Annotated in this window: 52 protein-coding genes and 4 tRNA genes (1 of these 56 cut by a window edge); 20 read left to right on the top strand and 36 right to left on the bottom strand. The window is 68.5% G+C overall.

Annotated elements, in window-relative coordinates:
• From CEK65_RS06120 to CEK65_RS06105, 4 genes are all read left to right on the top strand, one after another.
• Positions 1 to 246, top strand: the 3' portion of a protein-coding gene (locus CEK65_RS06120; RefSeq protein WP_152181106.1) for a DMT family transporter. Its footprint begins 153 nt before the window's first position; 246 of the gene's 399 nt are visible here — the last part of the coding sequence; its start codon lies beyond the left edge, outside the window; the stop codon is at positions 244 to 246.
• Entirely contained in the window at positions 236 to 1,483 is a 1,248-nt protein-coding gene (locus CEK65_RS06115) for a DegT/DnrJ/EryC1/StrS family aminotransferase (RefSeq protein WP_152181105.1), read from the top strand. The genes CEK65_RS06120 and CEK65_RS06115 overlap by 11 nt, the downstream gene beginning before the upstream one ends.
• A 92-nt stretch (positions 1,484 to 1,575) precedes the next feature.
• The gene (locus tag CEK65_RS06110; RefSeq protein WP_226975048.1) at positions 1,576 to 2,340 is read left to right on the top strand and encodes a hypothetical protein; all 765 of its coding nucleotides are present in this window, start codon (positions 1,576 to 1,578) and stop codon (positions 2,338 to 2,340) included.
• A 15-nt stretch (positions 2,341 to 2,355) separates the two neighbouring features.
• The gene (locus CEK65_RS06105; RefSeq protein ID WP_152181104.1) at positions 2,356 to 2,856 is read left to right on the top strand and encodes a hypothetical protein; all 501 of its coding nucleotides are present in this window, start codon (positions 2,356 to 2,358) and stop codon (positions 2,854 to 2,856) included.
• A gap of 183 nt (positions 2,857 to 3,039) precedes the next feature.
• Here the strand turns inward: CEK65_RS06105 and CEK65_RS06100 are convergent, their stop codons facing one another.
• Together CEK65_RS06100 and CEK65_RS06095 are read right to left on the bottom strand one after the other, a co-directional pair.
• Positions 3,040 to 3,921, bottom strand: a complete 882-nt coding sequence (locus CEK65_RS06100) for an arginase family protein (RefSeq protein ID WP_152181103.1) — start codon at positions 3,919 to 3,921, stop codon at positions 3,040 to 3,042.
• A 1-nt stretch (position 3,922) separates the two neighbouring features.
• Entirely contained in the window at positions 3,923 to 4,990 is a 1,068-nt protein-coding gene (locus CEK65_RS06095; protein WP_017912332.1) for a GNAT family N-acetyltransferase, read from the bottom strand.
• 112 nt (positions 4,991 to 5,102) lie between these two features.
• Here CEK65_RS06095 and CEK65_RS06090 point away from each other — a divergent pair, with 112 nt between their 5' ends.
• Together CEK65_RS06090 and CEK65_RS06085 are read left to right on the top strand one after the other, a co-directional pair.
• Positions 5,103 to 5,378 carry an acyl carrier protein gene (locus CEK65_RS06090; RefSeq protein ID WP_010342598.1) on the top strand — a complete coding sequence of 92 codons (276 nt, stop codon included), beginning with the start codon at positions 5,103 to 5,105 and terminating at the stop codon, positions 5,376 to 5,378.
• Between the two features lie 6 nt (positions 5,379 to 5,384).
• Positions 5,385 to 6,623, top strand: coding sequence for a beta-ketoacyl-[acyl-carrier-protein] synthase family protein (locus CEK65_RS06085; RefSeq protein WP_152181102.1), 1,239 nt, complete (start codon positions 5,385 to 5,387; stop codon positions 6,621 to 6,623).
• A gap of 65 nt (positions 6,624 to 6,688) precedes the next feature.
• Here CEK65_RS06085 and CEK65_RS06080 read toward each other — a convergent pair whose 3' ends face one another.
• From CEK65_RS06080 to CEK65_RS06020, 13 genes are all read right to left on the bottom strand, one after another.
• Positions 6,689 to 8,044, bottom strand: a complete 1,356-nt coding sequence (locus CEK65_RS06080) for an aminotransferase class III-fold pyridoxal phosphate-dependent enzyme (RefSeq protein WP_198526533.1) — start codon at positions 8,042 to 8,044, stop codon at positions 6,689 to 6,691.
• 122 nt (positions 8,045 to 8,166) lie between these two features.
• Positions 8,167 to 8,859, bottom strand: a complete 693-nt coding sequence (locus CEK65_RS06075) for an MtnX-like HAD-IB family phosphatase (RefSeq protein ID WP_152181100.1) — start codon at positions 8,857 to 8,859, stop codon at positions 8,167 to 8,169.
• 551 nt (positions 8,860 to 9,410) lie between these two features.
• Positions 9,411 to 10,397, bottom strand: a complete 987-nt coding sequence (locus tag CEK65_RS06070) for an MDR family oxidoreductase (RefSeq protein WP_152181099.1) — start codon at positions 10,395 to 10,397, stop codon at positions 9,411 to 9,413.
• 36 nt (positions 10,398 to 10,433) lie between these two features.
• A complete protein-coding gene (locus CEK65_RS06065; RefSeq protein ID WP_255424510.1) occupies positions 10,434 to 11,051 on the bottom strand; it encodes a TetR/AcrR family transcriptional regulator in 618 nt (205 codons plus the stop codon).
• A 178-nt stretch (positions 11,052 to 11,229) separates the two neighbouring features.
• A complete protein-coding gene (locus tag CEK65_RS06060; protein WP_226980485.1) occupies positions 11,230 to 13,206 on the bottom strand; it encodes a LamG-like jellyroll fold domain-containing protein in 1,977 nt (658 codons plus the stop codon).
• A 473-nt stretch (positions 13,207 to 13,679) separates the two neighbouring features.
• Positions 13,680 to 13,940 (bottom strand): hypothetical protein, encoded by a 261-nt coding sequence (locus tag CEK65_RS06055; protein ID WP_152181097.1) that lies wholly within the window; start codon positions 13,938 to 13,940, stop codon positions 13,680 to 13,682.
• A gap of 7 nt (positions 13,941 to 13,947) precedes the next feature.
• Positions 13,948 to 14,241, bottom strand: a complete 294-nt coding sequence (locus CEK65_RS06050) for a hypothetical protein (RefSeq protein WP_152181096.1) — start codon at positions 14,239 to 14,241, stop codon at positions 13,948 to 13,950.
• Positions 14,242 to 14,397: 156 nt separating this feature from the next.
• A complete protein-coding gene (locus tag CEK65_RS06045) occupies positions 14,398 to 14,853 on the bottom strand; it encodes a hypothetical protein (protein WP_152181095.1) in 456 nt (151 codons plus the stop codon).
• Positions 14,854 to 15,034: 181 nt separating this feature from the next.
• Positions 15,035 to 15,451, bottom strand: coding sequence for a hypothetical protein (locus tag CEK65_RS06040; protein ID WP_152181094.1), 417 nt, complete (start codon positions 15,449 to 15,451; stop codon positions 15,035 to 15,037).
• A gap of 144 nt (positions 15,452 to 15,595) precedes the next feature.
• Positions 15,596 to 15,916 (bottom strand): hypothetical protein, encoded by a 321-nt coding sequence (locus tag CEK65_RS06035; RefSeq protein ID WP_152181093.1) that lies wholly within the window; start codon positions 15,914 to 15,916, stop codon positions 15,596 to 15,598.
• 125 nt (positions 15,917 to 16,041) lie between these two features.
• Positions 16,042 to 16,128: transfer RNA gene (locus CEK65_RS06030), tRNA-Leu, on the bottom strand.
• 188 nt (positions 16,129 to 16,316) lie between these two features.
• Complete coding sequence (gene hemN, locus CEK65_RS06025; protein WP_193314706.1) at positions 16,317 to 17,723, bottom strand: oxygen-independent coproporphyrinogen III oxidase; 1,407 nt, start codon at positions 17,721 to 17,723, stop codon at positions 16,317 to 16,319.
• A gap of 44 nt (positions 17,724 to 17,767) precedes the next feature.
• Positions 17,768 to 18,298 carry a group III truncated hemoglobin gene (locus CEK65_RS06020; protein WP_017912671.1) on the bottom strand — a complete coding sequence of 177 codons (531 nt, stop codon included), beginning with the start codon at positions 18,296 to 18,298 and terminating at the stop codon, positions 17,768 to 17,770.
• 142 nt (positions 18,299 to 18,440) lie between these two features.
• Between CEK65_RS06020 and CEK65_RS06015 the strand changes: the two genes are divergently transcribed.
• The 3 genes from CEK65_RS06015 (at position 18,441) to CEK65_RS06005 (ending at position 20,090) form a co-directional block, all read left to right on the top strand.
• Positions 18,441 to 18,746, top strand: coding sequence for a hypothetical protein (locus CEK65_RS06015; RefSeq protein ID WP_051067605.1), 306 nt, complete (start codon positions 18,441 to 18,443; stop codon positions 18,744 to 18,746).
• A 101-nt stretch (positions 18,747 to 18,847) separates the two neighbouring features.
• On the top strand, positions 18,848 to 19,879 hold the full coding sequence (locus CEK65_RS06010) for a 4Fe-4S dicluster domain-containing protein (RefSeq protein ID WP_152181092.1): 1,032 nt from the start codon (positions 18,848 to 18,850) through the stop codon (positions 19,877 to 19,879).
• A 135-nt stretch (positions 19,880 to 20,014) separates the two neighbouring features.
• Positions 20,015 to 20,090: transfer RNA gene (locus CEK65_RS06005), tRNA-Gly, on the top strand.
• 145 nt (positions 20,091 to 20,235) lie between these two features.
• On the opposite strand, the gene CEK65_RS06000 is transcribed toward CEK65_RS06005, so the two are convergent.
• Complete coding sequence (locus CEK65_RS06000; RefSeq protein WP_226980484.1) at positions 20,236 to 20,682, bottom strand: DUF4087 domain-containing protein; 447 nt, start codon at positions 20,680 to 20,682, stop codon at positions 20,236 to 20,238.
• A 63-nt stretch (positions 20,683 to 20,745) separates the two neighbouring features.
• Here CEK65_RS06000 and CEK65_RS20930 point away from each other — a divergent pair, with 63 nt between their 5' ends.
• The 4 genes from CEK65_RS20930 (at position 20,746) to CEK65_RS05985 (ending at position 26,206) form a co-directional block, all read left to right on the top strand.
• Complete coding sequence (locus CEK65_RS20930; RefSeq protein WP_193314705.1) at positions 20,746 to 20,889, top strand: hypothetical protein; 144 nt, start codon at positions 20,746 to 20,748, stop codon at positions 20,887 to 20,889.
• Positions 20,890 to 21,040: 151 nt separating this feature from the next.
• Complete coding sequence (locus CEK65_RS05995; RefSeq protein ID WP_152181091.1) at positions 21,041 to 22,711, top strand: hypothetical protein; 1,671 nt, start codon at positions 21,041 to 21,043, stop codon at positions 22,709 to 22,711.
• Positions 22,712 to 22,809: 98 nt separating this feature from the next.
• On the top strand, positions 22,810 to 24,006 hold the full coding sequence (locus CEK65_RS05990; protein ID WP_152181090.1) for a DUF3142 domain-containing protein: 1,197 nt from the start codon (positions 22,810 to 22,812) through the stop codon (positions 24,004 to 24,006).
• Positions 23,993 to 26,206: a hypothetical protein gene (locus tag CEK65_RS05985; protein ID WP_226980483.1), complete on the top strand. Its 2,214-nt coding sequence runs from the start codon at positions 23,993 to 23,995 to the stop codon at positions 26,204 to 26,206. The genes CEK65_RS05990 and CEK65_RS05985 overlap by 14 nt, the downstream gene beginning before the upstream one ends.
• Before the next feature lie 350 nt (positions 26,207 to 26,556).
• Here CEK65_RS05985 and CEK65_RS05980 read toward each other — a convergent pair whose 3' ends face one another.
• Both CEK65_RS05980 and CEK65_RS05975 read right to left on the bottom strand, forming a co-directional pair.
• Complete coding sequence (locus CEK65_RS05980; protein ID WP_152181089.1) at positions 26,557 to 26,862, bottom strand: hypothetical protein; 306 nt, start codon at positions 26,860 to 26,862, stop codon at positions 26,557 to 26,559.
• 9 nt (positions 26,863 to 26,871) lie between these two features.
• Positions 26,872 to 27,324, bottom strand: coding sequence for an STY0301 family protein (locus tag CEK65_RS05975; protein WP_226980482.1), 453 nt, complete (start codon positions 27,322 to 27,324; stop codon positions 26,872 to 26,874).
• Positions 27,325 to 27,573: 249 nt separating this feature from the next.
• Here CEK65_RS05975 and CEK65_RS05970 point away from each other — a divergent pair, with 249 nt between their 5' ends.
• Positions 27,574 to 27,969: a DUF2628 domain-containing protein gene (locus tag CEK65_RS05970; RefSeq protein ID WP_152181087.1), complete on the top strand. Its 396-nt coding sequence runs from the start codon at positions 27,574 to 27,576 to the stop codon at positions 27,967 to 27,969.
• Positions 27,970 to 28,127: 158 nt separating this feature from the next.
• On the top strand, positions 28,128 to 30,290 hold the full coding sequence (locus tag CEK65_RS05965; protein ID WP_152181086.1) for a TonB-dependent siderophore receptor: 2,163 nt from the start codon (positions 28,128 to 28,130) through the stop codon (positions 30,288 to 30,290).
• Positions 30,291 to 30,387: 97 nt separating this feature from the next.
• Here CEK65_RS05965 and CEK65_RS05960 read toward each other — a convergent pair whose 3' ends face one another.
• A complete protein-coding gene (locus CEK65_RS05960) occupies positions 30,388 to 31,572 on the bottom strand; it encodes a hypothetical protein (protein ID WP_152181085.1) in 1,185 nt (394 codons plus the stop codon).
• A 388-nt stretch (positions 31,573 to 31,960) separates the two neighbouring features.
• Here CEK65_RS05960 and CEK65_RS05955 point away from each other — a divergent pair.
• From CEK65_RS05955 to CEK65_RS05940, 4 genes are all read left to right on the top strand, one after another.
• A tRNA-Cys gene (locus tag CEK65_RS05955) sits at positions 31,961 to 32,034 on the top strand.
• A 192-nt stretch (positions 32,035 to 32,226) separates the two neighbouring features.
• Positions 32,227 to 33,516, top strand: coding sequence for a divalent metal cation transporter (locus CEK65_RS05950; RefSeq protein ID WP_193314704.1), 1,290 nt, complete (start codon positions 32,227 to 32,229; stop codon positions 33,514 to 33,516).
• A 147-nt stretch (positions 33,517 to 33,663) separates the two neighbouring features.
• Positions 33,664 to 34,248: an SOS response-associated peptidase family protein gene (locus CEK65_RS05945; RefSeq protein WP_017917329.1), complete on the top strand. Its 585-nt coding sequence runs from the start codon at positions 33,664 to 33,666 to the stop codon at positions 34,246 to 34,248.
• 224 nt (positions 34,249 to 34,472) lie between these two features.
• The gene (locus CEK65_RS05940) at positions 34,473 to 35,804 is read left to right on the top strand and encodes a sigma-54 dependent transcriptional regulator (RefSeq protein WP_052250950.1); all 1,332 of its coding nucleotides are present in this window, start codon (positions 34,473 to 34,475) and stop codon (positions 35,802 to 35,804) included.
• A gap of 77 nt (positions 35,805 to 35,881) precedes the next feature.
• Here the strand turns inward: CEK65_RS05940 and CEK65_RS05935 are convergent, their stop codons facing one another.
• The 17 genes from CEK65_RS05935 to kdsB form a co-directional block, all read right to left on the bottom strand.
• Positions 35,882 to 36,661, bottom strand: a complete 780-nt coding sequence (locus tag CEK65_RS05935; RefSeq protein WP_017912651.1) for a TIGR04290 family methyltransferase — start codon at positions 36,659 to 36,661, stop codon at positions 35,882 to 35,884.
• Positions 36,662 to 36,692: 31 nt separating this feature from the next.
• Complete coding sequence (locus tag CEK65_RS05930; protein WP_017917327.1) at positions 36,693 to 36,965, bottom strand: hypothetical protein; 273 nt, start codon at positions 36,963 to 36,965, stop codon at positions 36,693 to 36,695.
• Positions 36,952 to 38,070, bottom strand: coding sequence for a glycosyltransferase (locus CEK65_RS05925; protein ID WP_052250951.1), 1,119 nt, complete (start codon positions 38,068 to 38,070; stop codon positions 36,952 to 36,954). Before CEK65_RS05925 ends, CEK65_RS05930 begins: the two co-directional genes overlap by 14 nt.
• Positions 38,067 to 39,158: a glycosyltransferase gene (locus CEK65_RS05920; RefSeq protein ID WP_043095830.1), complete on the bottom strand. Its 1,092-nt coding sequence runs from the start codon at positions 39,156 to 39,158 to the stop codon at positions 38,067 to 38,069. Before CEK65_RS05920 ends, CEK65_RS05925 begins: the two co-directional genes overlap by 4 nt.
• Positions 39,151 to 40,275, bottom strand: a complete 1,125-nt coding sequence (locus CEK65_RS05915) for a glycosyltransferase (RefSeq protein WP_017912646.1) — start codon at positions 40,273 to 40,275, stop codon at positions 39,151 to 39,153. Before CEK65_RS05915 ends, CEK65_RS05920 begins: the two co-directional genes overlap by 8 nt.
• Positions 40,272 to 41,405: a glycosyltransferase family 4 protein gene (locus tag CEK65_RS05910; RefSeq protein ID WP_226980481.1), complete on the bottom strand. Its 1,134-nt coding sequence runs from the start codon at positions 41,403 to 41,405 to the stop codon at positions 40,272 to 40,274. The genes CEK65_RS05915 and CEK65_RS05910 overlap by 4 nt, the downstream gene beginning before the upstream one ends.
• Positions 41,406 to 41,424: 19 nt before the next feature.
• Positions 41,425 to 42,438 carry a Gfo/Idh/MocA family oxidoreductase gene (locus tag CEK65_RS05905; RefSeq protein WP_152181084.1) on the bottom strand — a complete coding sequence of 338 codons (1,014 nt, stop codon included), beginning with the start codon at positions 42,436 to 42,438 and terminating at the stop codon, positions 41,425 to 41,427.
• Complete coding sequence (locus tag CEK65_RS05900; protein ID WP_152181083.1) at positions 42,435 to 43,397, bottom strand: zinc-binding dehydrogenase; 963 nt, start codon at positions 43,395 to 43,397, stop codon at positions 42,435 to 42,437. The genes CEK65_RS05905 and CEK65_RS05900 overlap by 4 nt, the downstream gene beginning before the upstream one ends.
• Entirely contained in the window at positions 43,394 to 45,514 is a 2,121-nt protein-coding gene (locus CEK65_RS05895) for an NAD-dependent epimerase/dehydratase family protein (RefSeq protein ID WP_152181082.1), read from the bottom strand. Before CEK65_RS05895 ends, CEK65_RS05900 begins: the two co-directional genes overlap by 4 nt.
• Entirely contained in the window at positions 45,511 to 46,668 is a 1,158-nt protein-coding gene (locus tag CEK65_RS05890) for an NAD-dependent epimerase/dehydratase family protein (protein WP_223875492.1), read from the bottom strand. The genes CEK65_RS05895 and CEK65_RS05890 overlap by 4 nt, the downstream gene beginning before the upstream one ends.
• Positions 46,655 to 47,662 carry a UDP-glucuronic acid decarboxylase family protein gene (locus CEK65_RS05885; protein ID WP_051067897.1) on the bottom strand — a complete coding sequence of 336 codons (1,008 nt, stop codon included), beginning with the start codon at positions 47,660 to 47,662 and terminating at the stop codon, positions 46,655 to 46,657. The genes CEK65_RS05890 and CEK65_RS05885 overlap by 14 nt, the downstream gene beginning before the upstream one ends.
• A gap of 524 nt (positions 47,663 to 48,186) precedes the next feature.
• Positions 48,187 to 48,262, bottom strand: a tRNA-Gly gene (locus tag CEK65_RS05880).
• Positions 48,263 to 48,298: 36 nt separating this feature from the next.
• Positions 48,299 to 48,934, bottom strand: coding sequence for a CDP-diacylglycerol--glycerol-3-phosphate 3-phosphatidyltransferase (pgsA, locus tag CEK65_RS05875; protein ID WP_010342633.1), 636 nt, complete (start codon positions 48,932 to 48,934; stop codon positions 48,299 to 48,301).
• 9 nt (positions 48,935 to 48,943) lie between these two features.
• Positions 48,944 to 50,803: an excinuclease ABC subunit UvrC gene (uvrC, locus tag CEK65_RS05870; RefSeq protein WP_017912638.1), complete on the bottom strand. Its 1,860-nt coding sequence runs from the start codon at positions 50,801 to 50,803 to the stop codon at positions 48,944 to 48,946.
• On the bottom strand, positions 50,800 to 52,221 hold the full coding sequence (locus CEK65_RS05865) for a hypothetical protein (RefSeq protein ID WP_152181081.1): 1,422 nt from the start codon (positions 52,219 to 52,221) through the stop codon (positions 50,800 to 50,802). Before CEK65_RS05865 ends, uvrC begins: the two co-directional genes overlap by 4 nt.
• Positions 52,218 to 52,706, bottom strand: coding sequence for a low molecular weight protein-tyrosine-phosphatase (locus CEK65_RS05860; RefSeq protein WP_043095836.1), 489 nt, complete (start codon positions 52,704 to 52,706; stop codon positions 52,218 to 52,220). The genes CEK65_RS05865 and CEK65_RS05860 overlap by 4 nt, the downstream gene beginning before the upstream one ends.
• Entirely contained in the window at positions 52,703 to 53,482 is a 780-nt protein-coding gene (gene kdsB, locus CEK65_RS05855) for a 3-deoxy-manno-octulosonate cytidylyltransferase (RefSeq protein ID WP_152181080.1), read from the bottom strand. Before kdsB ends, CEK65_RS05860 begins: the two co-directional genes overlap by 4 nt.
• A 218-nt stretch (positions 53,483 to 53,700) precedes the next feature.
• On the opposite strand from kdsB, the gene CEK65_RS05850 reads away from it, so the two are divergent.
• Entirely contained in the window at positions 53,701 to 55,869 is a 2,169-nt protein-coding gene (locus CEK65_RS05850; RefSeq protein WP_226980480.1) for a TonB-dependent siderophore receptor, read from the top strand.
• Positions 55,870 to 56,182 lie beyond the last annotated feature (313 nt).

Here is a 56,182-nt window from a genome sequence, read left to right as displayed (position 1 = left end):
TGGCTGTACGCCGCGTTGCTGGGCTACGTCGGCGCGTTCTTCACCTGGATGAAGCTGCTCGAGCATGCGCCGATCGGCCCGGCGTTCGCCGCCTCGCACCTGGAGGTAGTCAGCGTGATGCTGCTGTCGGCCTGGTGGTTCAACGAACACATCGGCCTGTTGCAGGCGCTGGGCGCGGCGCTGATCGTCGGCGGCATCGTCTGCCTGGCGATCGGCGAGCGCGCGGATCCCGCCGATGCGCACTGAAATCCCACCGACCGCCGGCCTGCCGCTGCAGTGGGGCGACCTGTGGCCAGGCCGGCCGCGCGAACGCCTGGCCAGCGCGCTCGGCCTGCCGCAGGCCCTGCTGACCTGCTCGGGCACCGCCGCGCTGATCGTGGCCCTGCGCACCCTGACCGCGGCCAACCGGCGCCGGCAGGTGCTGGTATCGGCCTATACCTGCCCGCTGGTGGCGCTGGCGGTGGCGCACTGCGGCCTGCAACTGGTGCTGTGCGATCTGCTGCCCGGCTCGCTGGAACTGGACCCGGTGCAGCTGGCGCAGCGCTGCGGCAGCGACACCCTGGCCATCATCGCCACCCATCTGGGCGGGCGTCTGATCGACCTGGCGCCGCTGCGCCGCGCCGCCGAAGGCTGCGGCGCGCTGCTGATCGAGGACGCGGCGCAGGCGCTGGGCGGCGTGCATCCCGACGGCCGCCCGGCCGGCCTCGGCGGCGACATCGGCTTCTGCAGCCTGGCCGCCGGCAAGGGACTCACGCTGTACGAAGGCGGGCTACTGATGTCGCGGCATGCGCCGCTGCAGCGCAGTCTGGCCGACACCGCCGCGCGCCTGGGCCAGCGCGACTGGCGCTGGGAACTGCGCCGCAGCCTGGAACTGCTCGGCTACGCCGCGCTGTACCGGCCGCAGCCGCTGCGCTGGGCGTACGGCGCACCGGTGCGCCGCGCGCTGCGCCGCGGCGACCGCATCGGCGCGGCCGGCGACCGCTTCGGCACGGCCATCGCCCAGCACGCGGTCGGCGCCTGGCGCGAAGGCGTCGGCGTGCGCGCCAGCGCGCGCTGGCCGGCATTTCTTGCGCAGATCCGCGAACAGGGCCGGCGCCGCAGCGCACGCCTGGCCAGCATCCCGAGCCTGAGCGTGATCGCCGATACCCCCGGCGCCCAGGGCAGCTGGCCGATCCTGATGGTGCTGCTGCCCGATGCGGCCGCACGCGAATCGGTGCTGGGTGCGCTGTGGCCGCGCGGACTCGGCGTGGCGGTGCCGTTCGTGCATGCCCTGCCCGACTACGACTACCTGGACGGCATCGTCGAACGCACGCCGATGCCCAACGCCAGCGACTTCGCCGCGCGCTGCCTGAGCATCAGCAACAGCCCCTGGCTGGACGAGGCGCGCTTCGAGACCATCGTGGCCACGCTGCACGCGGCCTGCGCCGTTTCCTGTCAGAAACTAGCGCCCGTGGATATTGCGCTTGCTGGTGTCTGCGGATAATCTACACGGCTAAGAGACGCGTAAAATTATTACAAAAAAACGCGCTGAAGTTAATGTAGACCCCTGAATTTAAAGAATTATCTGGAGAAAAAATGAAAAGGACTATTTGGCTAGCCGCCACTGTGGCATTCGCCAGCATTGTTGCAATATTTTTCTTTCAAAAGAAAGAAAACAATGAAAATTCGCTCAGTCAGGCACAGCTTACAAACTCCGCTGAATCCAGCGAAAAATCATTAAAGCCCGAAATTTCAGCGACTGGAAAAGAAGAAGAAAAAAGCGGGCCATCGAGACCTGCAAAAAAATCCATAAGGCACCCGTTCCCCGAAGTACCGCAAACACGAAGAGGAATGAGCTTCGAGAACGATCCATTTTTTGCAGAAAGCAAAGCCGAACAGGCTTGGCTGGATCGCCACGGCTACCCCAATGAAAAACAATGGGAGGCCTATATGACAGCCCCGGAAGCTCTTTTGAAAGAAGCAGCAGACGCCGGAGACATGGCAGCGAAGGCAATATTGGATGCGCGCTTGTTGCCAACCGATCAACAGGCACAGCAACGCCTCATAGACGCAGGCGCAGAAGGAAATCTTTTTGCCCTAAATATGCTTGCCTCCTATCAAGGCGGAGCATCCAATGGAGATCCAGTTGCAGCCTATGCTTTGTCCCGCGTTTTAGAAATGCGAGGAGATACCCGCGCCGGAATCACCAGAGACGCAATGATTACAAAGCCATTATCAACCCAACAAAGGACATTAGGAGAGTCGGAAGCATTGCGAATAAATGACGCGATCGACAATATTTACAAGTCGAAATATGGAATAGATCCAAAATTAGACAAGCGCCCCATTGGCGCACAGTAAATCCACAAAAAAGGAATGAATTTTATGCAAAAGAAATATGGAATTGCACTACTATCTTTTAGTGGAATCATGGGTGTAGCACTAGCATGTTCCGAGCTCCCCATGCCCCCATTGCCACCGATTTCGGTAACTCTAGGCGACCTACCAAAGTTCAGCGACTACTCCAACCCGGCAAATGCCGCCTTTATGTCGAAACTCGATGCATCTGCATCAAAAGTTCTCGGCGAAGGCATATGGGTAAACAACTCCTACAAAGGCTATGTCGCCTACACATTCAAAATGCTGATGCACTCAGGGCGAAATATTGTCTATATTGAAAAGCCGTGTGGCAAAACCGCAAAGGAAGTGGCCAAGGAGCTGCAAGATCAAGCTTCGAATAATAGTGGTGGTGGTGGTGGCGGCGGCAATGTAGGCAGTGGTAGCGGTGGCGGCATCCTAATTGGAGGCGGCTGCTATGGAAGCTGCGGGGGAAAAATGCCAGTTGTCGACGTAGGCCCCCCAGAGCAAACAAGTTAATCCACCCAGTGGTTTAGCGTGCAAAACGGCTTCATAGCCAAGCACATCGAATTGACATGTCGGGGCCGACGAATATGTCGCCCCGGCGTTTTGGCAACCCTCTTATACAGCAGTGCCTTTTGATAGGCGCTTCGAGCAGATTCGAACCACCTTCATCCAAAACAGCGCGCGCACCTCAATCAATCATTTAGATACGCTGACCACGTCCAGCGCCGCCAGCAGCCGCAGGTTCAACGCGTGCTGCTGCGCCTGCCACGCCGACAGGTCCGCCGGCGACGGCTCGGGTTGCGCATCCAGCGCCGCCAGCTTGCGCTTCCACCATTGCGGGTAATGGGCCAGCGAGACTTCGCCGGTGATGTCGCTGCCGCACACCTGCCCGTGCAACGCCTTGATCGCCTGCAGCAACTGCGGTATGCGCAGTTGGCCCTGGTCCCAGTTGGTGCGCACGTCCTGCGGATCCAGCACGTCCTTGTCCAGCGACAGATAGGTCGGCATCGGCGTGCGCCGCAGGTGCTCGACGAACGCGTCGCTCAGCGCGCTCACGCTGTCGAAGCCGCGCACCGCCTGGCCCAGGCCCAGCCGCCGCGCCCAACCCACGTCCACGCCGCTGCACCAGTAGCGCAGCTTGCCGCGGTACAGCGGCAACAGGTGGTTTTCCCAGGCATGGCCAGGGCCGACGTCGCCGGAGGTGATGCCGGCCACCTCGACCTGCGCCACCTGCGGCAGCGCGGCGATGCGCCGCACCCACGAGCCGCAGTGCACGCCGAACGGGAAGCGCATGTTGTCCGGATGGTTGTCGAACACCACCACCCGCAACGGCGCCTGCGCGCGCTGCGCCAGGCGCACGATCAACGGCAGGCTCAGGTGATGGAAATCGCCGCTGCCCAGCAGCACGGTGCCGTACTGCGCCGGCAGCGCCTGCTCCAGCGCCGCGCCGAAGCGGCGCAGCCGCGCCATCGAGCAGGCGAAGCGCAGACCATCGCACCAGTCGCGCAACGGCAGGCGCACGGCGCCGGGTACTGCGCCCAGCGAAGCGTCGAGATCGAGCAGGACCGGGGTGCGCATCTCAGTCCTCCTCGGCGGTATCGGCGGCCGGCCCGACGTCGTCGGATTCGAACAGCGGCCGCAGCCGCCGCAGCACGGCGCGCAGCAACGGATTGCGCAGGTACACCGCATGCCAGGTGTAGGTGAAGCTGGCGCCGAGCTGGGCCTTCACCTCCGGATCGGTCCAGCCGGCGACGTAGGCGGTGAGGCCATGGCGGCAGGCATAGTCGAGGTTCTCGATCCAGCTCAGCGCGTACAGGTTGTGGTCGCGCGCATCCGGGTAGTGCAGGCCGATGTACTTGTCGATCAGCCGACCCTCGTGCACGTAGCACAGATTCCAGCCGATGATGCGGCCCTGGTGCCGGTACACGAACACCTGGCCGCCCGAGTCGGCGTCGGTCAGCAGCGCGTCGAAGAACGGTTCGGTCAGCAGGTCGAAATGGATCTCGCTCTGCGCGTACACCTCCTGGTACAGCGCATAGCAGTGCGCGCGCAGCGCCGGGTCGGCGAAGGCCGGGCCGGTCGGCAGCACCTCGATCTCCAGATCGGCGCGCGAGCGCAGCTTGCGGCGGATGTTGCGCCGGCGCCCGCGCGAGAGCCGCGCCAGGTACTCGTCGGTGGAGGCGAAGTCGATCGGCACCCAGGCCAGCGCCTGCCCGCGCAGCAGCACGTAGCCGTTGCGCTCGCAGGCGTCCAGGAACGCCTGCGCCCAGGCGTTGTCGGCCTCATCCAGCAGCGGCGAGCGCTGCGGCACGTCCTTGACGATCATCAGCGCGCGGCGCCGGCCCAGTTGCGTACGCCACTGCCGCGGCAACTGCACCGGGTCGGCCGCGCGCGGCAGCCAGGCGTATTCGCTGACGGTGCTGCCGACGAAGCTGGTGCGCGGCCGCAGCAGGCGTTGCCACAGCCGCTGCAGCGGCAGCCGCGCCACCTTCGCGCGCAGCGCGGGTTCGGCGGTGGTGAGCAGGTCGAAATCGGCCTCGAAGGCCGGCACCCCGTGCTCCAGGGGCTGGATCAGGAAACCGGCTGGCGGGTGCTGCAGGAACTGCCGCTGCAAGGCCTGCGGCTCGAGTTGGTTGACGAAAGGCATCTGCAAGATTGATCGTCTAGCGTGGAGAATGGATGCTGCGGCCCAGGCCGCAGCGTGCGATCCACCGGCGGCGGGCGCCGCACGGTGGCCCTTCATTTCGCGGAGCACTGCCATGACCCCGTCCATCGAGTCGCAAATCCACAGCATCGTCGCCAAGCATGGCGAGATCGACCCGGCGCGCCTGACCCCCGATGCCAAGCTGCAGGACCTGGGCGTGGATTCGCTCGAGGCCATCGAAATCCTGTTCGACATCGAAGAACACTTCGACATCACCTTCCCGCAGCGCGACCCGAACCTGGACGACGGTTCGCTCGGCAAGCTGGTGCAGGCGGTCGAGGACGCGCTGGCGGCCAAGGCGGCGGCCGGCGCGGCGCAACCGGCGCACTGACGCGCCATGGGCGCCTCCCCGCACGCGCGGCGCGTCGTGGTCACCGGCATGGGCGCGGTCAGCGCGCTCGGCCTGGGCGCCGAGGCGCTGTGGAGCGCGATGCGCGAGGGCCGCAGCGGCATCGCCGCCCTGCCCTCGCCCGATCCGCTCAGCACGTTGAAGATGCGCGTGGCCGCGACCCTGCAAGGGTTCGCTCCGGATGCCACGCAGACCGGCGGCATCGCCCCCGGCCAACTCGACCGCATGACCCAGATGGCGCTGGTCGCCGCCCGCGAGGCGATCGCCCAGGCCGGGCTGCCGCACGGCGATGCCGCGCTCGGCGCGCGCTGCGCGGTGGTGGTCGGCACCGGCGTCGGCGCCGAACTCAGCCGCGACGAACAATCGCGCCGGCTGTACCGCGACCAGGCCGAACGCCTGCATCCGCTGACCATCGTGCGCAGCATGGCCAACGCGCCGGCCAGCCAGATCAGCATCGCCTTCGGCCTGCGCGGCCCGGCCTTCGCCGTCTCCAGCGCCTGCGCCTCGGCCAATCACGCCTTCGCCCAGGCCGCGCTGATGGTCCGCCATGGCCTGGCCGACGTGGCCATCGCCGGCGGCAGCGAAGCCTGCCTGAGCCTGGCGCTGATCCGCGCCTGGGAAGCGATGCGGGTGGTCAGCGACGACACCTGCCGGCCGTTCTGCGCGCAGCGCAGCGGCCTGGTGCTGGGCGAAGGCGCCGGGATGTTCGTGCTGGAAAGCGCCGAGCACGCGGCCGCCCGCGGCGCGCTGCCGCTGGCGGAGCTGGCGGGATTCGGCATGAGTTCCGATGCCGGCGACATCGTCGCGCCCAGCGTCGACGGCGCCGCCACGGCGATGCGCCTGGCGCTGCAGGATGCCGGCCTGGCCCCGGAACAGATCGACTACATCAACGCCCACGGCACCGGCACGCAGGCCAACGACCGTTGCGAGACCAAGGCGCTGCGTCAGGTGTTCGGTGCGCATGCCGAGGCGCTGGCGGTCAGCTCGACCAAGGCGGTGCACGGCCACGCGCTCGGTGCGGCCGGCGCGCTGGAACTGGTGGCGGCGATCGGCACGCTGCGCGAGCAGGTGGTCCCGCCCACGGCCAACTTCCTCGATGCCGATCCCGAATGCGATCTGGACTACGTGCCCAACCAGGCGCGCGCCCGCAACGTGCAAGCGGTGCTGAGCAATTCCTTCGCCTTCGGCGGACTCAATGCGGTGATCGCGCTGCGCGCGGCGGGCTGAAGCGCCCGCCGCCGCAAACAACGGCGGGAGGCAACGCGAACCGCGCGCGTCGTCTCCCGCCCGGCTCATGCGACCTGCTTGGCGCGGGTCAGCAACTGGTCCAGCAAGGACAGGCCCAGGTCGATCTCTTCGTGGCTGATGTGCAGCGACGGCGCCAGCGTGATCACGTTCTTGTAGTAACCGCCCACGTCCAGGATCAGGCCGATGCGCTTGCCGTTGTGGCGCAGCTCGCCTTCCAGGCCCATGTCGACCATGGTGTCGAGCAGCTTGCGATTCGGCGTGAAGCCGTCCGCCTGGCAGATTTCCGCACGCAGGGCCAGGCCCAGGCCGTCGACGTCGCCGATTTCCGGGTGGCGCTTCTGCAGGTCGCGCAGGCCGTCCAGGAAGTGCGCGCCCTTGGCCATCACCATCGACTCGTAGTCGGTCTCGGCCAGCATGCGCATGGTCTCCAGGCCGACCGCGGTGCCCAGCGGGTTGGAGGCGAAGGTGGAGTGGGTCGAACCCGGCGGGAACACGGTCGGGTTGATCAGTTCCTCGCGCGCCCAGATGCCGGCCAGCGGGTTCAGGCCGTTGGTCAGCGCCTTGCCGAACACCAGCACGTCCGGGGTCACGCCGAAATGCTCGATCGCCCACAGCTTGCCGGTGCGGAAGAAGCCCATCTGGATCTCGTCCACCACCATCAAGATGCCGTACTTGTCCAGCACCCGCTTCAGGCCGGTGAAGAAGTTCGGCGGCGGGATCACGTAGCCGCCGGTGCCCTGGATCGGCTCGACGTAGAACGCCGCGTACTCGCACTGCCCGGCCTTGGGATCCCACACGCCGTTGTACTCGGTCTCGAACAGGCGCTCGAACTTGGCCACGCACTGCTCGCCGTACTCTTCCTTGGACATGCCCTTGGGGCCGCGGAAGTGGTACGGGAATTCGATGAACTGGGCGCGGTCGAAATGACCGAAGCGACGGCGGTAGCGGTACGACGAGGTGATCGCCGAGGCGCCGAGGGTACGGCCGTGGTAGCCGCCTTCGAACGCGAACACCAGGCTCTTGCCGGCGCTGGCGTTGCGCACCAGCTTCAGCGAGTCTTCCACCGACTGCGCGCCGCCGACGTTGAAGTGCACGCGGCCCTTGCGGCCCCACTTGCGCTCGGCGTCGACCGCGATGGTCTTGGCCAGCTCGATCTTGGTCGGGTGCAGGTACTGGCTGGCGACCTGCGGCAGGGTCTCGATCTGACGGGTCAGCGCCTGATTCAGGCGCGGATTGGCGTAGCCGAAGTTGACCGCCGAGTACCACATCTGCAGGTCCAGGTACGGCACCTCTTCGGTGTCGTACAGGTAGCTGCCGTCGCAGCGGCCGAAGATGCGCGGCGGCTCGCTGTAGTGCACGGTGTCGCCGTAGGAGCAGTACTGGGACTCGTCGGCCAGCATCTGCGCATCGCTCAGCGCGCGCTGGTGGTCGGCACCGGTGCGCAGCAGCGCCTCCGGATCGGGCGCGGCATCGCCATGCAGCGGTGCGAGCGAGGAAAGCGAAACATTCCGGTTCATCGGGATCAGGCTCGTTGGGTGACGGGAAGCGGGAAGGACACGGTGGTGGTCGCCGGCACCGCCAGGTCGGGCAGCAGGGCGATGGCGTCGTCGAAACCGGTGATCGCGCAATGGGCGATCCCGTTGGCGCGGCAATGACGCAGCAGCCCGTCCTTGGCGAACACCAGGTCGGCCTTGCCGGCCAGGCAGAAATCGGAACGGCCGTCGCCGATCAGCAAGGTCGCGCGCTCTGGCGGCTGCTGCGCCATGACCGCGCACTTGCAGGTGCCGCTGGGGCAGTCCGGGCGCGCATGCGGCGAGGCCATGCGCCATTCGCCCGCGTCGGTACGCAGCAGGCGGTTGGCGATGATCGGCAGGTGGTGCAGGCCGTGGCGGGCCAGGATCCGGGCGATGCCGTAGTCCAGGCCGTCGCTGACGATGCTCAGCGGGATGCCCAGGCGTTCGGCCAGCGCCACGAAGCGCACGAAGGCCGGGTCGATCCGCACCGCATCCAGCACCCGGTGCAACGCATCGACGTCGCCGTCGAGCAGCGCGACCTGCTTGCTCATGCACTCGCGGGCCCCGATCCGACCGGCGACCCAATCGTCTTCCAGCTCCTGCCAACCGGGGCGCCCGAGGTGCTCGAGCAGGCTGTCGGTCACGTCCCGCAGGGACACGGTACCGTCAAAATCGCAAAGGATGTTCCATTGGGCGCGCAAGGTGGCTCTCCGGCTGATGGGGGCAGAGCCTAGGCACGCTGTCTTTCGCACTCCTTTCGGCGAGGTGAAAGAAAGCGGAGCGTTCACATTGGGCGTGGTAAGTAGGCGCCTGCTCGGCACGGACGCGCGGAAGCGTCAGCCCGGTCCAGGACGCGACGACGCCCGCGTCAGCTCCCAGGCGTTCCGCGGCGCAGTTGCGCGTGGTTTCGGCGGAAAAGCTTGCAAAGAGGGAGATTCGTCGAAGACGGCGATGCGGCCACTCCGGGGCCCGCCTTCGGGACGTAAAGCGACGTCCATCCCAACGCCAAGGCGCCTCAATGCGTGCCGGGCAGTGGCTCATTGCCATCACGCAACCAAGCCGCACCGCCGCCCACCATCCATTGCGGATGGGGACCGGCAGCGCGTCCGCATGCGAAAACGGCTGCGCCTCCAGACAGACGGCCTCCAGGAAACATCACGCCGCCGGCACCGACCTACCGGCGCAGCGGGCTGACAGACGGCTTGCGCGCGGCACCGCGGTCGAGGCTCGCCACCGAGACCAGCCCCTCCCCTCAGCGATTGACGTCCACCACCAAGCGTCCGCGCACCTTGCCGTCGAGCAGATCGCGAGCGGCGCCGATGGCCTCACCCAGGCCGATGTCGCGGGTGATGGCGTCGAGCTGTGACAGGTCCAACTCCTTCGCCAGCCGCGACCATGCCTCGATGCGCTCGTGCCTTGGACGGGTGACGCTGTTGATCCCCAGCAGGCTGACCCCGCGCAGGATGAACGGCGCGACGGTGGCGGGAAACTCCATGCCCTGCGCCAGACCGCATGCCGCCACTGCCCCATCGGCGCGCGTACCGGCGCATACGTTGGCCAGGGTGTGGCTTCCGACCGAATCAATCGCTGCGGCCCAGCGCTCGGCCTGCAGCGGCTTGCCTGGTTGCGACAGCGTCGCGCGATCGACGATCTCCTGCGCGCCAAGCGCCTTCAGATAGTCCGCTTCCTGCGGACGGCCGGTGGAGGCGATCACGCGGTAGCCGCGGCGCGCCAGCAGGGAAATGGCGAAGCTGCCGACGCCGCCGTTGGCGCCGGTGACCAGCACCTCGCCATGCTCGGGACGCAGGCCGTGGCGCTCCAGTGCCAGCAGGCACAGCATGGCCGTGTAGCCGGCCGTCCCGATCGCCATCGCCTGGCGGGCGCTCAGCGCCTGCGGCAAGGGGATCAACCAATCGCCGTCCACGCGTGCGCGCTGGGCCAGGCCGCCCCAGTGTTTTTCGCCCACGCCCCAGCCGTTTAGCAGCACCGCATCGCCGACGCGATAGGCCGGATCTTCGCTGTGCAGCACGGTACCGGCCAGGTCGATGCCCGGCACCATCGGGAAGCGGCGCACCACGCTGCCCCCTTGACCGGTGATGGCCAGGGCGTCCTTGTAGTTGAGCGTGCTGTACGCGACCTCGACGGTGACCGTCCCCGGCGGCAGGGCCGCGTCGTCCAGCGGCTGCAGCGCGGCGCGATAGCCGGCATCGTCCTTGTCGATGAGGATGGCGTTGAACATGAGCACTCCTTGGATGAGAGAGGGAAGCAAGCCGATCTAGCCCGGCAGGCCGGCGAAGTAGCCCTGCGCGAACACCTGCATCGGCGCGACGCTGCACGCCAGCCGTGCGCGCAACACCGCGCCCTCCCAGCCGATCCAGAAGTACGCGGCAAGGGCATCGGCGTCGGCATGCGCGGCCAGCGCGCCTTCCGACTGCGCCGAACGCAGACAGTCGGCCACCCGCTGCTGCCAGCCCAGCAGCACGGCATCCAGACGCGCGCGGAAGTCGCCGGGCAGCGTGGTCACTTCCTGAGCCAGGTTGCCGACCAAGCAACCGCGCTGGAAGTCGAAGCGCTCCATGCCCTCCTGGGCGTCCTCGACGAAGTGGCGCAGACGCTGCAAGGCTGGCACCTCGTCGGCTTGCAGATGACGATCGAGCTTGCGCAGGAAATAGGCGTCGTACGCCTCGAGCACCGCCAGGCCGAAGGCGTTCTTGCTGCTGAAGTAGTGATAGAACGAGCCCTTCGGCACCTTGACGCGGGACAGCACGGCGTCGATCCCGGTGGCTGCAAAACCCTGACTAGTCAGCACTTCCATACCGGCGCGCAACAGCAGGTCGCGCGTGTCCTGCAGCGCGCGCTCCGACTTTGGCGGCCGCCCACGGCGAGGCTGCACTGACGCGACTGGAAGCTCCATACGTCGATATTAGACCGATCGTCTCTAAAAATACACGGCCGAGAACAGGCCGGGCGGACAGGCCAGGAGAGATATGCCTGGAGTGCGCAGGATCGCGTCGGTGCGGCCATGCACCGATGCGTGACAAGGCGTACGGGCAGCGCAGTTGCCCGACTGCTCAGCGGGCGAGGCCTGCGATGAAGGCCGCGTCCTGCGCGCCGCTATAGATGCGCAGATCCTGCATGCGGCCCTTGAAGTAGGGATCGCCGCCGTACTGGGAGCGGCCCAGCCAGGTCTGCGTGGTCTCGCCCAACTGGAAGGGATTGATCCAGATGCCGTCTGCAGTGGCGACTTGCTTGCCGTCCACATAAAGCGTGCCGACCTTCCCCGAGAGCGTGACCGCCACATGCACCCAGCGCTCGGTAGGCAACGCATCGGCCGTGACCGACTCTTCGTTCCAGAACTGATTGCGGGAACTCGAAAAGCGCAGCTTGCCGCTGCCGTCGCGTGTGAGCAGCGCCATGTACGCCACGTCGTTGGAGCCGAAGTCGAAGATGCGCGCGTTGACCACCGACGCATCCAAGTACACCCACACCGCCACCGTGACATCGCCCAATGCCGACACCGCACCGTCGGGCAGCAGCACATGACCGCTGCGGCCGTCGAACTGCAAGGCACTGCCGCCATTACGGCCTGCACCCCAGCTGGTACCGCCCTGCAAGCGTCCATGCCGCCCGCGGCCACTGGCGTCGTTGGCATCACCGTTGAGCGGCAGGTGCAACCACAGCTCACCGGGAACCGCCACGCGCGCAGTCTCCGAACCGAGCATCGGCCCGGCGTCCTTGGTCAGTGCGACGATGCGGTAGTACCAGGTGCCCTGCGCAGGAACATCGGTGTAGGTACATGGATCGACGACGCGCGCGATCGCCGCGAACGGGCCGTTGGGCGATGCGGCCCGCTGCACCACGTACAGCGAAGCGCCTGCACTGCCCCACCACGACAGTTGCACCTTTCCGTTGCTCAGGAAGGCGCTGAGGCCACTGGGTGCGGCCGGCGCGACCGGATCGCGCGCATACAGCAAGGTGCCGATGCCCGGCTGATCGCCACCATCGACGCGCTCGGGCCGGATCATGTCGCGCATCGCCTCGCTCCAGGGAGCCGCGAGTCCCTTGCGGTTCACATAGTGGTTGCAGATGAGCTCCCAGTTGGGCCGCAGCTGATTGGTGCCAGCGGTCGCGGCGCCCGATCCGAACACCCCGTTGTAGGGCGCGAACGGCAGCGTGAACAGCGCATTGCCGCTGGTATCGGTCAGATTGGTCTTGGCCACGTATTCCGCACCGGCCAACAACCGGTTGTTCCAAAGACCGAACAGATCCTCGCCCTGATTCCAGGCCATCTCGCACAACATGCCGGCCAGCGAGATGCCGAGGGTCGAGTGCCCCTGATCGAGATGGCTCTCCTGCCATTGCCCCAGATACCCAGGATGCAGGTAGTAGACGTTGTTGGCGCTCGCGCCGTTGCCACGACCCGTCTTGTAGTAGCCGCTCGCTTCGGCCATCAGGTCGGCGCGGTCGCAGAACACGCCGATCGCATAGATGGAGCAGATGTTGGCCAGGTCCCAATTGGCCCAATAGTGCGTGACCTTTCTGATCTCCGTGCCGTTGTGGTTGACCAGGAAGTCGTGGCACTTGGGGTAGAAAACGTTGAGCAGCATGGCCTGGAAGCGCGCCAGGTCTTGCTTCGCCCAACCGGAGTAGGTCCGCATCAGTTCGGCGGCGTTGGCCCACTGGTTGCCGTAGAGGCCCGAGGCAAGATAGACGTTCGAATTGCCGCCCAGTTCGGTCAAAGTCGACGACCAGGCATTGAGAAACTCGATGACCTTCTTCGCATAGCGCTCGTCGTTGCTGATCTTCCAGCGCAAGGCAAGGTGCAGCGTGCGCACCATTTCGCCGATCATCTGCCAATAGTTCTCGCCCTCCACGCCGCGCGTCACCACCGCCAGGGGACGCGGCGTCGCGTCGAGGTTGGTGTCGTTGGTCTTGAGCATCATGTTCCAACCGCCCACCCACGGCTCGGCGTTGGCAGCCAACTTATCGCGGATGCGCTGCAGGTCGGCCTCGGTGACCAACAGGCCGGGATGCACGATGCCGGACATCCCGGACGCATCGGTGGCCAGTGCATCGGCACCGCCGACGTGACGCAGCCTGGCAGATGCCGGCGAAGCGCCTACGGCACGTGCGGTGATTCACAGTGCCAGCGCGCCTGCGGTCCCGAGAAGAAAGGTGCGGCGGCGCTGCAGGATGGCGTCTTCGTCGTCGTTCGAGAATTGCATCGCCTCTACCCTCCCGTATCGAAAGATGCGGGCGAGTCTAGACTCAGGCATCGCGCGTATCGGCGATTGGAACTGCGCCAATGACCGGCAATGCAACAAACCATGACGCGATGCCGAAGCTTGCGTGATGCGGCGCGCGCCTTGTCATCTGGCAGACACGCGCGTCGCGAGGCCACGGCCCGGCGCCTTCCTTCTTAGAAATACAGATGAGAAATCATCCAGTAAGACGGCCTGGATCGACGATAACGAAGATCCGCGAGCGAAATGCTGGCGGATCCATCTAATTACTTCTTACATCACCAGTTGATGGCAACTCCATTTCCATCAACAATCTTGGCATCACCCAACATAGACCTAGCAAAATTAGCTGCCAGCTCGCTTGCCTGGGTCGCATCAATCCCTAGAATTTTTTTATCTTCCGTCAACACTCCAGGCATATGTACGACACAATAGAAGTCATCTTCACCTAAAGGAATCGGCTCCGATATTTTAAGCAAAAAGGGCTCAATACTTCCATTTTTTTCCATAAAAGCATTGACATCTATATTTTCGCTCATTTTATTTTCATCCACACCTAGCTTTGACCTCTATCAATGACGCACGGAGTTGATCGATGTCAAACATGTCGCCAACTAACTGCTCGGTAGTGAGGCATTCCACAGGAGTGCCCGGTTCCGTAGCTGTCAATGCTGAGCCCGTCTCGCAATAGCTATAGACGTCCTGAAAATACCAGATATCACCATCCACATCTTCGTCAGAAAGGTTTACCCCAAGAAAAACGTAAGCCTTTATCTCTGGGAAGCGCATTCCTGGATCAAGATAAGTAACTCTATAATAAATTTCATCTACATTTTTCATGCAGCGACCTCATTCGCTACGCAACGAAGTCATGGTGAATTATAGAATTCACGTCAGTAGCGCTTGACCCCCGGTCCCTTCCAAAAATTCATGGGGCTGATCAGCTCACCTCAATTGACTATGCTTTGAAAAAGACCGAATACGCTCACCAAAAAATCATGATTCCCACATTTCTTTCTTTATCACCCTCCAAACTCCAGCCCTCTTTCTTAGAAATACATCAGCATTCTTTCCCGTAGGGGGAAACGATATCTCGACAAAAGCCGCATCATCATCAAAATAAATCTTGTCAATATTAATAAATGGCCGACTCTGGCTAAACCCCGGCGCGGTTAGATACACGACCCTAACCCCACGCCCCTCGTCCGAGCACAGTTTTTTACTTAAATTAATCTGACTCGCGAGAAATGGCACATTAGGCGACTTGAAATGTGTAGCACCATATTCAGCAATTTCGGAGTCACTCTTGATTGCGAGCAATATCTCAACACTCTGAGGACTGCACTGCACAACTTTTCCGGCGCGAGCATCCTTTAAATAGGCAAAGCTCACGAGCACTAGCAATGCCACCAAAACGCCGGCGATCAGGCCAGCACGAGATCGGTGTTGCATAGACGAAATCTCCGAATTGTCAGCACTGGCAGAAAGCTCTACCAGTCCGCACAGATGGTCATCGCGACTGCAGATCAAGTCTGCAGCCGATAAGAATCCCAGGCAAGACATTCTGGAATCTCATCCAATTCAACTCAGCCACACCAGACGCAGATGCCGCAAGGAAGCATGATCTTCCAAGTCACAACCTATTCCTGCCATCAACCGAATGCTCGAATACCACACCACTTGATGGCATCTCCACATCAGAAAAAGCTGCCAACTTGGATCCTGGCTGGTCGAAAATCACCACTGCATAGGGAGTTTTACATTTTCCATTTGTTATTTTTGAAAAATCAAGAAGTATGCGCCCATCTTCCGCGTCATACTCCCAAGCACCACCACCATCAATATCACCCACCGCCGTAGAATCTGAACAGGCCACGGCTGCCGGGAACGCCTTTACTTCGAACTTCATATCATGACCCAGCCGCAACTGCCTAATTTCAGCATCGGCTTTCCTGCTCCTCCAGAGCCCGTAATATGCATCTTCAGAGCGAGGCCTCCCGCAGCCAGAGATCAGGAACACAGCGGCAATGATTACAAGCAGATTTTTCACAAATTTGCACTGCCATTGAGCACAATCAAAATTTGAGTAAAACGCAAAGATCACCCCAGGATTACGCTTGACGACCTCATTTTCCCAACACTATTGCGACAGCCCATCATAGCGAATGAGCCACCCGCCACATCCAAGCAGGCTTTAACCAGCCGCCAATGAGGTGATATCAAGCCGATGGAGTTTGGTTCTGATTTCTTCCAACACATCATGGAGCCGATTGGCATCCAGCATATCGCCCTTCAACTCGTCGTCCGTCAGGCATACCACGGGAATGTCTGACTCTGTTGCGGTCAGAGCTGAACCAGATTCGTAATAACTGAAGACGTCCTGAAAATACCAGATATCGCCTTCCACATCTTCATCCGAAAGATTCACCCCAAGACAAACGTACGCCCGTATGACGGGCAAGCGCATCTTTGGGTCCAGATAGGTAACTCGATAGTAGATTTCATCGACTTGCATGCAACCACCTTGTCGGCAGGCAAAGAATTCTTCGGCAGCGCCAGTCCAAGTTCCAGGCTTCAAGACAGCTGCACAGCGGCGAAGCCGATCGAAGTCGCCAAAGCACTGAAACTCTTACACACCCATGGTGCCCGGAGCCGGAATCGAACCGGCATGGGGTTGCCCCCGGCGGATTTTAAGTCCGATGCGTCTACCAGTTTCGCCATCCGGGCCTGGTGGCGCGTAGCGTGCCTGATCGCGCGGCGCTTGTGAACCGCAGGGCGCTGCCGATACGCCAGACGCGCCGAACCGAGACACCACATGCCAGCATCGGCAGCCCTAAGTACCGCCACCGAAAAGTCCCCGGCACCGCCGCCACGGCGGCACCGGGGATGCCAACGGCAAGCGTGATTCGCGGCGCTCAGATCGCGCGCGAGTAGCGCGCCGGCTGGTCGGGCTGGCGCAGGTAGCGGTCGAAGCACATGGCGATCAGGCGCAGCAGCGGGCGGCCGCGGGCGGTGGCCTGGACCACGCCGTCGCGGTAGTCGGCCAGGCCGTCCGCGCACAGCGGCGCCAGTGCGCGCAGTTCCTCGCGGAAGTAGCTGGCGAAGTCGATACCGTGGCGCTGCGCCACCGCTGCCGCGTCCACCAGCCCCTGGCACATCAGCTGCTGGATCAGTTCGGCGCGCAAGGCGTCGTCGGCACTGAGCTGCAGGCCGCGCAGCACCGGGCTGTCGCCGGCGTCCACGGCCGCTTCCCAGGCCGGCAGGTCGCGCTGGTTCTGGCTGTAGCTGGCGCCGATGCGGCTGATCGCGCTGACGCCCAGGCCCAGCAGGTCGGTGTCGGCGTGGGTGGTGTAGCCCATGAAGTTGCGATGCAGGCTGCCCTGCCGCTGCGCGCGCGCCAGGTCTTCCTGCGGCAGCGCGAAGTGGTCCATGCCGATGTACTGGTAGCCGGCCGCCGAGAGCCTGCTGACCGCCAGCCCGAGCAACGCCAGCTTCTGTTCGGCGTCGGGCAAATCGGCGTCGGCGATACGCCGTTGCGCCTTGAACAGCTGCGGCATGTGCGCGTAGCCGTAGACCGCCAGGCGGTCCGGGCGCGCCGCGATCACCGTCTCCAGGGTCTGTTCGAACCCGGCCAGGGTCTGCCGCGGCAGGCCGTAGATCAGGTCGACGTTGACCGAGCGCATGCCGTGCACGCGGCAGGCGCGCAGGATGTCCAGGGTCTCGTGCACGCCCTGGCGCCGGTTGATCGCCTGCTGCACCAGCGGGTCGAAATCCTGGATGCCCAGGCTGGCGCGATTGAAGCCCAGTTCGGCCAGCGCGGCGATGTCCTGCGGCGTCACCGTGCGTGGGTCCAGTTCGATGGACATCTCGCGGTCCGGCGCCTGGCTGAAGCGGAACAGCCCGCGCAGGCCCTGCACCAGTTCGCCCAGCAACTCGGGAGCGAGGAAGTTGGGGGTACCCCCGCCCAGGTGCAGTTGCACCACCTCGCGCTCACCCTCGAAACACGCGGCCATCATCGCCGCCTCGCGCAGCAGCCGCTGCACATAGGTGCGGCCGCGCTGCGGGTCGCGGGTGATCACCCGGTGGCAGCCGCAATAGAAGCAGGGATTGCGGCAGAACGGCACGTGCACGTACAGCGACAGCGGCCGCCGCGGATCGCTGGCCTGGACCGCGGCGAACAACTGCGCCGGGCCGAAACCGGTCTGGAAATGCGGCGCGGTCGGGTACGAGGTGTAGCGCGGGCCGGGACGGTCGTAGCGGCGCAGCAGGTCGGCGTCGAAGGTCCAGGCGGCGGAGGGATCGTGCGCGGTCAGGATGTCCATGGACCGAGCATGCGCGGCGCCCGGCACGGCCGCCTTGACCTGGATCAATCCGCGCACGCGGCCGGCGGCAGCGGCGATGCCGGCTCGAACGGGCGCCAGCTCATCTGGTGGCGGCGCCAGAACGTCTCGGCGATGCGCTGGGCGATGTCGTCGGCCAGCAGCCGCATCGGCGTGTTGGGCAGCTCGGCGGTGGTGGCGCGGAACAGGCCCAGCCAGCGCTGGAACAACAGTGCGCTGAGTTCGCGCATGGCCATGTGCCGCGGCATCGGCGCGCCGCGGAAGCGGCGGGTGCCGCGCAGCATCGCCGACCAGAAATCGCACAGCTGCTGCTGGTGCGCGTCCCAGTCCTCGATGTGCGCGGCGAACACCGCCGACAGATCGGCGTCGGCGCGCACGCGGCGGTAGAACGTCTCCACCAGCGCCTGCACCTCGGCCTCGCTGCACAGGTCCGGCCCCGGCAAGGGCATGCCCTCGATCTGGTCCTGCATGGTCCGCTCCACGTCGCTCGACGCCGACAGTCTCCACGCCGCCACCGCAGCGGCCTTGATCAGGATCAATGTCGGCACGGCCGGCACTGCCTAGTCTGCCGCTGCGGCATGCGCCGACGCCGGTGTCGACGGGGGATCGGCGGCCAGGCGGCTGGCAGGCGCGGCGACGTGTGTGGCGCTGCCCCCTTGGCGCATGCCGCATCCTCCTTTCGCGATGGAATCCACCGTCATGGCCTCTCCCGACGATCCGCTGCTCGACCCGCTCGATCCCGGTACGCCACGCCCGCTGGTGCAGCGGCTGGGGGTGATCCTGTGGCCGAGCTTCCTGGTGGCCGGCGCGATGAGCGTGCTGTTCTTCGCCCTGGTCGATCCGCTGGCGCTGCGCGACATCACCTTCCCCGGCCGCCAGCTGAGCCGCGAGCTGGGCTATACGGTGGGCTTCTTCATGTTCTGGCTGGCGACGCTGGCCTCGAGCCTGCTGACCGGCTTCCTGTTGCGTCCGGCGCCGCACGGCGACGCCGCGCCGCTGTCCTGAGCCGGCTGCCGATGCCTCGCCCGATCCACTTGCATGTCGTCACCTCCGCCGCAACCACGGCAGGACCGGCGCCGCCACATCGGTACACGCAGTTCCGACGCGTGGTGCTGTGGCTGCTGTTCGCCGCCTTCTACCTGCTGCCGTGGCTGCGCTGGCAGGGCCGGCAGGCGCTGCTGCTGGACCTGCCGGCGCGGCGCTTCGACGTGTTCGGCTGGACCCTGTGGCCGCACGACGTCGGCTGGCTGCTGCTGGCGCTGGGCGCCGCCGCGGCCTCGCTGGCGGTGCTCACCACCCTGGCCGGGCGCCTGTGGTGCGGCTTCGCCTGTCCGCAGACGGTGTGGAGCCATGCCTTCGCCTGGATCGAACGGCGCTTCGCCGACTGGCCGGCCGCGGCACGGCACCTGCTGTGGGCGACCGTGGCGCTGTGGACCGGGGTCAGCTTCGTCGGCTATTTCGTGCCGATCGCCGACCTGGTCGCGCGCCTGCATCCGTTCGCCTGGAGCGGCGGGGAGACGTTCTGGGTGCTGTTCTATGCACTGGCCACCTGGGGCAACGCCGGCTTCCTGCGCAGCCAGGTCTGCCGCTACCTGTGCCCCTACGCGCGCCTGCAGCCGCTGCTGTGCGACCGCGACACGCCGCTGGTCGGCTACGACGCGATGCGCGGCGAACCGCGCGGCGCCCGCGCCTGCGGCACTGGCAGCATCGCCCAGCGCGGGCGGCGCCTGCTCGACCCCGTCACCGCCAGCGACTACGCCGTGCGCGCCAGCATCGCCCAGCTCGCCGGCCAGGGCGGCAGCCGCGGCGAGGCCCTGGCCGCGTATGCCGGCACCCTGCCCAAGTTCAGCGTCGAACAACTCGGCGACTGCGTGGCCTGCGACGCCTGCGTGCAGGCGTGCCCCGCCGGCATCGATCCGCGCAATGGTGCGCATTACGCCTGCACCGCCTGCGGCGCGTGCGTCGAGGCCTGCGACCGCAGCATGGATCGCCACGGTTTCGCCCACGGCCTGTTGCGCCTGGCCGGTGCCAATGCCATCGATCGCCAGCCGCGGCACTGGTGGCGCCGGCCGCGGCTGCTGGGCGGCGCCGCCACGCTGCTGGCGGCGTTGCTGGCGTGGTGGCGGCTGGCGGCGTGAGCCGGGCCGAGTCGACCGTGGCGACTCATTGGGCGCGGCGGAACCGCTGCCGCCCCCTGGGGCAGCGACGGACATTTTTTTGCAACGAAGGGCTAGCGCGCCTGCTGGCAGGCGTGTAGAATGCGCGGCTCCCAAGCGGGAATAGCTCAGTTGGTAGAGCGCAACCTTGCCAAGGTTGAGGTCGCGAGTTCGAGTCTCGTTTCCCGCTCCAAATAGCGTCACTTGCTTTCTATGATGCAAGTGAACCACTGAAAAAAGGAGCCTAGGCTCCTTTTTTCGTTTTCGCGGTCTGCGGACTCGACAGCGACGCTGCCCGAATCAGCGCCGATCCGCCAATCCGCCGCGCAGCGAACCTCTCACTTCAGCGGATTCTCCGGCTCCCTGCCCCGCAGTGCCTTGTCCTGCCGGCAGGTCTTCAAGGGCTGGGCCGTCGCCGACTCGATCGCGGTCACCTCGCGGGTGTCGTCACGCATATGCACCTTCAGGCAGGCGCAGCCGTAGCCGGCGCTGCCCGTCCCGGTCGCCACCCAGCGCGCCTGGGAGAACGTCGGCCATGTGCCCTCGGCCTGGTGCCCGCCCTGCTGGCCGACCGTCCACTCGCCGTCCTTGTCCACGAGCGTGGCGTTGCCTGGCGAGGGATTGTCGAACCAGCCGCAACGCGTGACGGCACCGGCAGGCGGCGTGGCATCGGCGACAGCGCACAGGCCGGTCATGGCAACCAGGGCCGCACCGAACACGCTGGCGAAACGCAAAACAGATCGCGATGGATTCATGACATCAGGATCGAGGGACGAGACCGGCATCATCGCAAATCGGCGCCCGCCGGCGCTGCCGGGAGGCCCTGCAGGCGGCAAGGCGCAGCGCCGATGCCGCCTCTCCTGTTCGATGCGATGCCGCCGCGCGATCGCAGTGCCGTCGTGTGTCCGTTCTACGACCTGTCCTGGTTCGACACCGTCGGCCGCCAGCTGTTCGTGCAGTACAAGCAGCGCTTCTGGGCGGCAGCGCCGTAGCGGCGACGCAGCGTCGCCGGCGCCGTGCGCACCGCGGTCGCGGTAGGGAAAACCGCAGCTTGCTCGTCTATCTACCGCAACGTCGCCCTGCGGGAGACGCTGCCGCGCGCTGCTGCCGGGTCCCGCACCGTCTTTCCAGAGCATCCGCTGCATGCAGACCCTGATCCAACGCGGCATGGCCGCCCTTCGCCAGAACGACGTCGACGGCCTGTACAGACTGTGGTCCGGCACGACCGTGCTCAACCATCTGCAGGAGGCCGACCTCGATGTGCTGATGCAGCGCTGCGACGCCCGGATCCAGGCCGCGCCGGGCGACCCGGCGCCATGGCGGCTGAAGTGCCTGATCTACCTCGACCGCAGCGTGCACTTCACCAGCGACCGCCGGCAGGCACTGCGCACCGTCGCCGAGTGGGCCGGACGCGCGATCGGCCTGGCCCCGCATGACGCCGAGGCGCACCGCCTGCTCGGCAGCGCGCACTACTGGCTGGACGAACCCGCATCGGCGATCAGCGCCTACCGCAACGCCCACGCGCTGCAGCCGCAGGTGGACCTGCAGGTCCGCCTGTTCGAGATGGAATCGCTGCCTGCCGGGCAGTCGCCGCAGCTGCTGCAGCTGGACTTCCGCGACGGCAACGCCTGCCACTACTACAGCGCCGGCGTCTCCATCGGCAAATGGAAGCACGCCGGGATGGAGCCGGCCGATGCCGGCTACGTCGACGCGGTGCAGTTCGCCCTCTACGAGCACGGCACCACGCTGTTCCGGCAAGCCCTGGAACTGGGCGAGGCCGCCACCTGCAATATCGACACCCATACCTTCGCGATGTGCTGCAACAACCTCGGCCTGCTGTACCTGGACCGGGGCCTGTACGCGCAGGCGCAGGCCATCCTCGAAGAAGGGCTGCGCCACAGCCAGTTCCAGTTCCTGTACCAGAACCTGCGCGAGGCCTATCGCCAGCAAGGCATGCGCGCCGAGGCTGCGGATCTGGCGCTGACCCTGATGATGGACTACGAACTGGACACGCCGCTGTTCCTGGATTGCGCGCAGGCGGCATGCAGCCATCTCAACCGTGTCGGCCGCCATGCCGACGTGCTGGAGATCGCCGATGCGGCGCAGGAAGAGTTCGAAGCGCTGCCCGACGACGCCCAGACCGATTCGGAACTGCTGCGGATGTATGCGCTGGTGCAGGCGCACCACCGTCTCACCGCGGCGCGGGCGCTGGGCCGGCTGCAGCCGGAGCATGTGGATACCGCCCTGTCGCAGGCGGCAGCGGAGACGAATCCGCACGACCTGGACACGCTGTTCGTGCACGCCAGCGCACTCGGCGAGGCGCGCGACTACCCGGCCGCGCTCGATGCCTACGCCTCTCTGATCGCCGAGGCCACGCAGCAGCAGGACCTGCAGGCGCTCAAGCGCGCACGGCAAGGACGCGGCTACCTGCTGCTGTACCATCTGCCCGACGCCAAGGCCGCACTGCAGGACTTCCTCGCCGTGCAGCGCGACGGCACGGACGACTTCTACACGCACTACTACCAGGCCAACTGCCATTACGTGCTCAAGGACTACCGCAGCGCACTGCCGGCCTGCGACGCGGCACGCGCCCTGCTCGACGACGCCGTGGTGCAGGCGGATCCCGGCTCGGCGGCGCAGCTGTACATGATGGAAGCCAATTGCCATATGAACCTCGGTGTCTATCCCGCGTCGGTCGCCGCCTTCGAGCGCTCGCTGGCGCTGCACGAGCGTGCGGACGTGCGCGAGAGCTACGAGCTGGCCCGGCAACTGGCCGCCAAGCCGAAGAAGCGGCTGTTTGGGCTGTTCTCGTGATCGCCAGCGCATGAGCCACGCTTCGCACACTGCTCGCGCGAAAATCCAGTGGCAACGCTGCGGCCGCGTGTGGCCGCGCGTGTCCTGACCCGGCCGTCGTGTCGCTGCGCTGCGCGCTGCTCGGGCTGAGTCTGCTGCTTGGTGGCTGTGCGGCATCGGCCCCGACGCCGCTGCAACACCAGGTCTACGTCTGGCAGCGGCAATGGAGTGGCGCGCACGCGGTAGTGCTGGCACAGACCCGCGCGGACTTCTCGACGTTGCGCGTACTCGCGCTGCAGGCGCATCCGCGCGCCGGCTGGGGCCCCGCCGCGGTGGATCTGCGGCAGCTCGCCGCCGATGGCCGCCCGGTGATCGCGGTGGTGCGGCTGGACGGGCAATTGCCGCAACTGGACGCGACCCGCATCGACGCCGAGGTGCTGCACGTGGTGCGCACTTGGCGCACCGCCGGCGTGGCACTGCGCGGCGTGGAGATCGACCACGACTGCGCCACCGCGCGGCTGCCCGCCTATGCGGCGCTGCTGCGGCAACTGCGCGGCGCGCTGCCGGCCGACCTGGCGCTGAGCATCACCGCCCTGCCCGCCTGGCTGGACAGTCCGGCACTGACCGCAATGCTGCGCACGGTCGACAGCTCGGTGCTGCAGGTGCATGCGGTGAATGCACCGACGGCCGGCCTGTTCGATCCGGTGCAGGCGCGACGCTGGGCCGACCGTTACGCCCAGCGCAGCGCCACGCCGTTCTGGCTGGCCCTGCCCGCCTACGGCGTCGCCCTGATCGACGGCACCGACGCCGACGCCGCACCGCTGATCGAAAGCGAGGTACCGCTGGCGGCGAGCGGCGCACGCCGCGAACTGCAGGTGTCGCCGCAGCAGCTCGCTGCCTTCGTCGATGCGCTGCGCGCCCACCGCCCGCCACACCTGGCCGGCATCGTCTGGTTCCGCCTGCCGCTGCCGGGCGACCGCCGCGCCTGGCCGCTGGCGACGCTGCAGGCGGTGGTGCACGGACGTCCGTTGCAGGCGGCCGTGCAGGTGCAGGCCAGCGGCACCGGCCCGGTCTACGACCTGACGCTCGCGAACGATGGCACGACCGCCGCCACGCCGCCGCAGCGCGTGGTTCTGCGCGGTAGCGCCTGCGAAGCCGGCGACGCACTCGGCGATTACCGGCTGCAATGGCCGGCACCGTCGCCCCGCTTCGAACGCACTCGCGCATCCCAACCCCTGGCCGCCGGAGAACGCCGTGCGCTCGGCTGGGTCCGCTGCCGCCGCCTGCACACAGGTGCCATCGATGTCCTGCCGTGATCCCCGACCCGCGGCCACGCTTGCCGCCGCGCTGATGCTGCTCCTGCTGCCGCTGGGCGGCGCCCGCGCCTGCGGCCCGGAGTTCCCGTACCGCCTGCTCGACGACCGTGCCGGCGCGCTGGCGCAATTACCCGAAGGCAGCTTCGCTCACGAAGTGCAGCGCCTGGGCGCACCGATCGACGGCCTCGGCCGCGCCGGCACGGCGACCCTGCCGCGCTACTGGGACGCCAGCGCGCAGTTCCCGCAGCAGCGCGACGACGTCGAACGCCGGCAAGTGGGCACCGCGCGGTTCGCCCGGATCGAACAACTGCGCGCGCTGGACGACGCGCAGCAGGCCGAACGCGACGGCGCCGACCTGCCACCGGAACTGCGCCTGTACACCGCCGGCGCGGTGGCGTTCGCGCAGGGCCGCTATCCGTCGGCCGCGGACTACTTTCGCCAGGTGCTGGCCCTGCCCGAGGCACAGCGCCGGGCGCGCAGCACGTGGGCCGCCTATTCGCTGGGACGCAGCCTGACGCTGGCCGCCGACGGCGCGCTGGCCGGCGATGCCGTGGCGCAGCGGCAGGCGTACCGGCAGCAGGCGCGGCAGGCCTTCCAGCAGACCCGCACGTTGCGCCTGGCCGGATTCGACGATCCGCTGGAGCTGGGCATCGCCAGCCTCGGCGAGGAGGCGCGTCTGCTGCTCGCCAGCGGCGACTGGAACGGCGCGATCGGCCTGTACGCGGTGCAGGCGGCACAGGGCTCGGACACCGGCATGAGTTCGCTCAAGCAGGTGGCCGCCGATCTCGCCCGGCGCAGCGATGCCGAACTGGCGCCGCTGCTGCGACAGCAGGCGGTGCGGCGGCTGTTGATCGCCCGGCTGCTCAGCGACAGCCACGCCTTCGATGCCGACTCCGGCAGCGTGCTGACCTCGACGCGCTTCCTGAACCTGCTGCAGGACGCCGCGGGCGATCCGATGGAAGACGCCGACCGCCTGGCCGCGCTGGCCTATCGCCAGGGCGATTACCCCGGCACCGCGCGCCTGCTCGCGCATGCCGGCGACAGCGGCCTGGCCTGGTGGCTGCGCGCCAAGATGGCACTGCGCGACGGCGACGCCGCGCGTGCCGCACAGGCCTACGCGCAGGCATCCCGGCGCTTCCCGCCGAACGAGGACTGGGGCACGCGCCGCAATGGCGACTGGAGCAACGAGACGCTCAAACCGCAGTGCCGCATCGAGGGCGAAGCGGCGATCCTGGCGCTGCAACGCGGCAGCTACGTGGAGGCGTTCGCACAGTTGTACCGCAGCGGCGACCTCTACTGGGAAGACGCCGCCGCGGTCGCCGAGCGCGTCCTCACCGTGCCGGAACTGCAGGACTACGTGGATCGCCACGTGCCCGCCACGCCGCCGTCCACCGCGAACGCGGCACAGGAGTATTGGGAACGGACGCCGGCCCTGAAACTGCGCGAACTGCTGGCGCGCCGGCTGATGCGCGACGGCCGTTACGACGCGGCGCTGCCCTACTTCGCCCAGCCCGAATTGCGCGAGGCGGCGCGCCGCTATCGCGATGCGCGGCGGCAAGGCACATCGGCCTGGACCGGCATCGGCCGCGCCGAGGGCAATTACCGGGCCGCCCTGATCGCGCGCCGCCAGGGCATGGAACTGCTGGGCTACGAACTGGGGCCGGACAACCGGGTCTACGCAGGCAACTATGCCGAAGCCACGGCGCATGCGCAGCTGCGCCCCGGCGGCCTGATCGCCGCCGCCGAAGCGCAGCGCTGGAACGCCACCGCCGCGCAGCCTTACCGCCGCTACCACTACCGCTGGATCGCCGCCGCCCTGGCCGATCGCGCCGCCGACGACCTGCCCGCACGCAGCCAGGCCTACGCCGCCGTGCTGTGCCAGGCGACCGACTGGCTGATCACCCTCGACCCCGCGCAGGCGCGTCGGTCCTACCAGCGCTATGTCGCGCACGGCGCGCTCAATCCAGTGCCCGGCAAGGCCTATGTGTTCGGCGTGGGCGCCTGCGAGACGCCGGATTTCGAGGGCGCGCGGCGGCGCCTGTGGATCGAGCGCGGCCAGGCCGTACGCCAGTTCGTGCACAGGCAACGGCTCGCCCTGGGTGCGGCCGGCCTGGCGCTGCTGGCCGCGGCAGGCTGGCTGGTGCGCCGGCGCATGCAGCGCAAGGCACGGACAGTCGCAGCGCAAACGCCGCAGGACTGAGCCTGCGGCGCGGGTCGGCCGCGATCCGCGCACGAGCGCACTGCTAGCCATCACCGGCGAAACCGTCAGGTCAGGCCTGCACTGCGCCGCTCCGACCAATTCCCAATCCCGACTCCCCAATCCCGAAGGTAGGGATCGCCGCCCCCGCTCGTCTCTTCAACAGGACTTTCCTATTTACAGCCGGAATCGCGTCGATGCACGCGGCGCCGGCCGCTCTGCCGTCCTGGACGACCGTTCTCCCGATGCAGCACCGCACCACGCGCGACAAGGACGTCACCGCTCGCGGCACGCGCCGCGTGGCGTTCGCGTGCCTGCGTCAGTCCCGCATACACGCGGCCTGGAGCCTGCGCTCAGTTCCAGCAATACCAGGCCAGGCAGACGATCACCATCGCCGCCAGGCAGCACAGGCGCACGCTGCGGCTGCGGCTCAGCAGCGCGTGCACGCCCTGCAACAGCAGCAGCGCGGCCAGGACGCACAGGCCGACCAACCGCCCGTTGCCGCTGTCCTGGAAGTTGGCCGAGGACAACTGCGGATCGGTACCGTCCACCCATGCGTACGGGCTACCGGACACGACATACAGCAGCATGCCCAACGCGTAGCCGCCCCAGGACAGCACCTGCGCGGCGATCGCCACGGCCTTGCGCGCGCCTGCCATCGCGCGGCCTCACTCGCACACGAACAGGGTGCCGGCGGCCGGCCCGGTGCCGCTGGCACGCAGCGGCCTCGCCTCGCAACGCGCGACGTCGCCGACGTGCCGCGACACCTGCACCAGGCCATCGGGCCCATAGCCGCACACCAGGTAGAGACCGTGCGGGTCGGGCGCATCGAAGCGCCAGATCGACACGCCCGCATCACCCGGGCGGCGCGTGTCCTCGTTGCTCGGCACCAGCGCCGCCATTTCGCGCGGCGGCCCGGAATAGACGCCACTGGAGAACAGCCGCAGCGACGGCGCGGCGGCGAGATCGACGCGAGCACCGGCCGGCACGTCGGGGCTCTGCAACTGTGCCTCGGCGATGCGCAGGCGCCCGGGGCACTGCAGCGTCTCCCTGGCCGCGGCGGGCGCAGCGGACAGCACGGCGATGAGCAGCGGCAGCGCGCAGCGCGCCGTGGCGGACATTCCCTTCGACACCATCACACGCTCCCTGTCGACTGCAGGATCGAGACCGGCAAAGACCTCGGCCTTCGCCTCGCACGCCCGGCGGCACAGCCGACCACTGCTGCAGGCCACATCGCCAGGCCGCGCATACGGTGCCTCCGACACCGCCAAAGGTCAACGCGACGACTCGACGCGCAACCGGCGTCATCGCGCGCGTTGGCGCCATTCCCTGCATTCCCCCGCCCCATCCACCCGCAGAAGAGAACACCGATGCAAAGCACGACCCACGACTACAGCCAGTACAGCCCGAAATGGCAGTTCCGCTTCAACTTCTACGACACCCACGGCGAACCCAAGTCCGCGACCTTCAAGGAAGCGATGAAAGCGCTGCCGTTCAAGGAGAAGCTGCGTCTCAACATGAACTGGTTCGCCTTCTTCTTCGGCTTCATCTACCTGTTCGTGATCGGGTTGTGGCGCAAGGCGCTGATGCTGCTCGCCATCTCGCTGTGCTGCGGGATTGCGCTGGCCTTCCTTCCGGACGCGGCCAGTCGGGCCTTCGGCATCGCCTACTCGATCCTGGTCGGCATGACCGCCAACTACGCCTACTATCTGGACAAGGTGAAGGGCAGCACCAGTTGGAACCCGTTCGAAGGCATCCGCTGGTAACCCATCCCCGCGCATCGTCTTGCATGCGCATCGGTCCGCCGCCGCGGCGGCGGACCAATCCCCTTTCCTCGCCACCCAGGCCCACGCCCAGGCAGCCCTTCCCTCCGCCTGTGCGCTTCGTTCGTCGCGCACAGGCACTGCAACGAAGGAGCCGCCTGATGTCGCCCACGTTCTTCCGCCCGGCGTTCGCGCGCCGCACCAGCCGCGTCGCACCGCTGGCCGCCGCCATCGCCGTCCTCGCCACGGCCAGCCCGCACGCCGCGCATGCGCAAGACGCCGCCACCCTGCCCACCGTGCGCGTCAGCGAGCGCAGCGACCCCGGCAAGCGCAGCAGTACCGCCACCAAAACCGACACCACGCTGCTGGAAACGCCGCAGTCGCTGTCGGTGATCGATGATGCGCGCATGCAGGCCCAGGGCGCGCAGACGCTGAAGGACGCGCTGAGCTACACCCCCGGGGTGATCCCCACGCGCTACGGCACCGACTCGCGCTACGACTGGATCTCGTTACGCGGCTTCGACGCCTATGCGCCAGGCTTCTACCTGGATGGCATGCCACTGCGCAACAACGGCAACTGGGGCATCTGGCCGATCGAGCGCTATGGCGCCGAGCGCATCGAGGTGCTGCGCGGCCCGGCCTCGGTGCTGTACGGACAGAGCGGCCCGGGCGGGCTGGTCAACGCGATCAGCAAGCGGCCGAGCGCCGAACCACTGCACGAACTGCAAGTGCAGCTCGGCGATCACCAGCGCCGCCAGCTCGCCGGCGACCTGTCCGGCCCGCTCAACGAGGACGGCACCGTCCTGTACCGCCTCACCGCCCTGGCACGCGAGGCCGAGCTGGCGGCCGGCGGCATGCGCGACGACCGCCGTTTCCTGGCCCCGGCGCTGACCTGGGCGCCCAGCGGCGCCACCCGCCTCACCCTGCTCTCGCAGTTCGGCCGCACCCGCGCCGGCGTGTACCTGCGCATGCGACCTGCGGTGGGATCGCTGGTACCGACCGTGATCGGCACCTATCTCCCCAGCCGCCTGTTCGAAAGCGACCCGGTCTACAACCGTTTCGACCTGGACACGGCGATGCTCGCCGCGCTGTTCGAACACCGCGTCAACGAGGTGCTGCGCCTGCGCCAGAACGCCCGCTACGGCCGCCTGAAGGTGGACTACCGCAGCGTGCAGGGACGCGGCTTCGTCATCGACGATCCCGCCGATCCACTGGACCCGGCCAACTTCGCCCGACTGCGCCGCACCGCCTCGGACAGCAAGGAATCGGTGCACGCGCTGAACCTCGACAACCAGCTCGAGCTGCGCCTGCACATCGGCGCCATGCAGCACACGCTGCTGTTCGGCCTGGACTACCAACGCACGCGCATCGACCAGGTCAGCCACAGCGGCGGCACCACCACGCCGCTGGACATCCGCCATCCGGTCTACGGCGATCCGGTCCAGATGCCGGCGCCGTGGTACGACGGCATCGCCACGGTGAGCCAGACCGGCCTGTACGTGCAGGACCAGGTGCGCTGGCGCGAGCGTTGGCTGCTGACCGTCGGCGCGCGTTACGACCGCGCCGACAGCCGGATCGACAGCCGCCTGGACGGCAGCCGCAGCGACATCGTCGAACGCAAGGCCAGCAAGCGCGCCGGCCTCACCTACGTGGCCGCGAACGGCTGGGCGCCGTACCTGAGCTACAGCGAATCCTTCGTGCCGACCGCCACGCGCGACCCGCTGAGCGGCCGCGCGTTCCGCCCTGAAAGCGGGCGACAGTACGAAGCCGGGCTGCGCTTCCAGCCCGACGGCGGCGCCCAGTCGTACAGCGCCGCCGTGTTCGACCTGCGCCGGCGCAACTACCTGACCTACGACCCGGACTACGTCCCGCGCCAGACCGGCGAGACCCTGGTCCGCGGCCTGGAACTGGAGGCGACGCTGCACCCGCTGCCGCGTTTGCAACTGATCGGCTCCTACAGCTACACGCTGACGGTGCACGTCACCGCCAGCAGCAATCCAGGTGAACTGGGCAAGCCGCTGTCGGCGGTCTCGCGCCATGCCGCCGCGCTGTGGGGCGACTACCGCTTCGACAGCGGCATCCGCGTCGGCCTGGGCGCGCGCTACACCGGCGCCAATCGCGGCGACCTGGACGCCGCGCGCGCCGAGGTGCCGGCATTCACCCTGTTCGACGCACTGCTCGGCTACGACCGCGACCGCTGGAGCCTGGCCTTGAACGTGCACAACCTCGCCGACAGGACCTACCTCAGCAACTGCGACGCCTACGGCAACTGCTACTACGGCGAGCAGCGTCGCGTGACGGCCACGGCGACGTATCGTTGGTGAGGCGGCGCGGGCGCGACGGCGGCCTGTGCTCCATCGCGCCCGCAACCTCGGCAAGGCGATGCGCAGGCTGCCTCTCGACACGATGCGGTGGCGAGGCTCACTCACCCACATTCGTTGCCTTGAAGCCGGCGCGCCCGCAGGCGGCGTCGTAGGCGTAGTCGCCCGCGGCGAGCAGGTGGCGACCGCTGTTGAGATGGGCCGGTGGCGTCTTCAGCGGCCCGCGCCACTGCACGCTGTCCGGCGTCGCCGCCTTGCCGTCGCCGACCGCGAAGGCATAGCCGAATACCGGCTGGCCCTTCGCGTCGACGACGTCGAGCCGCAGTTGGGTCGCGTCCGGCACCACGCGCGTGGGATGGCCGACGAGGTCCGTGGTGTGTTGCAGACTTTCTGGCGTGGCGGGCGGGACCACCGGGTTGAGCATCATGTAGGACACGCCGGTGTCGGGCAGCAGCTTGCCGCAGACGCGATAGTCGCTGCCGCTGCCCGGGAAACTGGCGCAAGCGGTGGGCGCCTGCCAGTCGCTGGGCGCGCCCGCCGTGGCCGCGCCACGCTGCAGTGGCACCAGTGCGAATCCCTTCAGCGCCGCCTGGCTGACGCCAAGGGTGATGCCCTTGGCACTGACGATGTAGCCGGGGCTCATGCGCTGCGCGCGCATCTGCGCCAGGTTGAGGAACGGATTGCGCGCGGCGTCGACGCCGCGGTCATAGCCCACGCCCATCATGCCGAAGGTCGGCGAGATGGTGCTGCAGTTGCGCAGCACCTGGGTGCTGGTGCTCAGCGCGGGGCTGCCATCGTAGCCGGCGCAGGTGGCGGGCACCTGCGCCAGCGGCTTGGGTGGCTGGGCCACGCTGGCGACATCGCAGGTGCACTGCGCGGCCAGCACGGTGATGCGATCCACGCGCGCCGCAGCGCTCTTGCCGTCGGCGGAAACGCCGAGCCGCATCGGCACGTCCACGTACTTGCCGGGATGGTACTTGCTGTCGCTCGAGTAGAAGATGTGTCCAGGCGTGTTGGACGCGTCCCAGGCGCTGCGCAGCGCGTCGCTCAGCGGCACCACCACGCCGGTGGAGCCGGTATCCACCTCCAGCACCTGACTGCCGCTGCTGCGGCCATCGGCATCGCTGCCGAGCTGCACGCGCACCTGATAGGCGAATTTCGGCGTGGCCTTGGAGACCAGCGGCAGGTTCACGGTCTGCATCTGCAGCGCGCAGGTCTGCGCGGCGGCGGTGGCGCTCGCGGCCAGGCAAAGCACGGTGCCGCTCCAGCGTGTCCATCGGTTCATGGCGATGTCTCGGTTGGGTGTGGCGTCATGCTAGAGCGCGGCAGCACGGCGATCGTGCGCGAATCGGCGCGAGGCGGCGCTTGTCTACTGCCACCGGCATGGCGCTGTGGTCGGCATTCCAGTCGCGGCGCGGCGCGACGTGCGCATGCAAGGCCCTGCATCCAGCGGCTCGGCAATGCCTGCGCCCCGCGCAGTGCAGGGTTGCCAAGCCGTGGTGCTTGGTACACAATGCAGTCCGTTGCGCGCCGGGCTGATTCAAAAACATCTTTTGAATCAACGCGTTGGACGAGAGCCGCAAGGCAGCGTCCGATTCCCGCGCCAGGGCCCCGGCAGCGGGGCTTTGTTTTTGTCGGGCGCCCAGGGCGTTGCGGCAAGACGTCAGTCCACCGGCCTGGTGGCAGAGTGGTTATGCAGCGGACTGCAAATCCGCGTACGCCGGTTCAATTCCGACCCAGGCCTCCATCTTGTTTCGACGCCACGGGCCGCTTGCTGCGGCCCGTTTGCGTTGGTGGCTTGCGGTGCGATCGCCTGCCCCACGCAGGCGCCGCGATCGCGCTGCACCTGCCCGCCTTCACTTCGCGTACGCAGTACCGCCGACGCCGCATTTAGACCGGCCTGCATAGGGTCGATGTTCCGCCCGACCTGCCGATCGCGATGACCCCACCCGCCGCGCATGCCGAGCCCGCGCCTACCCGGCGGCGCGTGCTGTTCCGTCTGCTGGGGTCCGGCGTGGTCACCGGCGCCGCCGACGACGATCCGTCCGCCATCGGCACCTACGCCAGCGCCGGCGCGCGCTACGGCTTCGCGTTCCTGTGGATCGCGCCGGTGCTGTTGCCGATGATGTACCTGGTGGTCTACCTGTCGGCGAAGCTGGGGCGGGTGACCGGCAAGGGGCTGTTCGCGATCATCCGCGACCGCTATCCGCGCTGGGTGCTGTACCCGGCCGTCGGGTTCGCCTTCGCCGGCAACGTGATCGAAGCGGCGGCCAATCTCGGCGGCATCGGCGCGGCGCTGAACCTGCTGATCCCGCTGCCGGTGCCGGCGATCGTGGTCGCAGCGGCGCTGGCGATCTTCCTGCTGCAATTCTTCGGGTCCTACCGCCTGCTGAAACGGATCTTCCGCTGGCTGGCGCTGGCGCTGTTCGCCTACGTGGCCGCTGCGCTGCTGGCGCGCCCCGACCTGCGCCAGGTGTTGCGCGGCACCTTCGTGCCGTACGCCGAGTTCAGCCGGGAGTATCTGTCGATGATCGTCGCCTGCATCGGCACCTCGTTGTCGGCCTATATCTTCACCTGGCAGTCCAACCAGGAAGTGGAAGAACAGATCGCCGCCGGACGGCGCAGCGTGGCCGCGCGCCAGGGCGCCAGCGCCGGCGAACTGCGCCGCGCCCGTCGCGACGTCCTGGTGGGCATGCTGTTCTCCAACATCATCCTGTACTTCATCCTGCTCTCCACCGCCGCCACCCTGCACCGCTCCGGCCAGACCGAGATCGCCACGGCGGCACAGGCCGCGGCCGCGCTGGAGCCGTTGGCCGGGCCCGCGGCCAAGTGGCTGTTCGCGCTGGGCGTGGTCGGGGTGGGCTTCCTGGCGGTCCCGGTGATGACCACCGGCGCCGCCTACGACCTGGTGCAGGGCATCGGCCACAAGGGCAGCCTGCACGCACAGCCGCGCGAGGCGAAGCTGTTCTACGCGACCATCGCGCTGGTCACGGCGATCGCGGTGGGGCTGAACTTCCTCGGCGTCAACCCGATGAAGGCGCTGGTGCTGTCTGGCATCGTGCAAGGCATGACGGTCCCGCCGTTGCTGTTGCTGATGATGCGGATGAGCAACGACCGCACGCTGATGCGCGGCCGCGTCAACAGCCGCCTCACCAACGCGCTCGGCTGGATCACCGTGACGGTGACCTTCGCCGCCGGCGCCTGCCTGCTGGTCACGCTGCTGCGGTAGGCGCGCAAAAGCTGCGCGACTGAAAAACTTTCGCTGGCGCGCGCCGCTGGCTGCGCGGCGCAGGGCGCAACGACGCACTGGGAGGGAAGAAGAAGATGCTGGCACGCGTCCTGCGTTCCCAAGGCATCCGCTTTCGGCCGCACCGCGATGATCCTCAGCTTTCTGCAATCCCGCCTGCCCGCCTGGCCGGTGCAGGATCCCGTCACCGCCGGACGTACCAGCGAGATCGCTGCCGGCCAGCAAGCGCAGATCCTGGTGCTGTGGGGCGGCGAAGTGCGCAACGAGCGCGCCCTGTTCGGGCGCCGCGATGCGCCGCAGGATCCGCTGATCACCAGCGAACGTCGCGAACGCGCCTGGCAGGGCGCGCAGACCGCGGTGTGGGAAACGCAGCGCTGCCTGGTGCCGATCGCCGGCTTCCGCAGCGCCGACGCCGCGCGTGGCGGCCCCTGGATCTGCGAAGACCCGGGTCCGCTGTTCGCCGCCGGGTTGCGCAGCAGCATGCAGACCCAGGAGGGCTTTCATCTCTCCTGCTTCTCACTGCTCACCGAGGCACCTGCAGTGCCCGCACTGCCGGACGAAGTGCCGGTCCTGATCGGCGCCGACGACGTCATCGAATGGCTGTACCTGGATGGGCAGGACGCATTGCGGCGACTGGATGTCGCGCAGCAGCGGCGCTTCGTCAGCGTCGATGCCCTGCTGCGCGGTCCGTTGCCACCCGAGCGCATGCATTGAGCGCAGCCGCGCGCGGTCGGGAATGTGCCGGATGCCGCAGGCAGGATGCGGCGTCGCGCACAGGCGGTGCTGCAGAGCTGCTCCATGGACGCGCGCGTTGCACACATTGCTGAAGCGACCCGAATCCGCTTCAGCATGATGAGGGCTCGAATCAGGACGTTTTCGCCTTGCGCTCACACATGCGGAGGACGATGGAATGACCTGATTCGCGGAGTACAACCCGCATGACCAAACCCCTGCTTGCGATCGTGGATGGCAACAGTTCGTTGTCGGACCATGTGTCCACCTTCTCTCAGCGCCGCGGCCTGGCGCTGACCCGCCTGCCCTCGCTCGAACACGCGCGGCACTGGCTGCAGCAACAACGCGCCGACCTGCTGCTGCTCGACGGCGACGCCGAGCGCGGCGCGGCGATGGACCTGATCAACGGCCTGGCCGGCCGCTCGGACGCGCGCGTGGTGCTGCTGGCCACCGAGGCGCAGATGCCGAAATGGCGCGGGCTGGCCGGCGACAGCGTGGAGCTGCTGCAGCGGCCGCTGCCGTGGACGCAGTTCGACGGTCTGCTCGATCAGATCCTGTGCCGCCTGCCGCCGCGGCGCGGGATGGCACGCTTCGGCCTGGTCGGCGAATGCGCGGCGATCGCGCGCGTGCAGCGCGACATCGCCCGCGTCGCGCCGTTGGACATCTCGGTGTTGGTCGCCGGCGAAACCGGCACCGGCAAGGAACTGCTGGCCAAGGCCATCCACGAGGCCAGCGGCCGCAGCGGGCGCCTGGTCGCGGTGAACTGCGGCGCGATTCCGCCGGAACTGCTCGCCAGCCAGCTGTTCGGCCACGAGCGCGGCAGCTTCACCGGCGCCAACCAGCGCCACGCCGGCTATTTCGAACAGGCGCAGGGCGGCACGCTGTTCCTGGACGAGATCGGCGAGATGGCGCCGGAACTGCAGGTGTACCTGCTGCGTTGCCTGGAAACCGGCGCGATCACCCGCGTCGGCAGCGACGCGGAAGTCCGCCTCGACGTGCGCATCGTCGCCGCCACCCACCGCGACCTGCTGGGCGAGGCCAGCACCTTGCGCCGCGACCTGTATTACCGGCTGTCGCAGTACGTCATCGAGTTGCCGCCGCTGCGCGAGCGCGGCGACGACGTGCACCTGATCGCCGACACGCTGCTGGACACGCTCAATCGTCGCTATGGGACCAGCAAGCAGTTCGACACGTTCTCGCGGACCGTGCTGGGACGGCACCGTTGGCCGGGCAACGTGCGCGAACTCTCCAGCGCAGTGACGCGCGGCTATTACCGTGCCGACGGCGAGGTGGTGACCATCGAGCCGCTGCTGCACGGCGAGGTGCCCATGGCGCAAGACGTGCCTTGCCACTGCGGCAACACCGGCGACGCGGTGACGTTCCGCGTGGGAACGCCGCTGAAGCAGATCGAACAGGAGATGCTGGTGCGCACCCTGCGCATCACCGGCGGCGACAAGTCCGCGGCGGCGCGCAGCCTGGGCATCAGCGTGCGTACCATCTACAACCTGATGTCGCGCGGCGACCGTGACGTCAACTGAGCGCGGCAGGGCGCGCCGTCGCGGCGCGCCCTGCCGGGCGATCTGCAGCCACGGCGGTCAGTGCGCGGCCGGGCGGATCAGTCCAGGCCGCAGGCCGCGCGCAGTTCCTCTTCGATCGGTGCGACCTGGCCGGGCGGCCGCTGCTGCGGCCGGCATAGGTAGGTTTCCTCGGCGATGCGCGCGTCCACCGCGAACCCCGCGCTGCGCAGCATGGCTTCCACGCCGGCATGGTTCGGTGCCCACCAGTTGGTGGGATCGTCGGCCAGGCGATGCTCGATGAAGGCCATCTTCGGCCAGCCGGGCTCGCACATGCGCCCGCGCTCTAGCATGCCGATGTCGCGCGGCGCCGGATAGACCTCCTCGCCGGGCATGGTCATGGTCTGCAACACCAGCATGCGGCGACACAGGCGACGCACGATGTCCAGGGCCAGCAGCGGATGCCGCAGGTGGTACAGCACGCCCATCATCCACACCAGGTCGTACTGCTCGGCTTCGCGCGCCAGCGCATACAGCTGCATCTGCCGGAAACGCACGTGGCGCTCCAGCCCGAACTGCGCCGCTGCCCATTGCGCCTGCCGCAGGTAGTGCGGATTCATGTCGATCGCCACCACCTCGGCGCCGCGCCTGGCCAGCTCGAAGCTGTAGAAGCCGGCGTTGCAGCCGATGTCCAGCACCCGCCAACCGCGAAGATCGGCCGGGACATGCGGCGCGATCTGCCGCCACTTGCAGGCCGGGAAATCGCCGTACGGATGCGTCGGCAGGGTCTGCCGGCCATCGGGCAGGTGCAGGTTGTGGAACCACGGCCCCAGCGCCTGCATCGGATCGACCGGGTCGAGGGACGGAACGGCGGATTGCATGGCGGTCTCCCGGGAAGGCGCCGAGCGCGGCTCAGCGGTTGACGAACTTGAAGAAGCGGCTCTGGCTGCCGTCGCTGGTCTTCTCCTGATACAGGAAGGCCAGCTCTTCTTCTTCGAACTTGTCGAAGAAGTCGTCCCAGCTGATTTCTTCCAGCGCCGCATCGTCGCGGAACAGGATGCGCAGCACGCCGGCATCCTCGTCGGCTTCGGTGCCGCGCACGCTGGCCGGACGGCCGCCGCGCGCCTCGGCCCAGCGGCGGATCTCGTCGTGATCGGTGGTGGTCTTGGCGTCATGCGAGGGCATGCGAGGATCTCCTGGCGGAGGTGGATGGCGCCGCGTCGGCGACGCGGTCGAGGGCATCGTGCAGGGCCTGCGCGCGATGCGCGGCGGTGTGTTCGGCGAGCACGCGGCGGCGCCCCGCCTCGCCGATCGCCATGCGCTGCGCTTCCGGCAGCTCGCGGAGCCAGCCCAGTACGTCGGCCGCACGCCGTGCGATCAGGATTTCCCTGCCAGGCGCGAACAGCGTTTCCAGGCCTTCCCAGGGATCGGAGATGATCGGCGTGGCGCAGGCCGCCGCTTCGAACAGGCGCACGCTGGGCGACCAGCCGGCCAGCACCATGTCGGCACGGGTCAGATTGAGGGTGAAGCGCTGCTGGTTGTAGAAGTCCATATGCTGCGCCGGCGGCAGGTGCGCGCAGCGCTGCACGTTGTCCGGCCAGACGATGTGCGGCGGATACAGCGGACCGGCGATCACGAAGCGGCCCTGCGGCCAGGCCAGCGCCGGCTGCAGCAACAGCCGCTCCAGCGGCGGCTGGCGGTCGTCGCTGTAGGTGCCCATGTAGCCCAGGTCGTAACGATGCGCCTGCGGCTGCGGCCGGTATTGCTCCGGATCGAACGCGCAGTACAGCGGCACCGCGCGCGGCGCGCCGTAGACGCGTTCCAAGCGTTGCAGGGTCGGTCCGCCGGTGAAGGACAGATACAGGTCGTAGTGCGGAATCAGCGCCGGCGAGAGATAGGCGCAGTCGCCGCGCTGCAGCGCCGCCACGGTCACCGGCGTGTCGATGTCGTAGAAGGCGACCACGCCGCGTGCGGTCCGCTGCACCCAGGCGCCGACGTCGATGCCGTCGGGCACGTAGGAGCCGACGATCACCAAGTCCGCCGCCGCGATCGCGGCCGCGTGCCGATCCTGCAATTCCTCGAGGCTGGCGTACAGCACCGGCGCGCACGGCAACTGCGCCGGTGGATCCTGGTGTTCGGCGTACCAGGGCACATCGCGCTCCAGGAACAGCACGTGGTCGCCGCGCGCCTGCAGCGCGGCGATCAGGGCGCGGTAGGTGGTGGCATGGCCGTTGCCCCAGGACGAGCGCAGGCTCAGGCCGAGGATGACGATGTCGCGCGCGGCGATCACGCCGCCTCCCGCTGGCGCGCGTCCAGCAAGGCTTCCACCTCGCGCGCACGGTGCGTGTAGGTGTGGTCGCGCAACAGACGCTGCCGCGCCCGTGCGCCGATCGCCTGCGCCTGCGCGGCGTCGATGCATTGCAGGTAATGCGCCACCTGCTCGCTGTCGTACGCGACCAGTACCTCCGACTGCGGGGTCAGGAACGCCTCGATCCCATCCCAGGCATCGACGATCAGGCAGGCGCCGGCACCGGCTGCCTCGAACACCCGCGTCGGCGGCGACCAGCCGAAGCGCGCCATGCTGTCGCGGTTGACGTTGAGCACCATGCGCACGCTGCAGTTGAAGGCGTTGTGGTCGCGCGTGGACACGTGGCCGAGCGTGCGCACGTTGTCCGGCAGGTCTGCGTCCCAGCCGCTGCCGCCGAGCAGGAATCTCGCGTCAGGCAGGCGCCGCGCCGGCTCCAGGAAGAACTGCCGCACCCGCGCCTCGCGGTCCGGCAGGCGGTTGCCGAGGAAGCCCAGGTCGGCGGCGAAGCCCGGCTGCGCCGGCGCCGGATGGTGGCTCAAGGGGTCCAGCGCGTTGTAGATCGGCACGCACTCGGCGGCGCCCAGCGCACGGTAGGCCGCCACCACGCGCGGCCCGCCGCCATAGGTCAGCACCAGGTCGTAACGCGGGATCTGCGTGCGGAACGGATCGTCCGCATCGGCCTGCACCCGTTCTAGCGTCGCCGGCGCGTCCACGTCCCAGAACAGCACCTGGGTGCGCGGCGAGCGCAGGCCCAGCACTTCGCGCTCCAGGAACGCATCGAACACACCGACGCCGCTGGCCTTGACCACCACATCGGCGCCGCGTGCCTGTTCCAGTGCGCGCGCCGCGTCCGCTTCGGCCGCACCGGGATAGACGGTGACTTGGGCCCACTCCGGATCGTCGATATCGCGGTGCTGCTGGCGCCCGAACGCATCGGGTTCGAAGAAATGGATGCGGTGGCCGCGCTGCGCCAGCGCGTGCAGCAGGCCGCGGTAGTAGGTGGCGGCGCCGTTCCAGTACGAGGACACCAGGCTGGAACCGAAGAAGGCGATGTGCAACGGGCTAGGCATGACTGAGGCTCCGGTGGTCGGGGTGCGCCGCGGGCGCGTCGAGTTCGGCGAGCACGGCCAGCAGTTCGTCGACACGATGCGCGCAGCTGTGGCGGGTGCGGATGGTGTGCAGGCCGTGCATGCGCAGCGCCGCGGCGAGCTCGGCGTCGTGCAGCACATCGTGCAGGTGGCGCTGCATCTGCGCGCCGTCGCGCGCCACCAGGTAATCGCGCCCGGGCGCAAACAGCTGCTCGACGTCGTCCCACGGTGCGCAGACCAGCGGGATGCCGCAGGCCAGCGCCTCGAACACGCGGATCGTGGGGATGCCGGGCAACGCGCGCACGTACGGCCGCCGCGGCACGTGCACGGTGACGCGGAAATGCGCGAACGCCTGCGGCGCGCGGTGGTTGGGCAGCCAGCCGGCATAGTCGATGCCGGCCTCGGCCAGCGCCTGCAGGGCCTGCGGCGGATAGCGCACGCCGTGGATGCGCGCGCGCAGGCGCAGCCGTCGTACCGGCTGGATCAGGAACGTGTCCAGTTCCTGCGCGCGCTCGTCGTCGCCCCAGTTGCCGATCCACAGCAGGTCGCCCTGCTGCGCCTGCCCGAGTTGCGGCTGGAACACGCGCAGATCCGCCGCTTCGTGCCAGGTCCATACGCGCCGGCTCCAGCCGTGGCGCAGATACTGTTGGCGCACCGCCTCGCCGAAGGCGAGCACGCCGTCGTAGTCGGACAGATCGAACCGCGCCATCTCGTCGGGGGCGCTGACCGAGCGGTGGTGGGTGTCGTGGAACAGCACGCGGCAGCCGACAGGCGCTTCGCGGCCGATCCGCGCGATCAGCTCGGGCGCGTTCCACTCGTGCACCAGCACCACGTCGGCACCGTCCAGCACCTGCGCCAGATCCAGTGTGGCCAGGTCGTAGCGCGTGCTGCGCAGCTGCGGAAAGGCGTCCGCGAAGGCCTGCAACGGCGCCTCGCCCTCCTCCGCCTGCAGTTGCGCGCGGCTCCAGCTGTCGTGCGGCTCGTACACCGCCACCGCATGCCCGCGCGCCTGCAGGTCGGCGACGATCCCGCGCAGGAAATGCGCATTGCCGTGGTTCCAGTCCGACACCAGCGAGTGATAGAACAGCACGAAGTTCATGCACCGACTCCGATCGAGGAGAACATGGGGACCGGCGGGCCGGCCCGTCCGGTCACGCGCGGCGTGCCGCGATGCGCGATCAGCGCCCGATAGCGCTGGCGATAGGCCGCGGCCATGGCAGTGGCGGTGTAGCGGCGCGCCTGCGCGACCGCGCGCCGGGCCATGCGCTGACGCAGCAGCGGATCGCCGATCAGGCGCTGCAACTGCGCCGTCAGCGCCTGCGCGTCGTCCGGCGCGACGTACAGCGCCGCCTCGCCCCAGACCTCGCGCAGGCTGGGGATGTCCCCCAGCAGCAGCGCGCAGCCGGCCTGCGCGGCTTCCAGCGCCGACAACCCGAACGGTTCGTAGCGCGCCGGCAACGCATACACGCTGGCGCGTGCCATCCAGCGGCGCAGGCGCGACGGCGGCAGCTGGCCCAGCAGCAGCGCCTGCGCGATCGCCGCGCTGCCGCCGTCCGGATGCGCCGCCTCGCCGGCGATGCGTAGCGCCCACGGCAATCGCGGTGCGACCGCCGCCAGCGTCCGCAGATTTTTCGCTTCGTCCCACAGCCGCCCCGCCGCCAGCACCAGCGGTCGCTTGGCGCTGGCCGGCACCGGCCGCGACAGCGGCACGGCGCCGTTGGCGATCACGCTGCATGGCGTGTCCAGCGGATACTGCGCACGCAACGCCGAAAGCATTGCCTGGGTCGGCGCGACCACGTGATCGGCCGCCGCCAGGCCCGCGGCGACCGTGGCGCGGTAGTGATCCCACTCGGGCGGCAATGCCTCGCCGCACACCGCCTGCCACCAGGAACCGACGCAGGAATGCGCGGTCATCAGCACCGGCGCCGGCCACGCCAGCGTCCCATGCGCATAGTCGTTCAGATGCACCACGTCCGGCCGCACCTGCGCGGCCAGCGCCTGCAGCCAGCGCCCGGCGGCGGCGACATCGGCCCAGGGATCGGCCATCCACAACAGCCGGTAGCCACTGGCGTGCAGACGCAGCCCCGGGATCGCCGCGGCCTCGCGCCACTGCGCCGGCGTCGGGGTCGCGCCCATCGTCGCCAGTTCCACGCGATCGCCCTGCGCGGTCAGCACGCGGCACAGGCTCAGCGCGTACTGCCACACGCCGCCGACGGTGTCGGCGGTCATCAGGATCCGCAGCGGCCGCTCAGCGTCCATAGAGCGCATCCACAGTGCGGGCGACCTCGAGCAACTGCAGCGCCGCCGGGTCGAACCCGGGGTCGGCGCCCAAGCGCTCGGCCCAGTCCAGCAAAGCGCGCCCGCCCCAGGCATCCGGTGGCGAGGCCAGGCGCTCGCAGCGCGTGCCGTCGAAACGGTCCACGGCGAAGTCGAAGAACGAGCCGTCGACATTGCGCAGCGCCGCGCCGCCACCGGTGCCGTACACGTTGGCCTGGATCACCGCGTCGCAACCGGCCGGCAGCCGCCACGAGCAGGCCATGCGCACGCTGGCGCCGTTGTCCATGCGCCACTGCGCGCTGGCGTAGTCCTCCACCTGCCGCACCGGCCGGGTCAGCGGCCGGCCCTGCGCGTACAGCGCCGCCTGCAGGTCGTGGTGGCCGCCGCTGCCGGTGAGCCACATCGCCAGGTCCAACAGGTGGATGCCCAGGTCGATCACGCAGCCGCCGCCGGAACGGGCGATGTCGTAGAACCAGTCCTGGTCCGGGCCGTAGGCGTTGTGGAACAGCAGGTCGATCGCGAACACCTCGCCCAGTGCGCCCTGCGCGATCTGCTCGCGCAGCGTCGCCATGCCCTTGGCGAAGCGATAGCTGAAATCCACCGCGAGCAGACGGTCGTGGCGTTGCGCCAGCGCCAGCAGCTGCTCGGCTTCGGCCGCTGTGCGGGTCAACGGCTTCTGGCAGAACACCGCCAGGCCGCGCTGCAACGCCGCAGCGGCCTGCGCGGCGTGCGCACCGCTGGGCGTGGCGATGACCACACCGTCCAGGTCCTCACGCGCTAGCAGCGCCTCCAGGTCGGGCAGCAGGTCCGCGGCCGGTGCGTCCTGGCGTGCGTCGTGCAGCGCCGTCGCGCTGGCATCGGCGATCGCCACCACCTCGCCGAGCCCGCTGTCGGCCAGGGCGCGCATGCGCGCGCGGCCGATCCAGCCGACCCCGAGGAAGCCCAGCCGTGGCGCGCGCCAGCGCGGTTGCGCGTACGCGTTCATGCCAGCACCACGGCTTTGAGGAACCCATCCGGGCGCGCGTCCATTGCCGCGAATGCCTGCGGCAACTGGTCCAGCGCGTAGCGATGGGTCAACAGCGGGAACGGATCCAGACGCCCGTCGGCGACCGCCTCCACCGCCTCCTGCAAGCCGCGCAACGCCACCCGCGGATCGCGTTCGTGCGCGTTGACCACGTCCAGGCCGCGCCAGTTCCACTGCTGCATGTCGACCTGGCGCGGGCCGTCTTGGTGGTAGCCGGCGATGACCAGGCGCCCGCCCTCGCCGCACAGCGCGCTGGCGATATCCAGGGTGACCTGCTCGCCTGCGGCCTCGATCACCCGCAGGCAGCCGCTGCCGCCGGTGAGTTCGTGCACCGCACCGATCGCCGCGTACCGATCCTCTGTGGCGAGGGTTGCGCTAGCGCCGCACTCGCGTGCGACCTGCAGGGCGTACTCGCGCCGCGACAGCGCGATCATCTGCGCACCCAGCCCGGTGGCCAGTTGGATCAGCAGCGCGCCGATGAAGCCGACGCCGACCACCGCTACGGTCTGCCCGGGGCGGATGTCGCTGCGGCGCAGGATGTTCATCGCGCAGGCCAGCGGCTCGCCCGGCAGGTCGAGACCGGACAGCGCCGGTGGCAAGCGCACCAGCGCGTCGGGTTCGGCGATGTCGTACTCGGCATAGGCGCGGCCGGACAGCAGCGCGACGCGATCGCCCGGCGCCCAGTCGCGGACCTCGGCGCCGACCGCGTCGACCTCGCCCCAGCCTTCGTGGCCGGGCGCACCTGGTTCGAACGGATAGGCGAACCACGGCCGGCCGGCCCACACCGGCAGATTGGACGCGCACACGCCGCAGCCGTGCAGGCGCACCCGCACCTGCTGCGGCGCAGGTTCGGGGCGTGGCTGGCGCTGGGTGACGATGCGGCCTGGGCCTTCGAAGACGGCGGCATGCATGCTGCTCATGCGGCGTGGATCCTCCGTTGCGGTGGGGAAACAGGTACGGCGCGCTCGGCCTGCGTGTGCAGCCAACGGTGCAGCCGGGCGATGCCGGCATCGGCGCCGACGCGAGGCGACCAGCCGGTGGCCGCGGCGAAGGCGCGTGTGTCGGAGACGTAGTAGCGCTGGTCGCCGACCCGCGGCGCGGCGTGCGCCAGCTCCAGGCGATGGCCGACCAGGACCTCGATCCGCCGCAGCACCTCGCGCAGGCTGGCGGCATTGGCCGGGCCGCCGCCCATGTTGAACGCCCGCCCGGACAGCCGCGGCATCTGCGCCTGGCATTGCAGGAACGCCTCGACCAGGTCGTCCACGAACAACAGATCGCGGACCTGGCGGCCATCGCCGTATACGGTGATCGGCTGCCCCTGCAGCGCGCGGATCAGGAAATGCGCGACCCAGCCCTGGTCTTCGTTGCCGCATTGGTGCGGGCCGTAGATGCAGCTCATCCGCAGCACCACCGCCTGCAGGCCGAAGCTGCGCGCATAGTCCAGCACGTACTGGTCGGCACCGCCCTTGGAGCAGCCGTAGGGGCTGTGGAAATCCAGCGCGCGGCGCTCGTCGATGCCGCGCGCGCGCAGCAGCGGATCGCTCGGCTGGTAGCGCTGCGCGTCGGCTTCCAGAGCGACGTCGTCCAGCGCGCCATAGACCTTGTTGGTGGAGGTGAACAGCAGCGGCGGCGGGCGCCGCGCGCCGCGGATCGCCTCGAGCACGTTGAAGGTGCCGCGCAGGTTGACCTCGAAGTCGTGCGACGGATCCTCCAGGCTGGAGGTCACCGCCACCTGCGCGGCCAGGTGGAACACCTGCGCCGCCTGCGCCACTGCATCGCCGAGCAGATGCCGATCGCGCACGTCGCCCACTTCCACCTGCAGACGCTCGCCGGGATAGTGGCGACGCAGCGACTGCAGGTTGTGCTCCACGCCCGGGCGCGACAGGTTGTCGTAGACGATGACCCGGCGTCCGCTGTCGAGCAGGCGCGCGGCCAGATTGGTGCCGATGAAGCCGGCGCCGCCGGTGATCAGCACCGCATCCTGCCCACGCGACCGCGGCAGGGTGTGGATCGGCGCGTGCGCGTCGGCGCGTGGCGCGACCGTCGGCGCCGGCGCGAGGTCCGGGCGCGGCGCGCGCGACAGGTTGGCGCCGTGCTCGTGGTGCAGCGACGCCAGCGCCTGGATGCCGTCGTAGCCCTGCTCGGCCCACAGCCGGTACAGCAGCTTGGCGCGGCCGCGCTCGTCGCGCAGGCCGAAGTGATAGTGGCGCTCGTCCTCGTGGAAACCGTCCTGGTGGCTGATGCTGCCGTGCAGGTCGCGCGCGGCATACCAGTACAGCCGCTCCACCGGCGCATCCAGGGTCTCGCGCAACTGCCGTACCTGCTGGATCTCGTCATGCCGCCAGGTCGAATACCCGGTCTCGCTGAGCCAGACCTGCGGCTGCAGACCGTGCGCGGCCAGCACCGCGCGGACGTCGCCGAGCACCTCCGCCCACGGCCGGCGGCGGAAATCCCAGGTGCCGGGAAAGCCGTGCACGCCGACCGCGTCGATGTGCGCCAGCGCCCCACGCTGCGCCATCAGCGCCAGCCAGTTCGGATCGGTCGGGCACATGCCGCCGAGCAGGGTCTTCTTGCCCAACTGGTGCGCCCAGTGCGCGGCCTGGCCGATCATCTCGGCGAAGCGCTGCCAGTCGTGGTCCAGGTGCCAGTCCCAGTCGTTGAGGTTGTTCGGCTCGTTCCACAGTTCGATCCACTCGAAGCCGGCGCCGAAGCGACCCACCACCTGGTCGATGAAATCGGCGAAGGCCTTGCTGTCGCGCGGCGGCGACGCCGTGCGCGGCTCCAGCCCCAGCGATGGCGGGGTGTAGCAGAAGCACGGCAGCACCTCGCAGTGGGCGCTCAGCAGCGGCATCAGCCAGGCGTACCAGCGCTCGCCTTCGGCGGTATGCCAGTCGGCCCAGGAGAACTGGGTGCGCAGCCGGCGCACGCCGAGCTCGCGCATGTCGCGCAACAGCGCATGCACCGCATCCTCGTCGCCGATGCGCAACCATTCGATCAGGCCGATCTCGGCCAGCCGTTCGCGTGCCTGTGCGCTCATCCCTGCAACCCCCGCCGCGCCAGCTCGGCATTGGCCGCCTCCACGCCGTCGGCGGCGGTCTGCTCGCGCAGCCACTCCACCAGTTCTTCCAGGCCCTGCTGCAGGTCCACCTGCGGCGCATAGCCGATGCGTTCGCGGGCCAGCGCGATATCGGCGAAGCAGTGGCGGATGTCGCCGACCCGGTAGTTGCCGGAGACCTGCGGCGGCAGATCGTCGATGCCCATCGCCGCGGCGATGCGCTGCCCCACTTCGTTGATGCTGACCGCCTGGCCGCTGCCGACGTTGAGCGCCAGGCCGGCGGCGCTTTCGCATTCGTAGGCCAGGCGGCAGGCGCGCGCGACGTCGCTGACATGGACGAAATCGCGGCGTTGCGCACCGTCCTCGAAGATCACCGGCGGTTTGCGGTTGAGCAACCGCGCCGCGAAGATCGCCAGCACACCGGTGTAGGGATTGGACAGCGCCTGGCGCGTGCCGTAGATGTTGAAGAAGCGCAACGCGGTGGTCGGGATCGCATACGCCTGGCCGACGATCAGGCACAGGCGTTCCTGGTCCAGCTTGGACAGCGCGTACACCGAGGAAGGTTCGGCCGGCTTGCGTTCGTCGGTCGGCACCGGCTGCAGCGGGCGCCCGTCCACGCTCGGCTCCCACTGCGCGCGGCGCAGTTGCGCCAGCGGGCGCTCGCGCACCGGCACCGGCGTGCCGTCGGCATCGACGTAGGCGCCCTCGCCGTAGATGCTCATGCTCGACGCCACCACCAGCCGCTGCACCGGCCGCTCCACCAGCGCTTCCAGCAGCACCGCGGTGCCGAGATTGTTGGTATGGGTGTAGTGCGCGATCTGGTACATGCTCTGGCCGACGCCGACTGCCGCGGCGAGGTGAAACACCCCGTCCACATCGCGCAGCGCAAGCCGTACCGCCACCGGATCGCAGACGTCGCCGACCATCAGCTCCACGTCCTCCGCGAGATACGCCGGTCGCGCGGCCTGCATGCCGTGCACCTGCGCGCACAGGTTGTCCAGCACCCGCACCCGGTAGCCGTGGGCAAGCAGTTCGTCGGCCAGATGCGAGCCGACGAAGCCGGCGCCACCGGTGATCAGCACGCGCTTGCCGGCCTGCGCGCGGCTGGCGCTGCTCCTGAGTTCATGCACAGTCACGTTCCACCTCCAGGTCCGGGATGTCGTGCAGATGCGCCTGGAACCAGGCGATGGTGCTGCGCAGGCCCTCGTCCAGCGCCACCCGCGGTTCCCAGCCGAGCTCGCGCCGCGCCAGGCCGATGTCCGGACAACGCCGGGTCGGATCGTCCTTGGGGATGGGCCGGCGCACGATGCGCGAGGACGAGCCGGTCAGCGCGAGGATGCGCTGCGCCAGTTCGGCCACGGTGATCTCGTGCGGGTTGCCGAGGTTGACCGGACCGGTCCAGCCACGCGGGCTGCGCATCAGTTGCACGATGCCCTCGACCAGATCGGAGACGTAGCAGAACGAGCGGGTCTGGCTGCCGTCGCCGTACAGGGTCAGCGGTTGCCCGCGCAGCGCCTGCACGATCAGGTTGGACACCACCCGGCCGTCGTCGTTGCGCATGCGCGGCCCGTAGGTGTTGAAGATGCGCCCGACCTTGATGTCGGTGGCATACAGGCGGTGATAGTCGAAGAACGCCGCTTCGGCGCAGCGCTTGCCCTCGTCGTAGCAGGCGCGCGGGCCGATCGGGCTGACCGCGCCGCGATAGTCCTCGCGCTGCGGATGCACTTCCGGCTCGCCGTAGACCTCGCTGGTGGAGGCCTGGAAGATGGTCGCGCCATTGCTGCGCGCCACCTCCAACAGGTTGATCGCACCTTCCAGGCAGGTCTGCAGGGTATGCAGCGGACGCGCTTGGTAATGCACCGGCGAAGCGCAGCAGGCCAGGTTGAACACCCAGTCGACCTTGGCCTGATACGGCTGCACTACGTCGTGGGCGACGAAGCGGAAACGCGGACGCGCCAGCAGGTGCGCGATGTTGTCCAGCGAACCGGTCAGCAGGTTGTCCAGCACGGTGACGTCGTAACCGTCGTCCAGCAGACGCTCGCACAGATGCGCGCCGACGAAGCCGGCACCGCCGGCGACCAACGCGCGCGGTGGCGCTTGGGTGGTAGGGGAAGGAATTGCGCCATCCATCATCGACTCCTCGCAGAGGCCGGGCGTCATCGCCTGGCGTGGGAGACTCAGCGCAAATCGCGTGCCAAGTACCGGCGAAACCGCAGCGCAATGCGGCGGACGGCGTCGCTGCGCGCGATGCCGCGGACGTTTCGGCGACGGCCTGTCCCGTTCTGTGACCGACGCGTACGCAATGCGTGCATGCGCGCGTGGGCGTGACGTGAAGTCAGCCGCGCGCCTGCAAGGCGCGAAGGAAAAAATTGCCGGGCTGGGGCCGCGTCAGCGCGTAACCTGCGCCAGCGGCGCGGCCCATGCTGCAACGGTCGCGAATGCTCGGCCAACGGGGCCGCAGTGAGGGAGGCGGGACGTTCTCGCCTCCGCGCGGCTGGCACGACAATCGGGACGGCGCATCCGCACCGGCGATGCGCCATGCCCCGGGTCAGGCGAGCGCCGTGGCTTCGGCCGGCATGCGGGCATGAAAAAAGGGCCGAAGCCCTTTTTCGGACATCCTGTGCATCTGCACTGGATGTCGGTACTGCCGAATGTGGAGCGGGAAACGAGACTCGAACTCGCGACCTCAACCTTGGCAAGGTTGCGCTCTACCAACTGAGCTATTCCCGCTTGAGGCCGCGAATTCTACCGGGACCACGCAGCCTGTCAACCGTTGCCTTCGATTTTTTTCGCGTTCTTTTCCGCCACCGCCGCGCGCTCGTCGTCGCGCAGGCTCGGCCAGGCCGCATGCAGGTACTGGATACCCGACAACAGGGTCAGGATCGCGGCGATCGCCAGGGTCCAGTCGCCGACGTGGAAGACGAACAGGCCCATCCACACGCTCTCCGGCGGCGAGCCGTCGGGCATCACCGAGTACAGCAGGCACAGCAGCGCCACCATCTGCGCGGTGGTCTTGATCTTGCCGATCATCGCCACCCGCACCTTGGCGCGCTGGCCGATCTCGGCCATCCATTCGCGCAGCGCCGACACCGCGATTTCGCGGCCGACGATCACCGCCGCCCAGAACGCCATCCACGGCGTCGGGTGGCCCTGCACGATCAGGAACAGCGCCACCGCCACCATCAGCTTGTCGGCCACCGGATCCAGGAACGCACCGAACGCGGAGTACTGGTGGTAGCGCCGCGCCACCCAGCCGTCCAGCCAGTCGGTGAACGCGGCCAGGCCGAAGATCGCCGCCGAGGCGAAGTTGGTCCAGGTGTACGGCAGATAGAACACCAGCACCAGCACGGGGATCATCACGATCCGCAGCAGCGTGAGCCAGGTGGGGATGGTCAACTTCATTGCGCTGCTCTACTCGCCTGCCGGATCGGGCACCGGCAGTCCGTGCAGGTTAGCGTAGATTCGTGCGGCCAGTGCGTCGTTGATGCCTTCCACCCGCGCGATCTCGGCCTCGCCGGCGGCCTTGAGCCCGGCCAGTCCGCCGAAGTGCTTGAGCAGGCTGGCGCGGCGGCGCGGGCCGATGCCGGGAATGTCCTCCAGCTTGCTGGTCATGCGCGCCTTCTGCCGGCGCCCGCGGTGGCCGGTGATGGCGAAGCGGTGCGCCTCGTCGCGCACCTGCTGGATGAACTGCAGCGCCGGCGACGCCGCGCCCGGCCGCAGTTCGCGCCCGTCCGGCATCACCAGGGTCTCGTGGCCGGCGCGGCGCTCGGCGCCCTTGGCCACGCCGATCAGCAGCACCCCGTCCACACCCAGGTCGGCGAGCGCGCCCGTGGCCTGCGCCAGCTGGCCGGCGCCACCGTCGATCAGCAGCACGTCCGGCAGCACCACGTCGCCCTTGCCCTCGCCTTCGGCGGCGCGACGGAAGCGGCGTTCGATCGCCTGGCGCATCGCCGCGTAGTCGTCGCCCGGCTCGATGCCGCTGATGTTGTAGCGCCGGTACTGGCTGCGCACCGGGCCGCTGGCGTCGAACACCACGCACGAGGCCACCGTGGCCTCGCCCATGGTGTGACTGATGTCGAAGCACTCCACCCGCTTGACCGGTTCGGTCAGGCCGAGCATCTCGCGCAGCGCCTCGCTGCGCGCGTGCTGGGCGTTGCGGCTGGTCAGTTCCGTGACCAGGGTGGCCTGGGCGTTGCGGCTGGCCAGCTCCAGGTAGCCGGCGCGCTCGCCGCGCACGTTCCACTTGAGTTGCACCTTGCGCTCGGCGGCCGAGCTCAGCGCCGCCTCGATCAGCTCGGCGTCGGGAATCTCGCGGTCCAGCAGCACCTCGCGCGGCGGCGCGTGCTCGACGTAGTACTGCGACACGAACGCGCCCAGCACCTCGGCGGCACTGTCCTCGCCGTTGGTCTTGGGGAAGAACGCGCGGGTGCCGAGGTTGCGGCCGTCGCGGAACGCCAGCAGCAGCACGCAGGCGTTGGCGCCCTGGGTGGCGCAGGCCAGCACGTCGAGGTCGGCGGCACGGCCGTCCACGTACTGCCGGCTCTGCATGCTGCGCAGCGAGCCGAGCAGATCGCGCAGGCGCGCGGCGCGTTCGAACTCCAGACGTTCGCTGGCGGCCTGCATCGCCTGCACCAATTCCTCGCCGAGCTGGTCGCTGCGCCCTTCCAGGAACAGCGTGGAGCGGCGCACCGCCTCGGCGTACTCGTCGGCCGCTACCAACGCCACGCACGGCGCGCTGCAACGGCCGATCTGGTACTGCAAACACGGCCGCGAACGATTGCGGAACACGCTGTCCTCGCAGCTGCGCAGCTTGAACAGCTTGTGCATCAGGTTCAGCGTCTCGCGCACCGCGGTGACGCCGGGATACGGCCCGAAATAGCGGCCGGGCACCGCGCGCGGGCCACGGTGCAGGGTGATCCGCGGCCACTCCTCGCGGGTCAGCAGCACGTAGGGATAGCTCTTGTCGTCGCGCAGCGACACGTTGTAGCGCGGCGACAGCGACTTGATCAGCTGGTTTTCCAGCAGCAGCGCCTCGCCCTCGCTGCGGGTGACGGTGACGTCCATGCGCGCCACCTGCGCCAGCATGGCCATGGTCCGCGCATTCTTCGGCGAGCCGCTGAAGTAGCTGGACACGCGCTTGCGCAGTGCGCCGGCCTTGCCGACGTAGAGCAAGGTGTCGTCGGCGGCGTACATGCGGTAGACGCCGGGCGCGGTACTGAGGTTGGCGGCAAAGGCCTTGCCGTCGAACGCGGGCAATGCGGGGGTGCTCATTCGCCGATCGCGACGTCGTGCAGTTCGCCGCTGGCGATGTCGTAGCGCAGCACCGCATGCGCATCGGTCTCGGCGATCCACACCGTGCCGGCGCTGACCGCCAACCCGCCCGGGCCATGCAGGCGCCGCGGCAAGGCCGCGGTGGACAGTTCGCCGCCGCCCAGACGCAGGCTGCGCAGACTGCCGTTGCCGCTGTCGGCGATCCACAGCAGCGGCGCGTCCGCGCTCAGCGCGATCGCCTGCGGGAACTGCAGGCGGGCACGGCTGCGCGGTCCGTCCTCGTTGCCGAAATCCCACGGCCCCTGGCCGCCGAGCAGGGTCTGCACCAAGTCGCCGCGCAACTGCATCGAGCGCACCGCCGAGCCCAGCGCATCGCACACGTACAGCACCTGCTGCACCGCGGCCAGGCTGCACGGCTGCGCGAACGCGGCCAGGTGGCCGCTGCCGTCGCGCAGCTCCAGCGCGCCTGCACCGGCGCGCCAGCGCAGGCTGCGGCTGCCCAGGTCGTAGCTCCAGATGCGGTTGTCGCCGGCCATCGCCAGGTGCACCTGGTTGTCGGCGATCACCACGTCCTGCGGATGGTTCAGCGGCGCCAGCAGCGGTTGCTCCACCGGGCCTTCGACCGGCTCGCCGGCGCGGCCGTTGCCGCACAGCGTGTCGACCTGGCCGGTGAGCAGGTTGATCCGGCGCAGCGCATGGTTGCCGGTATCGGCCACGTACAGCACGCCGCGCTCCAGCGCCAGCCCGCGCGGACGGTGGAACGCCGCCTCGCCGATCGCGCCGTCGATGAAGTCGGCGGTGCCGATGCCGAACTGGCGCAGCACGCGGCCGCTGGTGCTGCATTCGAGGATGCGGTGATGGCCGCTGTCGGCGACGTACAGGCGATCCTCGGCCACCGCCAGGCCGGTCGGGAAGCGCAGCGGCAGGCGCGGCTCCGGCTGGGTCTCGCGGGCGTCGCGCAGGTCCTCGTCCAGCGGCAACGGCTGCCCGGCGCAGAGCGCGTGCAGCGCCTTGTCCAGTTCCGCGCCGCCGATGCCGACCAGGCGCTCGCGCTCCACGCCGCCAGCGTCGATCAGCACCAGGGTCGGCCAGGCCTGGATGTCGAAGCGCTGCCAGGCGGCCCAATCGGCATCGAGCAGGACCGGCGCGGACACGCCCTGGCTGCGCAGCAGCTTCAGCGCCCGCTGCGGCTCGCGCTCGCTGTCGAAGCGCGGCACCTGCACCACGATCACCTGCAGACGTCCGGGATTGCGCGCCTGCCACTGGCCGAGTTCGGCCAGACGCTGCGCGCACCAGACCGAGGCGGCATTGACGAAGGCCAGCACCAGCGCCCGCCCCTGCAGATCGCGCAGGCGGATCGGCTCGGCGTTGAGCCAGGCGCCGGACGCGGGGAGTTCCAGGGCGGCGATGGAATTCATCGGCCGATTATGCCGGAGCCGAGGTCGGCGGACAGTCGTGCCACGCTGCCGGCGGCGGCTTCGTCTACCAGTTGCCAGACCTGCTCGAACTGGGCGCTGCCGCCGGTGTACGGATCCGGGATCTCGCGATGACCGTGCACCCCGGCCCACGGCAGCCATAGCGCCACGCGCTCGTGCGCGGCCGCCGGGGCGCGCTGGCGCACGTCGCGTAGGTTGGCCGCATCGGCGCACAGGATCCAATCGAACTCGGCAAAGTCGCGGTCGCGCAGTTGCCGGGCGCGCAGGCCGGCGATGTCCACGTCATGGGCGGCGGCGCAGGCGACCGCGCGCCGATCCGGCGGCTCGCCGCGGTGCCAGTCGCCGGTGCCGGCCGAGTCGACCTCCACCACACTCGCCAGCGGCGAGCGCTGCAGGTGGTGGCGCAGCGCGCCCTCGGCCATCGGCGAACGGCAGATGTTGCCCAGGCACACCAGCAGCAGCTTCATGCCTGCCCCTGCAGGTAGGCCTCGGCGCGCGCCAGGTCCTCGGGCGTGTCCACGCCCGGCGGGAACGGCGCCGGCGACAACGCCACCGCGATGCGGAACCCGGCTTCCAGCACCCGCAACTGCTCCAGCGACTCGATCCGCTCCAGCGTGCCCGGCGGCATCGCCGCGAACCGGCGCAGGAAGCCGGCGCGATAGGCGTAGATACCGATATGCCGCAGCCACGGGCCGGGCAGCGGCAACTGGGTCTGCGAGGCGGCGAAGGCGTCGCGGTGCCAGGGGATCGGTGCGCGGCTGAAGTACAGCGCATCGCCGGCGGCGCTGCGCACCAGCTTGACCACGTTGGGATCGAACAGGTGCTCGGCCGCGTCCACCGGGGTGCCCAGGGTCGCCATCTCGGCGCCGCTGTCGGCCAGGGTCCGGGCCACCGCGACGATGCCGGCCACCGGCGCGAACGGCTCGTCGCCCTGCAGGTTGACCACCAGGGTCGCATCGTCCCAGCCGGCGATGTCGGCGCACTCGGCCAGGCGGTCGGTGCCGGAGGCGTGGTCGGCAGAGGTATTGGCCACATGCACGCCGTCCAGGTCGGCCACGGCGGCGGCGATGCGCGCATCGTCGGCGGCCACCCACACCTGCGTGGCACCGGCAGCGAGCGCGCGCCGCGCCACGTGGCAGATCAGCGGCTCGCCGCCGAGCGCGCGCAAGGGCTTGCCCGGCAGCCGCGAGGCGGCATAGCGGGCCGGAATGGCGACCACAAAGGCCGGGACGGCGGCGCTCATGCCGCCACCGTGCCGGCGGCGGAAGCGGCGATGGCCGCGGCGGCAGGCGCGTGCTGGAACGGGACGAATCCGGCCATGAATTGATCTTTCTCCGCCAATTATTGAGAATAGTTCGCATTCGCCATTCGACGTGGCCGGACTGCCCAGCACGTGTGCCGCTGCGACAGCTTCCGGCGCGACGACGGCGTTGCCTCCTGCCCATTCTATAGACCCCACCGATGAACCTTGCCGCTCGTTCCGTCCGATCCGCTGCGCAGCCCTCCCACGCCACCACGCGCCGCGCACTGTGCCTGGCCATCGCCGCCCTGCTGCTGCCGGCCGCGGCCGGCGCGGCCGAGGCCGTGGCGGCCGGCGACCGCGAACCCACGCAACTGGAGAAGCTGGACGTGGTCGCGCAGCGCAAGGACGGCTATACCCCGCCGCCCAGCGCCGCCAGCACCGGCTTGGTGTTGAGCCCGCTGGAGACGCCGCAGTCGGTGAGCAGCATCGGCCGCGAGCAGATGGACGACTTCGGCCTGCGCAACGCCAACGATGTGCTGGCGCTGGCCACCGGCATCAACGTCGAGAAGATCGAGACCGATCGCACCTACTACAGCGCACGCGGTTTCGACGTCGTCACCTTCCAGGTCGACGGCCTCGGCCTGCCGTTCACCAATGGCGGCGCCGAGGGCGACCTGGACACCGCGATGTACGAGCGGGTGGAGGTGTTGCGCGGCGCCAATGGGCTGATGTCCTCGACCGGCAATCCGTCGGCCACGATCAACTTCGTGCGCAAGCGGCCCACCGAGGACCTGCAGGGCAGCGCCGGAGTGACGGTGGGCAGCTGGGACACGCGGCGGCTGGACGCGGGCCTGTCCGGCCCGCTCAACGCCAGCGGCAGCGTGCGCGGGCGGGTGGTCGCCGCCGGCCAGGACGGCGACAGCTACCTGGACCGCTATGCGCTGAACAAGCACAGCGTCTATGGCATCGTCGAGGCCGATCTGAGCGATCGCACCCGCCTGAGCGTGGGCGCCAGCGATCAAAAGAACGACGCCACCGGTGGCATGTGGGGCGCACTGCCGCTGTACTACAGCGATGGCAGTGCCACGGATTTCGCGCGGTCCACCAGCACTTCGGCCGACTGGTCGTACTGGACCACCGAAGACAAGCGCGGGTTCCTGGAACTGCGGCAGGACCTGGGCGCGGACTGGCGGCTCACGCTGGCACTGAACTACCGCAGGCTCGACAACGATGCCCAGCTGTTCTACGTCTACGGCACTCCCGATCGCGACACCGGCCTGGGCCTGTTCTCCTACCCCTCGCAGTACGGCAGCAGCGAAACCCAGAAGTACGCCAACGTGTCCGCAAGCGGACCGTTCGCGCTCGGCGGGCGCGAGCACGAACTGGTGGTGGGCGTGCAGTGGGGCCGCGTGGAGGCCGACCAGGTGTCCTGGTACGGCAACGACATCGGCACGCCGCTGCCGCCCCTGCAGGACTGGAACGGCGCCTATCCCAAGCCGCGTTTCGACGCGTTCTCCGACGGCGCCCAGTTCGACATCATCCGCCGCACCGCCTACGCCACCGCGCGCTGGAACCTGAGCGATACGCTGAAGCTAATCACCGGCGTCAACCACACCAGGATCGAGAGCCGCGGCCAGAACTACGGCGTGCAGCACGTCTACGACGCCAGCAAGACCACCCCGTTCGTCGGCGCGGTGTACACCTTCGATCCGAACTACGCGCTGTACACCAGCTATGCGGAGATCTTCAATCCGCAGACCGAACTGGACCGCAACCTGCGCGTGCTCGACCCGATCACCGGCAGCAACGCCGAGCTCGGCATCAAGGGCCAGTGGTTGCAGCAGCGCGTCAACGCCTCCTTCGCCCTGTTTCGCGCCAAGCAGGACAACACCGCCGAAGCCGATGTCTTCGTCGGCACGCTGCAGACGTACCGGCCGATCGACGCCACCTCCACCGGCTACGAGTTCGACGTCGCCGGCCGGATCGGCGCGCACTGGCAGCTCAACGCCGGTTATACCCAACTGGGCATCAAGGGCGACGACGGGCGCAACGTGCGCACCTACGTGCCGCGCCGCACCTTCAAGCTGGCCACCACCTACACCGTGCCGCAATGGGAGGCGCTGCAGCTGGGCGCGACCCTGACCTGGCAGGACGCCATCGTCCGCGACCAGGAGGCCGTGGACACCGCCGGCAATCCCATCTACACCCGCCAGGGCAGCTATGCGCTGCTGGGGCTGATGGCGCAGTACGCCATCACCCCGCAGTTCAGCGCCACCCTCAACGTCTACAACGTCACCGACCGCAAGTACATCAACAGCCTGTACTGGGCGCAGGGCTACTATGGCGCGCCCCGCAACACCGCCCTGGCGCTGACCTACCGGTTCTAGCGCCGGCCGCTGGCGGAACGCGTCGCGCAGGGCACTTGCCGCGACGCGTGGTGCCGTCGCTGAGAGTTGCGGAATGTGCGACGGTCGCTGGCGGGAGCGCGGTACGCGCGGACACTGGAACGCGCCGTCGGCACGGCGCGACTGGTCGAGCGCCACGCGCAGCTGTGTGCCGCGAGGACACCTCTCCACGACGGAAAGTGTCCTGTAGGAGTCAACTGTCATGCACCTGCGATGACAGGAGGAGCGTACGGGGCCTGATCGCGCGCGATGGCATTGAGCCAGCGCAGGAACTTGTGCATGCAGGCGACGATGG

This window comes from Xanthomonas sp. LMG 12459, from assembly GCF_009192905.1.
Taxonomy (GTDB): Bacteria; Pseudomonadota; Gammaproteobacteria; order Xanthomonadales; family Xanthomonadaceae; genus Xanthomonas_A; species Xanthomonas_A sontii.
Note: the sequence above shows the minus strand (reverse complement) of the source record. Positions and strands in the feature narration are given on the sequence as shown.

Coding starts and splice junctions, on each gene's coding strand:
- CEK65_RS06060 (WP_226980485.1), bottom strand. CDS start 13,206: ATGTCCGGCATCGTGCATCCCGGCCTGTTGGTCACCGAGGCCGACCTG.
- CEK65_RS05900 (WP_152181083.1), bottom strand. CDS start 43,397: ATGAGCAGCATGCATGCCGCCGTCTTCGAAGGCCCAGGCCGCATCGTC.
- CEK65_RS05910 (WP_226980481.1), bottom strand. CDS start 41,405: ATGACCGCCGACACCGTCGGCGGCGTGTGGCAGTACGCGCTGAGCCTG.
- CEK65_RS20930 (WP_193314705.1), top strand. CDS start 20,746: ATGCCGCCTCTCCTGTTCGATGCGATGCCGCCGCGCGATCGCAGTGCC.
- CEK65_RS06095 (WP_017912332.1), bottom strand. CDS start 4,990: ATGCCTTTCGTCAACCAACTCGAGCCGCAGGCCTTGCAGCGGCAGTTC.
- CEK65_RS05865 (WP_152181081.1), bottom strand. CDS start 52,221: ATGAATTCCATCGCCGCCCTGGAACTCCCCGCGTCCGGCGCCTGGCTC.
- kdsB (WP_152181080.1), bottom strand. CDS start 53,482: ATGAGCGCCGCCGTCCCGGCCTTTGTGGTCGCCATTCCGGCCCGCTAT.
- CEK65_RS05970 (WP_152181087.1), top strand. CDS start 27,574: ATGCAAAGCACGACCCACGACTACAGCCAGTACAGCCCGAAATGGCAG.
- CEK65_RS05935 (WP_017912651.1), bottom strand. CDS start 36,661: ATGCAATCCGCCGTTCCGTCCCTCGACCCGGTCGATCCGATGCAGGCG.
- CEK65_RS05860 (WP_043095836.1), bottom strand. CDS start 52,706: ATGAAGCTGCTGCTGGTGTGCCTGGGCAACATCTGCCGTTCGCCGATG.
- CEK65_RS05985 (WP_226980483.1), top strand. CDS start 23,993: ATGTCCTGCCGTGATCCCCGACCCGCGGCCACGCTTGCCGCCGCGCTG.
- CEK65_RS05960 (WP_152181085.1), bottom strand. CDS start 31,572: ATGAACCGATGGACACGCTGGAGCGGCACCGTGCTTTGCCTGGCCGCG.
- CEK65_RS05915 (WP_017912646.1), bottom strand. CDS start 40,275: ATGAACTTCGTGCTGTTCTATCACTCGCTGGTGTCGGACTGGAACCAC.
- CEK65_RS05930 (WP_017917327.1), bottom strand. CDS start 36,965: ATGCCCTCGCATGACGCCAAGACCACCACCGATCACGACGAGATCCGC.
- CEK65_RS06070 (WP_152181099.1), bottom strand. CDS start 10,397: ATGTTCAACGCCATCCTCATCGACAAGGACGATGCCGGCTATCGCGCC.
- CEK65_RS06045 (WP_152181095.1), bottom strand. CDS start 14,853: ATGCAACACCGATCTCGTGCTGGCCTGATCGCCGGCGTTTTGGTGGCA.
- CEK65_RS05905 (WP_152181084.1), bottom strand. CDS start 42,438: ATGAACGCGTACGCGCAACCGCGCTGGCGCGCGCCACGGCTGGGCTTC.
- CEK65_RS06055 (WP_152181097.1), bottom strand. CDS start 13,940: ATGAGCGAAAATATAGATGTCAATGCTTTTATGGAAAAAAATGGAAGT.
- CEK65_RS05940 (WP_052250950.1), top strand. CDS start 34,473: ATGACCAAACCCCTGCTTGCGATCGTGGATGGCAACAGTTCGTTGTCG.
- CEK65_RS05995 (WP_152181091.1), top strand. CDS start 21,041: ATGCAGACCCTGATCCAACGCGGCATGGCCGCCCTTCGCCAGAACGAC.
- CEK65_RS06105 (WP_152181104.1), top strand. CDS start 2,356: ATGAATTTTATGCAAAAGAAATATGGAATTGCACTACTATCTTTTAGT.
- CEK65_RS06080 (WP_198526533.1), bottom strand. CDS start 8,044: ATGCTGGCCGACGAGTCCCAGTACTGCTCCTACGGCGACACCGTGCAC.
- uvrC (WP_017912638.1), bottom strand. CDS start 50,803: ATGAGCACCCCCGCATTGCCCGCGTTCGACGGCAAGGCCTTTGCCGCC.
- CEK65_RS06035 (WP_152181093.1), bottom strand. CDS start 15,916: ATGCAAGTCGATGAAATCTACTATCGAGTTACCTATCTGGACCCAAAG.
- CEK65_RS05945 (WP_017917329.1), top strand. CDS start 33,664: ATGATCCTCAGCTTTCTGCAATCCCGCCTGCCCGCCTGGCCGGTGCAG.
- CEK65_RS05965 (WP_152181086.1), top strand. CDS start 28,128: ATGTCGCCCACGTTCTTCCGCCCGGCGTTCGCGCGCCGCACCAGCCGC.
- CEK65_RS05975 (WP_226980482.1), bottom strand. CDS start 27,324: ATGTCCGCCACGGCGCGCTGCGCGCTGCCGCTGCTCATCGCCGTGCTG.
- pgsA (WP_010342633.1), bottom strand. CDS start 48,934: ATGAAGTTGACCATCCCCACCTGGCTCACGCTGCTGCGGATCGTGATG.
- CEK65_RS06015 (WP_051067605.1), top strand. CDS start 18,441: ATGGCCTCTCCCGACGATCCGCTGCTCGACCCGCTCGATCCCGGTACG.
- CEK65_RS05980 (WP_152181089.1), bottom strand. CDS start 26,862: ATGGCAGGCGCGCGCAAGGCCGTGGCGATCGCCGCGCAGGTGCTGTCC.
- hemN (WP_193314706.1), bottom strand. CDS start 17,723: ATGGACATCCTGACCGCGCACGATCCCTCCGCCGCCTGGACCTTCGAC.
- CEK65_RS05885 (WP_051067897.1), bottom strand. CDS start 47,662: ATGGATGGCGCAATTCCTTCCCCTACCACCCAAGCGCCACCGCGCGCG.
- CEK65_RS06100 (WP_152181103.1), bottom strand. CDS start 3,921: ATGCGCACCCCGGTCCTGCTCGATCTCGACGCTTCGCTGGGCGCAGTA.
- CEK65_RS06110 (WP_226975048.1), top strand. CDS start 1,576: ATGAAAAGGACTATTTGGCTAGCCGCCACTGTGGCATTCGCCAGCATT.
- CEK65_RS05850 (WP_226980480.1), top strand. CDS start 53,701: ATGAACCTTGCCGCTCGTTCCGTCCGATCCGCTGCGCAGCCCTCCCAC.
- CEK65_RS06000 (WP_226980484.1), bottom strand. CDS start 20,682: ATGCCGGTCTCGTCCCTCGATCCTGATGTCATGAATCCATCGCGATCT.
- CEK65_RS05920 (WP_043095830.1), bottom strand. CDS start 39,158: ATGCCTAGCCCGTTGCACATCGCCTTCTTCGGTTCCAGCCTGGTGTCC.
- CEK65_RS06115 (WP_152181105.1), top strand. CDS start 236: ATGCGCACTGAAATCCCACCGACCGCCGGCCTGCCGCTGCAGTGGGGC.
- CEK65_RS06050 (WP_152181096.1), bottom strand. CDS start 14,241: ATGAAAAATGTAGATGAAATTTATTATAGAGTTACTTATCTTGATCCA.
- CEK65_RS06085 (WP_152181102.1), top strand. CDS start 5,385: ATGGGCGCCTCCCCGCACGCGCGGCGCGTCGTGGTCACCGGCATGGGC.
- CEK65_RS05895 (WP_152181082.1), bottom strand. CDS start 45,514: ATGAGCGCACAGGCACGCGAACGGCTGGCCGAGATCGGCCTGATCGAA.
- CEK65_RS05950 (WP_193314704.1), top strand. CDS start 32,227: ATGACCCCACCCGCCGCGCATGCCGAGCCCGCGCCTACCCGGCGGCGC.
- CEK65_RS06090 (WP_010342598.1), top strand. CDS start 5,103: ATGACCCCGTCCATCGAGTCGCAAATCCACAGCATCGTCGCCAAGCAT.